This is a genomic window from Rhodococcus sp. Q (genome assembly GCF_005503035.1).
In the GTDB taxonomy this organism is placed as follows: Bacteria; Actinomycetota; Actinomycetes; order Mycobacteriales; family Mycobacteriaceae; genus Rhodococcus_G.
On sequence record NZ_SCOY01000014.1, the window covers coordinates 56500 to 113427 of the forward strand.

The 56928-nt window shown below is 69.5% G+C and carries 52 protein-coding genes and 1 tRNA gene (1 of these 53 only partly in view); 27 read left to right on the forward strand and 26 right to left on the reverse strand.

Annotated elements, in window-relative coordinates:
* The first annotated feature begins 218 nt into the window (after positions 1-218).
* Positions 219-893: a GOLPH3/VPS74 family protein gene (locus FFS72_RS15130; RefSeq protein WP_137874708.1), complete on the forward strand. Its 675-nt coding sequence runs from the start codon at positions 219-221 to the stop codon at positions 891-893.
* A 41-nt stretch (positions 894-934) separates the two neighbouring features.
* On the opposite strand, the gene FFS72_RS15135 is transcribed toward FFS72_RS15130, so the two are convergent.
* Genes FFS72_RS15135 through FFS72_RS15160 form a run of 6 tightly spaced genes read right to left on the reverse strand, consistent with a single transcriptional unit; the run spans position 935 to position 6446 of the window.
* Positions 935-1975 carry a hypothetical protein gene (locus FFS72_RS15135; RefSeq protein ID WP_137874709.1) on the reverse strand — a complete coding sequence of 347 codons (1041 nt, stop codon included), beginning with the start codon at positions 1973-1975 and terminating at the stop codon, positions 935-937.
* On the reverse strand, positions 1972-3465 hold the full coding sequence (locus tag FFS72_RS15140) for an acetyl-coenzyme A carboxylase carboxyl transferase subunits beta/alpha (protein ID WP_137874710.1): 1494 nt from the start codon (positions 3463-3465) through the stop codon (positions 1972-1974). The genes FFS72_RS15135 and FFS72_RS15140 overlap by 4 nt, the downstream gene beginning before the upstream one ends.
* 9 nt (positions 3466-3474) lie before the next feature.
* Positions 3475-4701, reverse strand: a complete 1227-nt coding sequence (locus FFS72_RS15145; protein WP_137874711.1) for an ABC transporter permease — start codon at positions 4699-4701, stop codon at positions 3475-3477.
* On the reverse strand, positions 4698-5597 hold the full coding sequence (locus FFS72_RS15150) for an ABC transporter ATP-binding protein (protein ID WP_137874712.1): 900 nt from the start codon (positions 5595-5597) through the stop codon (positions 4698-4700). Before FFS72_RS15150 ends, FFS72_RS15145 begins: the two co-directional genes overlap by 4 nt.
* Positions 5594-6163 carry a hypothetical protein gene (locus tag FFS72_RS15155; protein WP_137874713.1) on the reverse strand — a complete coding sequence of 190 codons (570 nt, stop codon included), beginning with the start codon at positions 6161-6163 and terminating at the stop codon, positions 5594-5596. The genes FFS72_RS15150 and FFS72_RS15155 overlap by 4 nt, the downstream gene beginning before the upstream one ends.
* Complete coding sequence (locus tag FFS72_RS15160) at positions 6156-6446, reverse strand: helix-turn-helix transcriptional regulator (RefSeq protein WP_050066606.1); 291 nt, start codon at positions 6444-6446, stop codon at positions 6156-6158. Before FFS72_RS15160 ends, FFS72_RS15155 begins: the two co-directional genes overlap by 8 nt.
* A gap of 97 nt (positions 6447-6543) precedes the next feature.
* Here FFS72_RS15160 and FFS72_RS15165 point away from each other — a divergent pair, with 97 nt between their 5' ends.
* The 3 genes from FFS72_RS15165 to FFS72_RS15175 all read left to right on the forward strand — a co-directional run bounded on the left by FFS72_RS15165 (position 6544) and on the right by FFS72_RS15175 (position 8922).
* Complete coding sequence (locus FFS72_RS15165) at positions 6544-7059, forward strand: hypothetical protein (protein WP_137874714.1); 516 nt, start codon at positions 6544-6546, stop codon at positions 7057-7059.
* Between the two features lie 89 nt (positions 7060-7148).
* Complete coding sequence (locus tag FFS72_RS15170; protein ID WP_137874715.1) at positions 7149-7751, forward strand: copper chaperone PCu(A)C; 603 nt, start codon at positions 7149-7151, stop codon at positions 7749-7751.
* Positions 7744-8922 carry a Dyp-type peroxidase gene (locus FFS72_RS15175; RefSeq protein WP_137874716.1) on the forward strand — a complete coding sequence of 393 codons (1179 nt, stop codon included), beginning with the start codon at positions 7744-7746 and terminating at the stop codon, positions 8920-8922. Before FFS72_RS15170 ends, FFS72_RS15175 begins: the two co-directional genes overlap by 8 nt.
* 5 nt (positions 8923-8927) lie before the next feature.
* Here the strand turns inward: FFS72_RS15175 and FFS72_RS15180 are convergent, their stop codons facing one another.
* On the reverse strand, positions 8928-10568 hold the full coding sequence (locus FFS72_RS15180) for an ABC-F family ATP-binding cassette domain-containing protein (RefSeq protein ID WP_137874717.1): 1641 nt from the start codon (positions 10566-10568) through the stop codon (positions 8928-8930).
* Between the two features lie 76 nt (positions 10569-10644).
* Between FFS72_RS15180 and FFS72_RS15185 the strand changes: the two genes are divergently transcribed.
* The gene (locus FFS72_RS15185) at positions 10645-11493 is read left to right on the forward strand and encodes an aldo/keto reductase (RefSeq protein ID WP_171018694.1); all 849 of its coding nucleotides are present in this window, start codon (positions 10645-10647) and stop codon (positions 11491-11493) included.
* A 53-nt stretch (positions 11494-11546) separates the two neighbouring features.
* On the opposite strand, the gene FFS72_RS15190 is transcribed toward FFS72_RS15185, so the two are convergent.
* Together FFS72_RS15190 and FFS72_RS15195 are read right to left on the reverse strand one after the other, a co-directional pair.
* Positions 11547-13670, reverse strand: coding sequence for an MMPL family transporter (locus FFS72_RS15190; protein WP_137874718.1), 2124 nt, complete (start codon positions 13668-13670; stop codon positions 11547-11549).
* 22 nt (positions 13671-13692) lie between these two features.
* Positions 13693-17037, reverse strand: coding sequence for an ATP-binding protein (locus tag FFS72_RS15195; RefSeq protein ID WP_249353330.1), 3345 nt, complete (start codon positions 17035-17037; stop codon positions 13693-13695).
* Positions 17038-17169: 132 nt separating this feature from the next.
* Between FFS72_RS15195 and FFS72_RS15200 the strand changes: the two genes are divergently transcribed.
* Entirely contained in the window at positions 17170-17841 is a 672-nt protein-coding gene (locus FFS72_RS15200) for a hemerythrin domain-containing protein (protein WP_137874719.1), read from the forward strand.
* A gap of 23 nt (positions 17842-17864) precedes the next feature.
* On the opposite strand, the gene FFS72_RS15205 is transcribed toward FFS72_RS15200, so the two are convergent.
* Entirely contained in the window at positions 17865-18947 is a 1083-nt protein-coding gene (locus tag FFS72_RS15205) for an FAD-dependent oxidoreductase (protein ID WP_137874720.1), read from the reverse strand.
* Positions 18948-18986: 39 nt separating this feature from the next.
* Between FFS72_RS15205 and FFS72_RS15210 the strand changes: the two genes are divergently transcribed.
* From FFS72_RS15210 to FFS72_RS15240, 7 genes are all read left to right on the forward strand, one after another.
* The gene (locus FFS72_RS15210) at positions 18987-19718 is read left to right on the forward strand and encodes an enoyl-CoA hydratase (protein ID WP_137874721.1); all 732 of its coding nucleotides are present in this window, start codon (positions 18987-18989) and stop codon (positions 19716-19718) included.
* Between the two features lies 1 nt (position 19719).
* Positions 19720-20835, forward strand: a complete 1116-nt coding sequence (locus FFS72_RS15215) for an MBL fold metallo-hydrolase (protein WP_137874722.1) — start codon at positions 19720-19722, stop codon at positions 20833-20835.
* Positions 20836-20844: 9 nt separating this feature from the next.
* Positions 20845-23331: an HAD-IC family P-type ATPase gene (locus tag FFS72_RS15220; protein WP_249353331.1), complete on the forward strand. Its 2487-nt coding sequence runs from the start codon at positions 20845-20847 to the stop codon at positions 23329-23331.
* Between the two features lie 91 nt (positions 23332-23422).
* The gene (locus tag FFS72_RS15225; protein ID WP_137874723.1) at positions 23423-23635 is read left to right on the forward strand and encodes an antitoxin; all 213 of its coding nucleotides are present in this window, start codon (positions 23423-23425) and stop codon (positions 23633-23635) included.
* A gap of 29 nt (positions 23636-23664) precedes the next feature.
* Complete coding sequence (locus tag FFS72_RS15230) at positions 23665-24054, forward strand: thiol-disulfide oxidoreductase DCC family protein (protein WP_137874724.1); 390 nt, start codon at positions 23665-23667, stop codon at positions 24052-24054.
* A 3-nt stretch (positions 24055-24057) separates the two neighbouring features.
* Complete coding sequence (locus tag FFS72_RS15235) at positions 24058-25701, forward strand: Na+/H+ antiporter (RefSeq protein ID WP_137874725.1); 1644 nt, start codon at positions 24058-24060, stop codon at positions 25699-25701.
* A gap of 62 nt (positions 25702-25763) precedes the next feature.
* Positions 25764-26768, forward strand: coding sequence for a dimethylarginine dimethylaminohydrolase family protein (locus tag FFS72_RS15240; RefSeq protein WP_137874726.1), 1005 nt, complete (start codon positions 25764-25766; stop codon positions 26766-26768).
* 54 nt (positions 26769-26822) lie between these two features.
* On the opposite strand, the gene FFS72_RS15245 is transcribed toward FFS72_RS15240, so the two are convergent.
* The gene (locus tag FFS72_RS15245; RefSeq protein WP_137874727.1) at positions 26823-29258 is read right to left on the reverse strand and encodes an ATP-dependent Clp protease ATP-binding subunit; all 2436 of its coding nucleotides are present in this window, start codon (positions 29256-29258) and stop codon (positions 26823-26825) included.
* A gap of 192 nt (positions 29259-29450) precedes the next feature.
* Here FFS72_RS15245 and FFS72_RS15250 point away from each other — a divergent pair, with 192 nt between their 5' ends.
* The 8 genes from FFS72_RS15250 to FFS72_RS15285 all read left to right on the forward strand — a co-directional run bounded on the left by FFS72_RS15250 (position 29451) and on the right by FFS72_RS15285 (position 36761).
* The gene (locus FFS72_RS15250; RefSeq protein ID WP_137874728.1) at positions 29451-29852 is read left to right on the forward strand and encodes an MmcQ/YjbR family DNA-binding protein; all 402 of its coding nucleotides are present in this window, start codon (positions 29451-29453) and stop codon (positions 29850-29852) included.
* A complete protein-coding gene (locus FFS72_RS15255) occupies positions 29849-31042 on the forward strand; it encodes a sensor histidine kinase (RefSeq protein ID WP_137874729.1) in 1194 nt (397 codons plus the stop codon). Before FFS72_RS15250 ends, FFS72_RS15255 begins: the two co-directional genes overlap by 4 nt.
* A 43-nt stretch (positions 31043-31085) precedes the next feature.
* Positions 31086-31919, forward strand: a complete 834-nt coding sequence (locus FFS72_RS15260; RefSeq protein WP_137874730.1) for a LytR/AlgR family response regulator transcription factor — start codon at positions 31086-31088, stop codon at positions 31917-31919.
* Entirely contained in the window at positions 31916-32293 is a 378-nt protein-coding gene (locus tag FFS72_RS15265) for a hypothetical protein (RefSeq protein ID WP_249353333.1), read from the forward strand. Before FFS72_RS15260 ends, FFS72_RS15265 begins: the two co-directional genes overlap by 4 nt.
* A 24-nt stretch (positions 32294-32317) precedes the next feature.
* Positions 32318-34060 (forward strand): sodium/solute symporter, encoded by a 1743-nt coding sequence (locus FFS72_RS15270; protein WP_137874732.1) that lies wholly within the window; start codon positions 32318-32320, stop codon positions 34058-34060.
* Positions 34061-34228: 168 nt separating this feature from the next.
* Positions 34229-34582, forward strand: coding sequence for a DUF485 domain-containing protein (locus tag FFS72_RS15275; RefSeq protein ID WP_137874733.1), 354 nt, complete (start codon positions 34229-34231; stop codon positions 34580-34582).
* A 4-nt stretch (positions 34583-34586) separates the two neighbouring features.
* Positions 34587-36221, forward strand: coding sequence for a monocarboxylic acid transporter (locus tag FFS72_RS15280; protein ID WP_137874734.1), 1635 nt, complete (start codon positions 34587-34589; stop codon positions 36219-36221).
* A gap of 108 nt (positions 36222-36329) precedes the next feature.
* On the forward strand, positions 36330-36761 hold the full coding sequence (locus FFS72_RS15285; protein ID WP_050066628.1) for a type II toxin-antitoxin system Rv0910 family toxin: 432 nt from the start codon (positions 36330-36332) through the stop codon (positions 36759-36761).
* A 44-nt stretch (positions 36762-36805) separates the two neighbouring features.
* On the opposite strand, the gene FFS72_RS15290 is transcribed toward FFS72_RS15285, so the two are convergent.
* Positions 36806-37681: a universal stress protein gene (locus FFS72_RS15290; RefSeq protein ID WP_249353335.1), complete on the reverse strand. Its 876-nt coding sequence runs from the start codon at positions 37679-37681 to the stop codon at positions 36806-36808.
* Positions 37682-37847: 166 nt separating this feature from the next.
* The gene (locus FFS72_RS15295; RefSeq protein ID WP_137874736.1) at positions 37848-38747 is read right to left on the reverse strand and encodes an ABC transporter substrate-binding protein; all 900 of its coding nucleotides are present in this window, start codon (positions 38745-38747) and stop codon (positions 37848-37850) included.
* Between the two features lie 149 nt (positions 38748-38896).
* On the opposite strand from FFS72_RS15295, the gene FFS72_RS15300 reads away from it, so the two are divergent.
* The gene (locus FFS72_RS15300) at positions 38897-39790 is read left to right on the forward strand and encodes a hypothetical protein (protein ID WP_137874737.1); all 894 of its coding nucleotides are present in this window, start codon (positions 38897-38899) and stop codon (positions 39788-39790) included.
* A gap of 31 nt (positions 39791-39821) precedes the next feature.
* On the opposite strand, the gene FFS72_RS15305 is transcribed toward FFS72_RS15300, so the two are convergent.
* Positions 39822-39894, reverse strand: a tRNA-Arg gene (locus FFS72_RS15305).
* Between the two features lie 228 nt (positions 39895-40122).
* Between FFS72_RS15305 and FFS72_RS15310 the strand changes: the two genes are divergently transcribed.
* Positions 40123-41040 carry an oxygenase MpaB family protein gene (locus FFS72_RS15310; RefSeq protein WP_137874738.1) on the forward strand — a complete coding sequence of 306 codons (918 nt, stop codon included), beginning with the start codon at positions 40123-40125 and terminating at the stop codon, positions 41038-41040.
* Positions 41040-41822, forward strand: coding sequence for an oxygenase MpaB family protein (locus FFS72_RS15315; protein ID WP_137874739.1), 783 nt, complete (start codon positions 41040-41042; stop codon positions 41820-41822). Before FFS72_RS15310 ends, FFS72_RS15315 begins: the two co-directional genes overlap by 1 nt.
* On the opposite strand, the gene FFS72_RS15320 is transcribed toward FFS72_RS15315, so the two are convergent.
* The 4 genes from FFS72_RS15320 to FFS72_RS15335 form a co-directional block, all read right to left on the reverse strand.
* Positions 41795-43129, reverse strand: a complete 1335-nt coding sequence (locus tag FFS72_RS15320) for a YhgE/Pip domain-containing protein (protein WP_137874740.1) — start codon at positions 43127-43129, stop codon at positions 41795-41797. The two genes, FFS72_RS15315 and FFS72_RS15320, sit on opposite strands and share 28 nt — an antisense overlap.
* Positions 43130-43172: 43 nt before the next feature.
* Positions 43173-45482: a glycoside hydrolase family 3 C-terminal domain-containing protein gene (locus FFS72_RS15325; RefSeq protein ID WP_137874741.1), complete on the reverse strand. Its 2310-nt coding sequence runs from the start codon at positions 45480-45482 to the stop codon at positions 43173-43175.
* Positions 45483-45622: 140 nt separating this feature from the next.
* On the reverse strand, positions 45623-47971 hold the full coding sequence (locus FFS72_RS15330) for an MMPL family transporter (protein WP_137874742.1): 2349 nt from the start codon (positions 47969-47971) through the stop codon (positions 45623-45625).
* A gap of 66 nt (positions 47972-48037) precedes the next feature.
* Entirely contained in the window at positions 48038-48688 is a 651-nt protein-coding gene (locus FFS72_RS15335; RefSeq protein ID WP_137874743.1) for a TetR/AcrR family transcriptional regulator, read from the reverse strand.
* A gap of 212 nt (positions 48689-48900) precedes the next feature.
* Here FFS72_RS15335 and FFS72_RS15340 point away from each other — a divergent pair, with 212 nt between their 5' ends.
* Entirely contained in the window at positions 48901-49950 is a 1050-nt protein-coding gene (locus tag FFS72_RS15340) for an LLM class F420-dependent oxidoreductase (protein WP_283235418.1), read from the forward strand.
* On the opposite strand, the gene FFS72_RS15345 is transcribed toward FFS72_RS15340, so the two are convergent.
* The 5 genes from FFS72_RS15345 to FFS72_RS15365 all read right to left on the reverse strand — a co-directional run bounded on the left by FFS72_RS15345 (position 49937) and on the right by FFS72_RS15365 (position 53263).
* Positions 49937-50737: an LLM class flavin-dependent oxidoreductase gene (locus FFS72_RS15345; protein ID WP_137874745.1), complete on the reverse strand. Its 801-nt coding sequence runs from the start codon at positions 50735-50737 to the stop codon at positions 49937-49939. The two genes, FFS72_RS15340 and FFS72_RS15345, sit on opposite strands and share 14 nt — an antisense overlap.
* Entirely contained in the window at positions 50734-50997 is a 264-nt protein-coding gene (locus FFS72_RS15350; RefSeq protein WP_137874746.1) for an SHOCT domain-containing protein, read from the reverse strand. The genes FFS72_RS15345 and FFS72_RS15350 overlap by 4 nt, the downstream gene beginning before the upstream one ends.
* 132 nt (positions 50998-51129) lie before the next feature.
* Positions 51130-51795 (reverse strand): response regulator, encoded by a 666-nt coding sequence (locus FFS72_RS15355; protein ID WP_137874747.1) that lies wholly within the window; start codon positions 51793-51795, stop codon positions 51130-51132.
* Complete coding sequence (locus FFS72_RS15360; protein ID WP_137874748.1) at positions 51792-52943, reverse strand: sensor histidine kinase; 1152 nt, start codon at positions 52941-52943, stop codon at positions 51792-51794. Before FFS72_RS15360 ends, FFS72_RS15355 begins: the two co-directional genes overlap by 4 nt.
* Positions 52944-53026: 83 nt before the next feature.
* Positions 53027-53263 carry a LapA family protein gene (locus FFS72_RS15365; protein WP_137874749.1) on the reverse strand — a complete coding sequence of 79 codons (237 nt, stop codon included), beginning with the start codon at positions 53261-53263 and terminating at the stop codon, positions 53027-53029.
* 207 nt (positions 53264-53470) lie between these two features.
* On the opposite strand from FFS72_RS15365, the gene FFS72_RS15370 reads away from it, so the two are divergent.
* Positions 53471-54370 carry a universal stress protein gene (locus tag FFS72_RS15370; protein WP_137874750.1) on the forward strand — a complete coding sequence of 300 codons (900 nt, stop codon included), beginning with the start codon at positions 53471-53473 and terminating at the stop codon, positions 54368-54370.
* Between the two features lie 77 nt (positions 54371-54447).
* Here the strand turns inward: FFS72_RS15370 and FFS72_RS15375 are convergent, their stop codons facing one another.
* Together FFS72_RS15375 and FFS72_RS15380 are read right to left on the reverse strand one after the other, a co-directional pair.
* Entirely contained in the window at positions 54448-54723 is a 276-nt protein-coding gene (locus FFS72_RS15375) for a hypothetical protein (protein ID WP_137874751.1), read from the reverse strand.
* Positions 54720-55670, reverse strand: a complete 951-nt coding sequence (locus FFS72_RS15380; RefSeq protein WP_137874752.1) for an acyl-ACP desaturase — start codon at positions 55668-55670, stop codon at positions 54720-54722. The genes FFS72_RS15375 and FFS72_RS15380 overlap by 4 nt, the downstream gene beginning before the upstream one ends.
* A gap of 98 nt (positions 55671-55768) precedes the next feature.
* On the opposite strand from FFS72_RS15380, the gene FFS72_RS15385 reads away from it, so the two are divergent.
* A complete protein-coding gene (locus FFS72_RS15385) occupies positions 55769-56419 on the forward strand; it encodes a response regulator transcription factor (RefSeq protein WP_137874753.1) in 651 nt (216 codons plus the stop codon).
* Between the two features lie 7 nt (positions 56420-56426).
* Here the strand turns inward: FFS72_RS15385 and FFS72_RS15390 are convergent, their stop codons facing one another.
* Positions 56427-56928 carry the 3' portion of a TetR/AcrR family transcriptional regulator gene (locus FFS72_RS15390; protein ID WP_137874754.1) on the reverse strand. It continues 86 nt past the right edge of the window, so the window shows 502 of its 588 coding nt (coding positions 87-588); its start codon lies off the right edge, out of view — the gene reads right to left on this strand; the stop codon is at positions 56427-56429.

The following is a 56928-nucleotide window of genomic DNA, read 5'->3' on the forward strand; positions in this document are numbered from 1 at the left end:
GAGTCCTCTCGTTCCGGCGCGCAGCATTCCTGCACGTTGTGACGTGCACGACAAACACCCTAGGTGATGGGCGTCACCACATGCCCCGTCCAGGCGTGGGCTGCGCCGGACGGCATCCGTTCGTCGGTGAACGGGTGACGGGCGGCCCTGACGAGACGTCGTCGGCATGGGGTCGCTGGTGCGTGAGGGGTGAGGGGCCTGCCCTCTAGGGTGGTGGCATGACGCTTCTCGCCGAGGATCTGCTGCTGCTCCTGCTGGACGACGAGACCGGGAAGCCCCTGGTCGAGGGATACACGTTGCCTCGGGTGCTGGCCGGTGCGGTGCTGCTGGACCTGACACTCGACGGTGTCGTCGAGCCGTCCGACGGGACCGGCGAGGTGAAGAAGGGCCGCCTGGTGTTGCGGAACCGGACGGCGCCGCTGGATCCGATCCTGGCGCACGCGGTGGCGCAGCTGCGGGGGTCGAAGCCGATGAAGCCGGAGGCGGCGATCGAGAAGCTCGGGAAGAACCTGCGGGAGGCGGTGCTCGGCAGGATCGTCGAGCGGGGTTGGGTGCACGAGGCGAAGGGCAAGGTGCTCGGCATCTTCCCGACGAAGACGTGGCCGTCCGTCGACGACGCCCACGAGCGGGTGGTTCGGGCGAAGCTGCGGGCCGCGCTCGTCGACGGCGGCGACCCTGATCCGCGGACCGCGGCACTGATCTCGCTGCTGTCGGCGGTCGATGCCGCACCGAAGGTGTTCCCGGACGAGAAGAAGAAGGCTGTTCGCCGGCGCGCCAAGGAGATCGCGGGCGGCGACTGGGCCGGGGTCGCGGTGCGTCATGCGGTGGAGTCGGTGAATGCGGCGATCATCGCGGTCGTCGTCGTGCCTGCCGTCGCCGCGGGCGGAAGCTAGGCCCTTCTCCCGATCGGCGTGACAGCCGCGGCGGGTGATCCTCAGAGGCCCTGCTGCTCACGGTCCTGCGACGCTGCGTCCTCCTCGATCCGGATGGCGACGCGCACACACTCGAACATCACGACCGCCACGACGAAACCGGTCAGGGCGCCCCACTGTTCCTGCGCGAACAGGAACACTTGCGTCACGAGGAGGGTGACGACGACCGATGCGCGCAGCAGACGCAGCGCGCGCAGGTAGGGGCCGCGGACCAGGAACCACAGCCCGGCCGCGGCGAGGGCCCCGGACACCATGCTCGACACCGTCACGACCAGGTCCGACATGTCGTCGATCTCGCTGTCGTTGACTCCGAGCAGAGCCACGATCACCGAGACGACCGTCAGGACGGCCTGGATCACGAACAGCGCCAGCACGATCCGGCGCACGACGCGGTGGCCGAGAACGGTCTCGGCGCGTCGGGTCACGGTGTTGCGTGCCCGGACGATTCGCGAGCCGACGCCGAGCTGTGGGAGGTCCTCGGCGTCGAGTGCCGCACGGAGGGCAGCGGCCGTGCCGGTGAGCCCCGGGTCGCGGACACCGCCCAGTACACCGAGTGCGGCCCGGCGCCGGACGTCGTCGAGATGGCCGAGCGCCAGGTCCGTGACCGCGGTGGCCGCGATCGCGATGCGACGGTGGTCGGGTAGTCCGACACGGGCGATCGCCTCGCGAGCAACGAGATAGAACAGGACGAACACCGTGTAGATCAGTGCGATCGCGGGTTGGAAGAAGTAGTTGACGTCGGAGGTGACGAACTTGCCGATCTCGTCGACGAACAGGCCGAATCCGATGCCGCCTGCCACGGCGGCGAGCACGCGTACCCGGCTGTCGGTGGCGATCTCGACGGCCACGAGCGCCGACGCCATCAACAGTCCGCCCCACAGGACGTGCGCGATGTGCAGTGGGCCGCTGCCGATCTGCGGGTAGCCGGTCGCGGCGAGGTAGGCGCGGGTGATCAGGACGGTCGCGGCAGCGGCCACCAGGAACAGGTCGACTCGGGCGAGTGCGCTCGAATCGTGTTCGCGGACGGCCGCTGTCGTGGTCATCGTGGCAGTCCCAGCTTCCGGTACCGGGTGGTGCGGGCCTCGTATCGGCGGTCGGGTACCAGGGCCCTGAGATCAGCGAGTTCGCGGGCGATGGCCGCACCGACCCGTTTGGAGAACTCGATCGGTTCGTCGGCGGCGTCCGGTCGTTCGGGGATGATCGCGTCGATCACGCCGTCCCGGAGGAGGTCGAGGGACCGGATGCCCTGCGCTTCGGCCATCCTCGGTGCCTGGGAGGTGTCACGGTGCACGATCGCACTGGCGCCTTCCGGGGGGAGTGGTGCGAGCCAACCGTTCTGGGCTGCGAGCACCCGATCGGCGGGTAGCAGCGCGAGCGCGCCGCCACCGGTGCCCTGACCGAGCAGCACCGAGACGGTGGGGGTGTTCAGGGTGACGAGATCGGCGAGGCAGCGGGCGATCTCGGGTGCGAGGCCGCGTTCCTCGGCTTCCTTCGACAGTGAGGCGCCCAGGGTGTCGATCACCGACACCAGTGGAATGCCCAGTTCCTCCGCGAGTTTCATCGCACGCCGCGCCTCGCGCAGCGCGCCCGGGCCCATCGTGGTCTCGGGGGACTGACCGCTGCGGTCCTGGCCGAACAGCACACACGGCTGCCCACGGAACCGTGCGAGAGACACGAGCACTGTCTTGTCGGCCTCGCCCTGCCCGGTGCCCGACAGCGGAACCTGTTCGGTCGCGGCGTGGCGGAGCAGTTGCCGGATTCCGGGTCGGTCGGTGCGCCGGGACAGCATCACCGACTGCCACGCCGGGATGTCCGGTATGTCGACCGGTTCCGGGTGGGCGTCGACGTACTCGTCCGCTTCTCCCGTCATCACGCGCAGCGTGCGGGGAACCAGATGCCGCAACGACTCCGGTGCCGCCACGCCGTCGATGACGCCGTTGGCGTAGAGGTTCTCGGCGGTCTGCACGCCGTCGGGGAACTTCTCGCCGTACAGCGCCTGGTACACGCGGGGACCGAGGAAACCGACGAGCGCGCCCGGTTCCGCGACCGTGACGTGTCCGAGCGACCCCCAGGACGCGAACACCCCGCCGGTGGTGGGATGCCGCAGGTACACGAGATAGGGCAGCCCGTTCGCCTTGTGCACGGACACGGCCGCGGCGATCTTGACCATCTGCACGAATGCGAGGGTGCCCTCCTGCATGCGGGTGCCGCCCGAGGTCGGGGACGCCAACAGCGGCAACCCTTCCGCGGTGGCGCGTTCGACGGCTGTGACGATCCGCTCGGCGGCGGCGACCCCGATCGATCCGGCGAGGAAGCCGAATTCGCAGGCGATCACCGCGACGCGTCGGCCTCGAACGGTTCCCTCGCCGGTCACGACGGACTCGTCGAGGCCCGTCTTGGCACGGGCGGCGTCGAGGTCGGCGCGATACTCCGGGTCTGCGGGTACCTCGACGGGCGCGGTGTCCCAGGACCGGTAGCTGTCGGCGTCGAGGACCAGGTCGAGGACGTCGCTGGCGGACAGTCGCGCGGGCATGTGCCGACCCTATCTGCCGAGCGCCTCCTTCCATGAGACCGTCTTGCCGACGCGCAGGATCGACCGCTGGTAGATCTTCGCCGCCGCGAGCGAGGCGGCAGCGGTCGCGGCGAGCATCAGCACGACCGTGCCGACGATCTGGCCCGGGCTCGCCACCCCCGCGGCGATCCGCAGCGGCATCAGGATGGCGGAGAACGGCGGGATCCAGCTCATCACGGTGCTGATGGTGCCGTCGGGGTTACCGACAGCGGAGAACGCGGTGAAGAACATCGCCATGATGAGCAGCATGAGTGGCATGGCGGTGGAGTTGACGTCTTCCTGCCGCGACACCATCGACCCGGCGGCGGCGTAGAGGGCGGCGAAGAAGACGAACCCGAGAACGAACCAGCCGAGGGTGCCCGCGAGTACCGCCAGCGCCGTCCCGGTGACGGTGAGAACGCCGGTGGCGAGGGCCGTTCCCACGCCCGCGACACCGTAGGCGGCGAGCTGCAGCAGTCCGACGGCGCCGATGCCGAGGATCTTGCCCCACAGCAGTTGCAGCGGGCGGACGGTGGAGAGCAGCAGTTCGACGACCCGGCTGGACTTCTCCTCGACGACGCCCATCGCGACGTACATGCCGAAGCCGAGGATCTGCATGTACAGCAGGATCACCGCGGTCACGGACAGGGCGACGCGCTGCCCCTGCTCGGGATCGGGTGGGTCGATCGCGTCGACGGTGACGACGGCCGCGGACGTCGTGGCACCCAGCTGCGCGACGTCGACGCCTTCGGCTTCGAGCGCACGCTGCTGGGCCTGCGCGGCGACGGCGACGTCGAGGACGGTGCGCAGGCCCGCGTCGAGTTCGGATTCGGTGACGGCGACGGCGGACCCGTCGTCGGCGGGGATCAGGGCGACGTCGAGGTCGCCGGACTCGACCTGTGCCCGCGCGGTCGCCTCGTCGAGGTCGGTCACCTCGACCTCGGTGCCGACCTGCTTTCCGGTGGATTCGAGTGTGCTGGTCAGGGATTGGTCACCGACCAGGCCGATGGCCGATCGGGTGACGTCGTCACCGCCGGAGAAGACGGAGTAGCCGATGATGCCGCCGATGATGGCGATCAGGATGATGAGGTTGCTGACGAGAAAGCTCTTCTTCCGTACCTGGGTGCGGAATTCGCGGCGTGCCACCAGCGCGACTGCGCGGAGGGTTCCCACCGAGGGGCGGCCGGCGTCCGGCCTGCGGTCCAGTGTGGTGCTCATGCGGTGACGACCTCTCGGAACAGTTCGGTCAGGGACGGTCGGCGTAGCGAGAATTCGTGTACCGGGCCGGTTTTCAGAGCCGCCGTCAGCACGTCCTGGTCGGATGCCGGATCGTCGAGTTCGAGCACCGTGTGTCCGTCGGCGTGCTCGACGGTGCGCACGCCGTGCAGGTGGTCGGCCCAGCCGACGGGCGCGTCGGGAGCGTGCACCACCAGTCGCGGTGTCCCGACTCCGCGGAGTTCGTCGACGGTGCCGATCGCCTTCATACGTCCGCCTGCGATGATGCCGACGCGGTGGCACAGTCGCTGGACGAGGTCGAGCTGGTGACTCGAGAAGATCACCGGGACGCCGGTGTCCGCCTTCTCGGCGAGCACCGCGCTCATGACGTCGACGGCGACGGGGTCGAGGCCCGAGAACGGCTCGTCGAGCACCAACACAGCCGGGTCGTGCACCAGCGCGGCTGCGAGTTGGACGCGTTGCTGGTTGCCGAGGCTGAGCGAGTCGACGGTGTCGCCGACGCGTTCGGAGATGCCGAGGCGCTCGGTCCAATGGGTGACGGCGGCCCTCGCGTCCCGGCGGGACAGGCCGTGCAGCTCGGCGAGGTAGGAGAGCTGTTCTCCCACTTTCATCTTCGGATACAGCCCCCGCTCCTCGGGCATGTATCCAATGGTGCGGCGGACGTCCAGATCGACGGGTCGTCCTCCGAGCAGCACCTGCCCGGAGTCGGCGGCCAGGACGCCGAGTGCGATGCGCATCGTGGTGGTCTTGCCTGCGCCGTTCGATCCGACGAACCCGAAGATCTCACCGGGTCGGACGTCGAAGCTGAGGTCGTCGAGCGCGACCACGTCCCCGTAGCGTTTCGAGATGTGTTCGATGGCAAGGGTGTTCGAACTCACGGTGCCTCCAGGCGATCGTTGTCGGTCGTCGGGTGTGATTGGTCGGGATACGGGTCGGGGCGGCTCCACGCGAGGATCATGGTGGGGGAGCAGCCGCCGATCAGCAGGGTGGTGAGGGTGAGCAGTCCACCCGCGTACGCCATGGTGGTGTGGCTGCCGTCGGTGACACTGCTGCCGACGACCAGGTAGGTGACCGGGATCATCACCAGCCACTGGGTGATGCTCAGGCCGATGGACCGTGCGGCGTTGCGCTGCTGTATCTCCCACTCGTCAAGGGCGTCGGCGGGCGCATCGCCGAGTCGCCCCGACACGATCGACAGCGAGATCCAGATCGGGAAGAACACCAGACAGGCGGGCAACCACAGCAGCGGAGCGCGCTCGAAGAAGTGGCAGAGAACGCCGATGGTGAGCATCAGGACGAAGGTGACACCGAGCGCGACGACGAGGATTCGGCGCCGGGATCGGGTGCGCCACCGCGGCAGCATCGTCTCGGTCTTCTCGGATCTGACGAGAAAGCGCCGCGCGCGGTGCCGCTGGTAGCGCTCGAAGAGGGTCTGCTCAGGCATGTCGATCGTCTCCCTCCGGTCGGCCCTGTCGGTAGTACTCGGTCGAGAGGGGTGTGAACTCGGTGCGCGAGAACACCGCCTCGACGGGGAGTCCGAAGACCTCGCAGATGCGCAGTGCGAGGTCCAGGCTGGGGTAGTGGTCGCCGCGTTCGAGTGCGCCGACCGTCTGTGGGTTCACCTCGATCAGTTCCGCGAGTCGTGCTCGGCTCAGGGAACGCTCCGCCCGCAGGACCGCGATGCGGTTGTGGATGGGGCGGGATTCCCCGCGTCGAACCGGACTCATGCCACCCGAGTGTTGTGAAAACCCAACAATCCGTCAAGTTGTTCGAATTGCCGAGACGGCGTCGAAGCGGTACGACGTCGTGTAGTAGCGTCGGTGTGTGCACGTCACGGACTCGGCTCGGGTGCGCGGTGGTGCGGTCGGCGCGACCACCGCGGCGCTTGCGGTCGCCGCGCACGGCGCTGCTGGTGGTGGAGTCCCCACCGAATCCAGCATCCTTCTGCTGGTCGGTGTTGCCGTCGTCCTCGCGTCCGTCGTGACCGCCGTACCCGTGTTCCAGCGCCGAGTCGCCGCGGTGCCGGTGCTTCTCGCTGTGGGGCAGGTCACCGCGCACCTCGCCCTCACGGTCGGAGCGGGCCACCACCTCACCGTGGCGCCGGCCATGCTCGCCGCCCACGGCATCGCGATCACACTCTGCGGACTGCTCATCGTCGCGGCCGAACGCGTCGGACCGGCCGCCGCGGCTGCCGTGCGGTCGGTTGTCGCGGTCCTGCTCACCCCGGTCCGAGCCGTGGGCGGTGTCGCGGTCGCGCCCGCTCCCGTCGCCGTCCGATCCCTCGCGACCGTTCTCTGCCGCACCTGCGCGCCCCGGCGCGGTCCACCCGTCCTCGGCTGAACTCCGACCGACTCCGGCGCCCCGACACTGCGGTGCGTCGATCCCGCGCACCCTCGTGCGCCAACCCAGCCTTGAAGGACAACCGAATCATGATGACGACACACCGCTTTCGCAACGCACTGCTCGCCGGCGGTACCGCGCTCTGCCTGGGGGCCGCACTCGTCGGCTGCTCCGCGGACGACTCGGGCGCCGCGCCCGCCGCCGACTCCGTGACCCTCACCGACGCCTGGGGCAAGGCCGCCGAGGCCGGCAGCATGACCGCCGTGTTCGGCACCCTCTCCAACAGTGCGGGATCGCCGGTGACTCTCACCGCGGTCACCACCGACGTCTCGCCGCGGGCCGAACTGCACGAGATGGCGTCCGACGGATCGGGTTCGATGTCGATGCGCGAGAAGGAGGGCGGCGTCGAGATCCCCGCAGGCGGAGACAGCGTCCTGCAGCCGGGCGGCGAGCACGTGATGCTGTTCGACCTCAGCTCGCCGCTGAAGGCGGGCGATCAGCTGTCGATGACGCTGACGTTCTCCGACGGCAGTACCACCGACGTCCACGCGCAGGTGCGGGACTTCTCCGGCGCCCAGGAGAACTACTCCGAGAGCAGCGGTGAAGCGACCGAGCACGGTGGCAACATGGCCGAGCACGGTGGCGACATGGCCGAGCACAGCGGCGACATGAACGGCCACACCGGTGGCTGATCTGAGTCGCCGCCGACTGCTCGGTGGCGGTGCACTGGCCGTCGGGGGTGCCGCGCTCGGGTGGGGCGCGGCGTCCGCCGTCGACCGGACCGCGTCCGCGGCGACGCCGGAAACGGTGCCGTTCCACGGAGAGCATCAGGCAGGTGTCGCGACGACTCCGCCCGCGCACACCACGTTCGTCGCGCTCGATCTGCGGCCCGACACGGACCGTGACGCGATCATCCGGCTGCTGCGGGTGTGGACCGACGACGCCGCACGGTTGACCGAGGGGCGACCCGCGCTCGCCGACACCGAACCCGAGCTCGCACCGACCCCGGCCCGGCTCACGGTCACCGTCGGGTTCGGGCCGCGCGTGTTCACGGTGGCCGGTGTCGAGGACCGGCGGCCGTCCTGGCTCGCTCCGCTGCCGCCGTTCGCGGTCGACCGACTCGAATCCCGCTGGAACGATGGCGATCTGCTGCTGCAGGTCGGATCCGACGACCCGGTGACCGTGGCGCACGCCCTGCGTGTCCTGCTCAAGGGGTCGCGGACGACGGCGACGGTGCGGTGGACGCAACGCGGGTTCCGACGGGCTCGCGGCAGTGAGCCCGAGGGCACCACGATGCGCAACCTCATGGGGCAGGTAGACGGGACCGTCAATCCGCAAGGCGGAACCGCGGACTTCGACGGCCTCGTCTGGAACACCGACGGGCCGCTCGCGGGCGGGACGTCGGTGGTCGTTCGCCGGATCCGGCTCGACCTCGACGCCTGGGACGAGTTGGACCGCCCGGGACGCGAGATCGTCATGGGCCGACGACTGTCCGACGGGGCGCCGCTGACGGGGAACGCCGAACACGACGAACCGGACTTCGGTGCGATCGGCTCGGGCGGGTTCACGGTGATCGCGCCGAACTCGCACATCGCGCTGTCCCGGTCTCTCGACCCGAGTCAGCGCTTCCATCGACGGTCGTACAACTACGACGACGCCCCCGCCGGGGACGAGGTGTCGGACTCGGGGCTGATCTTCGTGTCGTACCAGGCGGATCCGGTCGCGCAGTTCGTCCCCGTGCAGCAACGCCTGTCGGATGCGGACCTGTTCAACACGTGGTCGACGCCTGTCGGGTCGGCGGTGTTCGCCGTCCCGCCGGGCTGCCGCGAGGGCGAGTACCTGGGTCAGTCGCTCCTCGGGTAGGCGCCTCACTCCTCGGTGAGGTGCCCGCCGTCCATCCGCCACCGGCGGGTGCTGCGCATCGTGTCCAGCATCCGCCGGTCGTGGGTGACGAGGAGCAGCGTCCCGTTGTACGACTCCATCGCCTGCTCGAGCTGTTCGATCGCGGGCAGGTCGAGGTGGTTGGTGGGCTCGTCGAGCACCAGCAGGTTCACGCCGCGGGCCTGGAGCAGGGCGAGTGCGGCGCGGGTGCGCTCACCGGGCGAGAGCGAATTCGCCGGGCGTAGAACGTGGTGCCCCTTGAGACCGAACTTGGCGAGCAGGGTGCGGACGTCGGCGTCGGGCCACTCGGGGACCTGCGCGCCGAACGCTTCGGCGAGCGGCTGATCGCCCTCGAACAGTCCGCGGGCCTGATCGACCTCGCCGACCGCGACGCCGGAGCCCAGTGTCGCGGTGCCCTCATCGGGGCTGAGGCGCCCGAGCAGCACACTCAGCAGCGTCGACTTGCCGGAGCCGTTCGGTCCGGTGACGAGAATGCGGTCACCCCAGTCGATCTGGGTGTGGATCGGGCCGAGCCGGAACGTTTCACGCTGAACAACGGCACCGGACAGTGTCGCGACGACGGCGCCGCTGCGGGGTGCGTCGGCGATCTCCATCCGCAGTTCCCACTCCTTGCGGGGCTCATCGACGACGTCGAGGCGTTCGATGCGGCGTTGCGTCTGACGGGCTTTCGCGGCCTGCTTCTCCGTGGACTCGGCGCGTGCCTTGCGTCCCATCTTGTCGGAGTCGGCACCCTTGGCCTTGCGGCGGTTGTTGCGGACGCCGTGCTCGAGCCAGTTGCGTTGCATCTGCGCCCGCGCCTCGAGGCCCGAGAGGGTGTCGGCGTACTCCTCGTACCGTTCCCTGGCGTGCCTGCGGGCGACGGCTCGTTCCGCCAGATACGACTCGTAACTGCCGTCGTACACGGCGATCTGCTGTTGTGCGAGGTCGAGTTCGACGATCCCGGTGACGGTGCGCGCCAGGAACTCCCGGTCGTGGCTGACCACCACGACGCCCGTGCGCGTCTCGGCGACGAACCGTTCCAGGCGTTCGAGGCCGTCGAGGTCGAGGTCGTTGGTCGGCTCGTCGAGCAGCAGGACGTCGTATCGGGACAGCAGCAGCGCCGCCAGCCCGACCCGCGCGGCCTGCCCACCGGACAGTGCCGTCATCTCGGCGTCCAGTCCCGCGGTGAGGCCCAGGTCGTCGAGGACCTGTCCGGCCCGCTCGTGCAGGTCGGCGCCGCCGAGCGCGAGCCAGCGTTCCAGCGCGTGCGCGTACCGGTCGTCGCCGCCCGGCTCGGTCAGCGTTTCGGCGGACGCGTTCATCTCGGTCTCGGCGGCGGTGACGCCGGTGCGGCGACCGAGGTACGCCTCGACGGTTTCGCCGGGGATCCGTTCGGGTTCCTGGACGAGGTGCCCGACGGTCGCGTCCGGCGGGCTGAGGGAGACGGTGCCCTCGACGTCGGCGGTGGTGTCGCCGGAGAGGATGGACAGCAGGGTGGACTTGCCTGCGCCGTTGGCTCCGACCAGGCCGATCACGTCCCCGGGCGCGACCACGAGATCGAGACCGGTGAACAGGGTGCGTTCGCCGCGAGCGGCGGAGACGTCGTCGGCGTGGAGGGTGGCGCTCATGAGGTGATTGTCTCAGTCGCCGCGGTGACCGCCCGCAGCGGGAACAATCGCCGGTTCGATGTGGTTGGAGCGTTGCATGACATCTGTGAGCCCAGTCCCGAACGTGCCGCTCAATGACGGCAACACCATCCCCCAGGTGGGGTTCGGCGTGTGGCAGGTTCCCGATGACGAGACCTTCACCGCGGTGACCAGTGCCCTGAGCATCGGATACCGCAGCATCGACACCGCCGCGATCTACGGCAACGAGGTGGGCACCGGGCGGGCGATCGCCGCGTCCGGCGTGCCGCGTGACGAACTGTTCGTCACCACCAAGCTGTGGAACGGCAAGACCCAGCCGTGGACCCGTGACTCCGTCTTCTTCGAGTTCGACGCCTCGCTCGACCGGCTCGGCCTCGACCACCTCGACCTGTACCTGATCCACTGGCCGCGCGCCGTGCGGGACGACTACCGCGAGATCTGGCGGGCACTGACGGAGTTGAAGGCCGACGGCCGCGTCACGTCGATCGGCGTCTCCAACTTCCAGCCCGCCCAGTTGCGCACCATCATCGACGACACGGGCGTCACCCCGGTGATCAACCAGATCGAGGTGCACCCCGATTTCGCGCAGCCCGAATTGCGGGCCCTGCATCAGGAACTCGGCATCGTCACCGAGGCGTGGTCGCCGCTCGGTCAGGGCCGGGGCCTGCTCGACGATCCGGTCCTCGCCCGGATCGCAGAGAAGCACCAGCGGTCGACGGCACAGGTCGTGCTGCGCTGGCACCTGCAGCTCGGCAACGTCGTGATCCCGAAGTCCGTGACGCCGCACCGGATTCGGCAGAATTTCGAGGTGTTCGACTTCGCACTGGACACCGACGATCTCGCCGCCATCGCGAGCCTCGACGTCGGCAACCGGCTCGGCCCCGATCCGGACACCTTCGACGTCTGAGCACCACCGGAGGCGCCGTCGACCGAGGGGTCGGCGGCGCTTCGGCGTTCGGGTCACACCCTTGCGAGGCGTTTCTCGGTGGCGCCGCCCTCGACGTCGAGGTTCGGCAACGTCCGCTCCAACCAGCCGGGCGCCCACCAGTTGAACCGGCCGAGGAGCGCCATCGTCGCGGGCACGAGGACCATCCGCACGATCGTGACGTCGATGAGGACGGCGACGGCGAGGCCGACGCCCAGCATCTTCACGGTGACGTTCGCGTCGAGCGCGAAGCCGGTGAACACGGCGATCATGACGGCGGCGGCGCTGGTGATGACGCGTCCCGTCGCGGCGAGACCCTGCACCACCGAGCCGTGCGGATCGCCGCTGCGGAGCCACATTTCACGGACCCGGGACAGCAGGAACACCTCGTAGTCCATGGACAGGCCGAACAGGATCGTGAACATGAGGATCGGCACCCAACTCGACACGGGGGTCTGGCCGGGCAGTCCGAGAGCGGTTGCACCCCAACCCCACTGGAACACGGCCACCATCACCCCGTAGGTCGCAGCGACGGACAGCAGGTTCATCGCCGCCGCCTTGACCGCGACCACGGGCGCCCGGAACACGACGGTCAGCAGTGCCACCGACATGGCGACGACGACTCCGACGACCAGCCACAGTCGCTCCGCGAGTCGGGCGGAGATGTCGACGAAGGCAGCGGTCACGCCGGTGACGTGGACGCCGTCCGGCAGTGCGCCGCGCAGGCGGTGCACGGTGTCGGTCGTCGCCTCGTCCTGCGGAGCCGTCGTCGGCTCGGCGGTGACGACGGCGGCAGTGCCGTCCGCGTTGACGATCGGCGGCGTCACCCGGGCGATGCCGGGATCCTGGCTCAGCGTCGCGGCGACGGCCGCCGGGTCGGCCCCGCCGCCCGTGTCGACCGCGACGAGGAGGGGACCGTTCGCCCCGGGTCCGAATTCGTCGGCCATCAGGTCGTGGGCGACGCGGATGGTGTTCGAGGTGGGTGCGCTGCCTGCGTCCTGCGGCCACGTCCGCATCTGCAGCACCGGCGCCGCGAGCAGCAGGAGCAGGAGCAGCGCGCCGACGGCCCACGGCCACGGGCGGCGGCCCACCCGACGCGCCCAACGGGCGGTCAGCGGCTCCCGTGCTGCTCGCGGCCGGGGCGCACGACCCCGGCGTCCCAGCACGCCGCGCCTCTGGCGTCCGAGTACGCGATGTCCGGCCAGTCCGCACAGTGCGGGCACGAGGGTGATCGCCGCCAGCATCACCGCCCCGACCGTCAGGAACGTCGCGTACCCGAACGACGAGTACACGGGCAGGCCGGCCAGTCGCAGCCCGAACAGCGACACCAGGACCGTCGACCCCGCGAACACCACGGACACGCCTGCGGTCCCGTTGGCGTAGCCGGCGGCCTCCCGCGGCGTCATCCCGTCACGCAGACCGTCGGCGTAGCGCGTCACCAGCAGCAACGCGTAGTCGATGCCGACACCGATCCCGACCATGGTCGCGATGGTCGGCGCGATCGTGCTGACGTCGGTGACGGCCGCAGTCACGGTGATCAGCGCGCCGCCGACCCCGACGCCGGTCAACGCGACCAGCAGCGGCAGGCCCGCCGCGACCACGGAGCCGAACGCGAACACGAGGATCAGCAGCGCGACTCCGATGCCGATCAGCTCCGCGGAACCGGACGGAGCGGAGTTGTTCTCGTGGACCTCGCCGCCGAACTCCACCTGGAGGCCTGCGGCGCGGGTGTCCGCCGCGGCGGCCTCGAGCGGGTCGGTGCCCTCGGATCCGGTGAAGTCGGTGACGGGGATCGAGTACCGGACGTCGAGGATCGCGGTGTCGCCGCCGTCGGACAGGCGCGGCGGCGCCACGAACCCCACACCGGGAAGCTCGGCGAGGCGTTCGCCGAGCGACGACAGTTCCGCTGCGGGCACGGCGCCGTCGGGGGAGTGCACGACCACCCGCGCGTCCGTTCCGGACATCTCCGGGAACCGGTCGACGAGCAGGTGCGTGCCCGGCGTCGACGCGAGCCCGGGGATGTCGTAGTCGTCGCGGGTCTCGCCGCCCGCGACGACGGCCAGCGTCGCGGCGGTCGCGAGGATCGCCGCCCAGAGGGACAGGATGCGCCAGGGATGCGCGGCGCCGGCCGAACCGACGCGATACAGGAAGGTGCTCATGGCACCACGGTCAGGCCTGCCGCTAGTGGACGACTTGGAGTCGACTTCGTGCCGCGTCGATCCACTGCGGGCACCCGCACCGACGTGCCAGTTCCTCCGCCGCCGTCAGATGGACGACAGCCTCCTCCGGGCGCCCCAGCAGCAGCTCCAGGTCCGCGAGCACCGTGTCGACGGGTCCCATCGTGAACGAGCCGGTGTCGGCGCCGCCGAGCTGACCGGAGTACTGCGCCAGTTGCGGGTGCAGGTGCGCGGCCTCCTCCCTCGACCCCAGGGCCGCGACCGCGATGCCCCGCTGCGTCAGGAGGAACCCGTGGAAGAAGTCGGATCGGACGGGCCGCAAACCCACCCGCAGGGGCGGCGCCTCGGCTGCCTTGCCGTTGGCGGCGAGCGCGATGGTGAGTGGGTCGACGATCACGTCCGTTGCAGCCGTGTCGAGCGCCAGGATCATCTCCTCGAACTCGCCGGTCCGCCCCTGCGTCACCCGCAGCGAGAACAGCGCGAGGAGCAGGATGCCGTCGGCGTCGATCTCGCCGTGTCCCCGGAACTCCCGATGGGCCTGCAGGTACATCTCCTCGGCGGCCTCGAGATCACCGGACGCGTGCGCGAGCATTCCGTGCACCATCGAATTCGACGCCTGCGCCTGCTTCCAGCGGTACCGCTTCGCGAGGGCTTCGTTGTGCTCGAGGTGCCGTCGTCCGGTGTCGAAGTCGCCTCGTGCGCAAGCGATCTGGAGTGCGGAATAGTTGCCGATCAGTGCGAACGCCGCCCGGTCCTCGTCCGCGCCGAGGGTGATCATCTCGGCCCCGATCGCGGCCCGGACCTCGACGGGAAGTGCGCCGTGCCGCAGCTCGATCCGCGAGTTCAGCGCCAGACCGAGCAGGTTCGGATCGCCGTGCTGCCGTGCCAGTTCCTCCGCCTCCGCACTTGCCGACTCGGTGCGTGCGTCGTCCTCCCCGTACACCTCGTCGACGAGGATCACCAGCAGCCGACACCGCTGCTCGTCGGTCAGGTTCGGCAGCGTCAACGCCCGCTCGATCGCCGCGACGACCCTCGTGTCGATCAGCCCGTACGGCCGGTTGATCCAGGGCGTCGGCGTGTCCCACGCCGTCAGGGACCGGACGATCAGATCGTCGCGTCCCGCCGCCTCGGCCACGGACAGGGCCCGGTCGCGGGTCTCGCGGGCGGGCGCGGCCGCACCGTTCACGAGGTGGCTGCGTCCGAGTCGGGCCAGCGTGTCGACCCGCTCGTCGACGTCGCCGCCGGGCAGTCGGTCCTTCGGGGGCAGTCGGTCCATCGCGGCCAGCGCCTGCTCGTAGTGCAGGGCGGCCGCGTCGTGCGCGAAACGGGCCTCCGCCTGCCGGGCCGCGTCGAGCGCGTGGTCCGCGGCGCGGCGGGCCGTGCCCGACGACAGCGCCGCCCCGAAGTGGTGCGCCAACGCCGATGCGTCCTGGGGATGGACCTCCTCCACGGCTTCGGCGACCCGCAGGTGCCAGCGCGCACGGCGCACCTGCGACAGATCCCCGAGGAGGACGTCGCGGACCAGCGCGTGGGTGAACCGGACGGTCGACGGGTCCGGCTCGTCGAGCAGTCCGGCGACGACACCCGCCTCGACGGCATCGAGGGTCTCGTTCTCGTCGAGTTCCACGGCCCGTAACAGGACCTCGATGTCGGCCTGTCTGCCGACCACCGCGATCAGCCGCAGCACCGACACCGCGACTTCGGGGAGCCGTGCGAACCGCCTGCGCAGGACGTCACGGACACCGTCTGGGACGTCGGAGGTCGCGACGAGCTCACCCTCACTGCCGAGCAGACGCGCACTCTCGCGCAGGTAGAAGGGGTTGCCGCCGGTCCGCTCGGTCAGGGCGCGCACCGTCGCGTCGTCGGCGTCCGCACCCGTCACCTCCCGCACCAGGGCCGCCGCGTCCGCCGTGGACAGCCCGACGAGCCGGATCCGTTCGGGTGTCAGCGGCGCCAGTGCCGCCAACGTCGATTCCAGGTTCGCGTCGGTCTCGTCCGGCCGGTAGGCGGCCACCAGCAGCACCGGCACCGACTCCGCGACCCGCGTCACCAGCGCCAGGGTCTCCGCGTCCGCGCGGTGCAGGTCGTCGAGGAACAGCGCCAACGGCCGGTCCCGCTGGGCGAGTGCGAGGTAGTCGGTGACGGCGCGGTGCAGGAGGAAGCGGCCGTGTGCCGACGACGACCCGCCGGCCTCGGTGGTCAACGAGGCCGCCATCGCCGCGTCGTCGAGCAGCGGAGCCAGCGCCGCCGCGAGCGGACCGGGATCGACCTCGGCCGCCAGCGCACGCAGGATCTCCACCCACGCCCATGCGGGCGGCGCACCCTCGGCTTCGGGGCATCGGCCGACGAGTACGCGCGTGCCGTCGAGTTCGGCGCGAAAGCGCAGCAGCAGTTCGGTTTTCCCGCCGCCCGCCTCGGCGGACACCAGTGCGACCCGGGCTCGGTCCGACACCTCGGCTGCCACCGCGACCAGGGTGCCGAGCTCGGTGCGCCTGCCGACGAACACTCGATCCGCGGGGCGCGGGGCCGGTGCGGGCGCCGGCGGCGCAGCGGGAGTCCGGACCGGCTGCGCGTTCACCTGGGGCTGCGGCAGCCGCTGCGCCAGCAGATCCGATTCCAGCTGCTGCAGGGCGGCGCCGGGGTCGAGGCCGAGTTCGTCCGCCAGGATGCCGCGGGCCCGGCGCAGCGCGGCCAGCGCGTCCGCCTGCCTGCCGCTCGCATGCAGGCCCAGCGCGAGCAGCCGCCAGCTCTCCTCCCGCAACGGATGCACCCGCGTCAGCGCGCCCGCCTCCGCGACGGCGCCCGCCGGATCGCCGGTGTCGAGCATCGCCGACGCCAGTCGTTCGTGGGCGACGAGCCGCAGTTCGTCGAGGCGTGCCACCTCCGGTGCCGCCCAGTCGTGGGAGGCGAACTCGGCGTACGCCGTCCCGCGCCACAGACCGAGCGATTCCTCGAGCAGTCGGCGCCTCTCCGCAGGCGCATGCCCATCGGCGGCGCGTAGCAGCGCCTCGAACCGCCATGCGTCGACGTCCTCGGAGCCGAGGACGACGCAGTAGCCGGGGGCCTTGCTGACCAGCACCGATGCCGCCGATCGGGGTGCGCGTCCCGGCTCGAGCGCGCGACGCAGGTTCGATACGTACGCCTGCAGTGCGCCGAGGGCGCGCGGCGGCGGTTCGCCGTGCCACAGGTCGTCGATGAGCCTGTCGACGGACACCACCGAGCCGCGCGCGATCAGCAGCAGCGCCAGGACACCGCGTTGCCGGGGACCACCGAGGTCGAGTGACCCGCCCTCGGTTTCCCCGTAGCTCGAGGCGTCCGCATCCATCGAGCCCAACACCCGTATGTGCACTGCACAACTTTAGGTGCGGACGGGTCCGAGTGCGGTCCAAGTCGGGTGCAAGAGCGTCACAAGTGCGTCGGGTGATCGTGAATCCCGTCAGCAGAACCCAGACCCGCCAGTATCCGACCCTGGAGGCACACCATGAGCACCCTCACCGCGACAGACCGCCCGGACACCGGGGACATGATCCTCGCCCACAACATCTTCAGGCACGCGTTCGGCAGCCTGCCCGAGTTGATCCGCGCCGTCCCCGAGGGCGACACCGCGCGGGCCCGCCGGCTCGTCGAGTTCCAGACCGAGATCGCCACCGGCCTGCACCATCACCACACCGGTGAGGACGAGCTGATGTGGCCGCTGCTGCTCGACCGTGTCCCGACCGATCACGCACTGGTGCTGCGGATGGAGGAGCAGCACGAGCGGATCGGTGAGCTCCTCGACCGCGCGGGAACCCGGGCCGCCGCCTTCGAACTGTCGGCGTCGCGCAGCGACGGCGAGGCCTGGGCGTCGACGGTGTCCGCGCTGTTCACGGCGCTCGACGAGCACCTGCGTGAGGAAGAGGCGCACATCCTTCCGTTGGCGGAGGCGAACATGACGGTGGCCGAATGGGAGCAGCTCGGTGAGCGCGGGCGCGGGTCGGTGCCTGCCAACCGTCAGCTGATCCTCCTCGGATTCCTGCTGCTCGGCGCGACGCCGGACCAGCGCCGCCGGGTGCTGTCCGAAGCGCCGCTGGCGGCGCGGATCGCGTGGCGGCTTGTCGGGAAGCGCGCGTTCGCGAAGGAGTACCGGGAGATCTTCGGACGCAACCCGGCGTGATCGGAGTGGCCGCGTTCACCGGCTCAGGGAACGGGCAGGCCGGCGAGGTACGCGAGCAGTTCCCCCGCCGCGGCCCGGCCGCCGCGGTTGGCGCCGATCGTGCTCGCGGACGGCCCGTACCCCAGCAGGTGCACCCGCGGGTCGGCGGCGACCTGGGTCGCGAGCCGTCCCGTCATGGTGATGCCGCCGCCCGGTCCGCGCAGATGCAGCGGTGCGAGGTGGTCGAGGGAACTGCGAAAGCCGGTGCACCACAGGATGACGTCGACATGCTGCTCGGTCCCGTCCGCCCATCGGACACCGTCCGGGGTGATCTCGGTGAACATCGGCCGCCGGTCCAGGGCGCCGCGCTCGCGGGCGGCGCGCAACGCCGGGGTCAGCGGCAGGCCCGTCACCGACACCACCGATCCGGGTGGGAGGCCGCGCCGAACCCGGTCCTCGACGATCGCGACAGCGGCGCGACCCTCTTCTGGGGTGAACGGGGTGTCCCGGAACTCCGGCGGCCTCCTCGTCACCCAGGTGGTGGTCGTGACACGGGAGATCTCGTCGAGCAGCTGCACGGCCGAGATACCGCCGCCGACCACGAGGACGTGCCTACCCGTGAACTCGTCGGCGGTGCGGTAGTCACGGGTGTGCAGCGTTCGGCCCCGGAACGTCTCGGCGCCCGGATAGCGCGGCACGAAGGGCCGCTCCCACGTTCCGGTCGCGTTGACGATGCCGCGGGTCGTCACCGTCCCGTCGTCGGTCTCCACGGTCAGCGGGCCCGTCCCGGCGCCGTGGTCGCACACGACGCGGACGTGGACCGGGCGACGTACCGGCAGGTCGAAGCGCTTCTCGTATTCGCCGAAGTACAGCGGGACGACGTCGGACGCATGTACTTCCTCGGGCGGCGATCCGTCCAGGACGTCGGTCATCGCCATGCCGGGCAGGTCGTGGACGCGGTTGACGGTGGTCAACGTCAGCGACGGCCACCGGAACTGCCACGCGCCACCCGGTCCGGGCGCGTGGTCGAGAACGACGAAGTCGGCACCGGCCCGGCGCAGGTGGTAACCAGCGGACAACCCGGCCTGGCCCGCGCCGATCACGACGACATCGACAGTTTGCTGCACAGTGGCACCTTCTCAGGTCGAAACGGTACGGTCACAATCATGATCGGGACCAGCCGAGACGGCGATGTGGTGACCATCGAGTTGCAGCGCGAGGATCGACGCAACGCGCTCAACACCGAGCTGTGCGTCCTGCTGCGTGACGCCGTCGACGAGGTGGTCGCCGACGGGGCCCGGGTGATCGTGCTGACTGGGCAGGGCAGGGCCTTCTGCGCGGGCGCGGATCTGTCGGGTGACGTCTACGCCGACGGGTTCACGGACACCCTCCTCGAAATGCTGCACACCATCGACTCGGCGCCCATCCCGGTGATCGCCGCGATCAACGGGCCCGCGGTCGGCGCGGGTACGCAGTTGGCCATCGCGTCGGACCTGCGGGTCGTCACACCGGACGCCTTCTTCGCGATCCCCGCGGTGAAGCTGGGGATCTCCGTGGACTCCTGGACGGTCAAGCGACTCTCCTCGCTGGTCGGCGGCGGACCCGCCCGCACGGTCCTGCTCGGCGCCGAGCAGATCTCGGCGGCCGACGCCTACACGTTCGGACTGGCCAACAAGATCGGCGACCTCGCCGCCGCGCAGGAGTGGGCCAAGCGGATCGCCGCGTTGGCGCCGCTGTCGCTGCGTCACCTCAAGATGGTCTTCAACGACGACGGCACGCAGGACGAGGTGCCGCAGGACCAGCTCGACGCCCTGCACGCCGCGTGGTCGAGCGAGGACATGCTCGAGGCGTCGCGTGCTCGGCACGAGAAGCGCACCCCGACGTTCCGGGGGCGCTGACGTGCGAGCGCGATCGGTCATCGCCGCCGCCATAGCCGGTGCTGCCGCCGCGACACTCGCGCGTGCGGCGTGGGGGATCCCCGGGCAGATCGGTGCCTCCGCAGCTGCGATCGCGCCACGCGCGGAGGGGTCGGCACGCTTCCGCGACAACAGGTTTCACAACACCGAACCGAGTGCTCAGGTGGTGCGCGCCGACGAATCCAGTCTGCTGTCGTCGGTGTTGACGCGCCGCAAGCTCGGTCGGCCCAGTCAGCCCATTCCGCTGGCGACACCGCTGGCGCCGGCGGAAGCCGCGGAACTCGCCGTCACCTGGTACGGACATGCCAGCGCCATCGTCGAGGTCGACGGACATCGGGTACTCACCGATCCCGTGTGGAGCCACCGGGTTTCGCCGTCGCCGATGATCGGACCCGCTCGGCTGCATCCGACGCCCGTCGAGGTCACCGCGCTGCCGCCGGTCGACGCGATCCTCATCTCGCACGACCACTACGACCACCTCGATCGCGCCACGATCGTCGCCCTCCTGCGCACGCAGACGGCTCCGTTCGTGGTGCCGACGGGAATCGGTGCGCACCTGCGGCATTGGCGGGTCCCCGAGGACCGGATCGTCGAACTCGACTGGGACGAGCAGACCACGATCGGGTCGCTGGTGCTCACCTGTACCGAGGCCCGGCACTTCTCGGGCCGCGGACTGCGACGCAACACGACGTTGTGGTCGTCGTGGGCGGTGCGCGGGCCGCAGCATGCCGTCTTCTTCGGTGGCGACACCGGGTACACCCCGCGGTTCGCCGAGATCGGGGAGCGTCACGGGCCCTTCGACCTGACCCTGCTGCCGGTCGGCGCCTACGACGAGCACTGGCCGGACATCCACATGAACCCGGAGGAGGCGGTGCGCATGCACACCGACCTCCAGGGTGGGGACGCGACCGCGGGCGTGCTCGTTCCGGTGCACTGGGCGACGTTCAACCTGGCGTTCCATCCGTGGGCCGAGCCGATCGTCCGCCTGTGCCTCGCCGCCGACGCGGTCGGAACCTGTGTGCGCGTGCCGATGCCGGGCCAGCGGATCGACGTTCTTCGTCCGGGTGCCCAACGGCCCTGGTGGCTCCGGCTGGCCTAACCTGAGGGCATGGCCAACGACGAGATCCATCCGGTCGGAACGCTGAAGCCCGACGACGTGGACGTGCGGACAGGACTGACCGCCGACCAGGTGGCCCGACGTCGGGCGGAGGGCAAGACCAACGACGTTCCGGGGCGAGCCAGTCGTTCCGTCCGGGAGATCGTCCGGGCCAACGTGTTCACCCGGATCAACGCGATCCTCGGTGTCCTCCTGGTGATCGTGCTGTCGACGGGGTCGATCATCGACGGCATGTTCGGGCTGCTCATCATCGCGAACAGCGCGATCGGCATCATCCAGGAGACCCGGGCCAAGCGGACCCTCGACCAGCTCGCCATCGTCAGTCAGTCACAGCCCGTGGTCCGCCGCGACGGCGCGACGACGGCGCTGGCGCCGAGCGAGGTGGTGCTCGACGACGTCATCGAACTGGGCGCAGGCGATCAGATCGTCGTCGACGGCGAGGTCGTCGAGGGGGAGCTGCTCGAGATCGACGAGTCGCTGCTCACCGGTGAGGCCGATCCGGTGCACAAGCAGCCCGGCGACCAGGTGCTGTCCGGCAGTTTCGTGGCGTCGGGCAGCGGTGCGTACCGGGCGACGAAGGTCGGCCGTGACGCCTACGCCGCGCAATTGGCGGCGGAGGCGTCCAAGTTCACGCTGGTGCACTCGGAACTGCGCAGCGGCGTCGACCGGATCCTCAAGGTCATCACGTACATGATGATCCCGGCGGGCGCGCTGATCATCTACAACCAGCTGTTCGTCAGCGAGCAGGATCTCGGGGGTGCGCTGAACGGCATGGTCGCCGCGCTGGTGCCGATGGTCCCCGAGGGGCTGGTGCTGATGACGTCGCTCGCGTTCGCGGTCGGCGTCATCCGGTTGGGGCGCAGGCAGTGTCTGGTGCAGGAACTGCCGGCCATCGAGGGGCTCGCCCGCGTCGACGTGGTGTGCGCGGACAAGACCGGCACCCTCACCGAGAACGGCATGCGGCTCTCGGAGTTGCGGCTGCTCACACCGGACGATCCCGCCGGGGCAGCGTCCCGGCTGCAGGACGCGCTGGCCGCGATGGCTGCCGACGACCCGCGGCCGAACGCGAGCGTACTGGCGATCGCCGAGGCGTACGAGGACGATCCGGGGTGGACCTCCACCGGCGTCGCCCCGTTCTCGTCGGCGAAGAAGTGGAGCGGAATCTCGTACGGCGCCAACGGGAACTGGTTCCTCGGTGCGCCGGATGTGCTGCTCGACCCCGACTTGGACGCCGCCCGCACCGCCGAAGAGATCGGGGCGACGGGACTGCGGGTTCTGCTTCTCGGGGAGGGTGACGTCGCGGTCGACGACGACGCCGCGCCCGGGAACCTCACGGCGCGCGCACTGGTCGTGCTGGAGCAGCGGGTGCGTCCGGACGCCGCCGACACCCTGGCCTACTTCGCCGAACAGAAGGTCGAGGTCAAGGTCATCTCCGGCGACAACGCCGTGTCGGTCGGCGCCGTCGCGGGATCGCTCGGACTGCCGGGCGGCGACCACGCCGTCGACGCCCGCGGCCTGCCCGAGGACCGGGACGCCCTCGCCGACGTCCTCGCCTCCGAGACCACCTTCGGGCGGGTGCGTCCCGACCAGAAACGGGCGATGGTCGGGGCGTTGCAATCGCGTGGGCACACCGTCGCGATGACCGGCGACGGCGTCAACGACGTCCTCGCGCTCAAGGACGCCGACATCGGGGTGTCGATGGGGTCGGGCAGTCCCGCGACGCGGGCCGTCGCGCAGATCGTGCTGTTGGACAACAAGTTCGCGACCCTGCCGTACGTCGTGGGCGAGGGACGCCGGGTGATCGGCAACATCGAGCGGGTCTCCAACCTGTTCCTCACCAAGACGGTGTACTCGGTGCTGCTCGCCCTCCTCGTCGGACTGTCCGGCGTCGCGTCCGAGCTGTTCGACTTCGAGCCGATGCCGTACCCGTTCCTGCCGCGGCACGTCACGATCGCGGCGTGGTTCACCATCGGCATTCCCGCCTTCATCCTGTCGCTTGCGCCGAACAACGAGCGGGCGCGCACCGGGTTCGTGCCGCGTGTGATGCGGTTCGCGATCCCGTCCGGTCTGGTCATCGGCATCGCGACGTTCGTCTCGTACGCCCTGGTGTACGCCGGACCTGAGCAGACCGAGACTCAGCAGATCCAGGCGGGCACCACCGCGCTGATCACGCTGATCACGATCGCCCTGTGGGTGCTCGCGATCGTCGCCAGGCCGTACGTGTGGTGGAAGATCGTCCTGATCGCCGGATCGGTCGCCGGCTACGTGGTGCTCTTCTCCGTCCCGTTCTGCCGGGAGTTCTTCAAACTGGACCCGTCGAATGTCGCAGCGACCACCACGGCGTTCGTCTGTGGCGGTGTCGGCATCGTCCTCGTCGAGCTCGGGTGGTGGGTGTCAGGGCGCCTGCACGGCGAGAAGCGGCAACTCTTCTCGCTGCCCGAAGAGCCCGGGGAACGGACACGGGAGACCGTGTCCTGATCCACAGCGAACGCACGGAGGGCGCTCTGGCGGGTGTCGGCGATTGCTGTGAGACTGAAGGCAGGGGATATGCCCCGCTGAGAGGAGAACCATGAGCTTGGTCAACACGTTGAAGGATCTGTTCGGCAAGGGGCAGAAGTACGCCGCCGAGAACTCCAAGCAGGTCGAGGACGCCATCACCAAGGCAGGCGACTTCGTCGACGAGAAGACCGGCCGCAAGTACAGCCAGCACATCGACAAGGCGCAGGACGCCGCGAAGAAGGCGATCCCGAAGGACGCCCCGCCTGCCGACGGAACCAAGTAGTCCACAAGTCACTACACAGGAGCCGCACCATGCCCACTCGTTCGTCCACGGACCACCATGTCGAGCTGCTGTTCGACAAGGACTGCGGCTTCTGTGTGTGGTGCGCGGGATGGCTGGAGCGGCTCGACCGCCACGGCCGCGTCACGGCCACGCCGTTGCAGAAGCCCGGCGCCGTCGACCATTTCGGGGTGACGGTGGACGAGGCCCTGGAGCAGGCGTGGGCCATCGACGCGTCCGGGCAGCGGTTCGCCGGGGCAGGTGCGATCAACGCCGCACTGTCCGGTGTGCTGGGTAGTCGAATCCCCTTGCACATCTACCGAATCCCCGGAATCCGGCAGGCGCAGAATGCGCTGTACCGGCTCGTCGCCCGGAACCGGCACCGGCTGCCCGGCCGCGGCGGCAGCTGCGCGATCGGCTGACCCTTGAGCGTCGCCGGGCTGCTGCTCGTCTTCGTCGCGGCGATCGTCGTTGCCGGATTCGCGAAGCGGCTCGGCTTCCAGGTTCCGCTCGTGCTCGTCACCGTCGGCGCCGCGGCGTCGTTCGTGCCCGGTGTGCCGACGCCGGCGATCCCTCCCGACATTCTTCTCGGTGTCGTGCTGCCGCCGCTGCTGTACTCGGCGGCGCTCGACTACTCGTTCAACACCTTTCAACGGAACATCCGGTCGATCCTGCGGCTCGGCATCGGCATGGTCGTTGTCACCGCGGTCGCTGTCGGGGTGTTCGCGAACTGGCTGGTTCCGGAGCTCACCCTCGGTGCGGCGCTGGTGCTCGGAGCGGTGGTGGCCCCACCGGACGCGGTGGCCGCCGTGTCCGTCGGGCGCAGACTCGGACTGCCCGAGCGGATGATGGCGATCCTCAAGGGGGAGAGCCTCGTCAACGACGCGGCAGCGTTGACACTGTTCACACTCGCCGCGGCCGCGGTGACGGGAGCACGCATCTCGATCGACTCCCCGATCCTGTACTTCGGCTACGAGATCGTCGGGGGTGTCGGCGTCGGACTCGTGCTCGCGCGGATAGTCCGCACCGTCCGGGCCCGGATCACCGACTCCGCACTGGAGACCGTCCTCGGCCTCATCCTGCCGTTCGTCGCGTACTTCGCGGCCGAGGAGATCCACGCGTCTGGTGTCCTCGCCGTCGTCACCGCCGGTTTCGTGTTGGGCCGCAACGCGGGTGACGAATCGGTGAGCACCCGCATCCAGGAACGGTCCGTGTGGCCGACGATCGACCTGGTGCTCGAGACGTTCGTGTTCGCCTACATCGGGCTGCAGTTCAAGTCGGTCATCGACACCGTCCGCGACGACGGGCTCCCGGTGCATCATGTCTTCGGCTACGGCTTCGCCGTGCTCGCGCTGGTGATCGTCATCCGGCCGGCGTGGATCTTCCTCAATGTGGGCAGGCGCCGCGCGATGCCCCGACTGACCGCCAGGAAGGGAAAGTCGCGCGCGGGGGAGGAGTTGACGTGGCGGCAGAACCTGGTGATCTCCTGGGCGGGGATGCGGGGGGTCGTGACACTGGCGGCGGCCGCCGGTGTGCCGTTGGCGACGGTGTCGGGTGACCCGTTCCCGGGGCGCGGGGTGATCCAGGCGGTCGCCTTCACCGTCGCGGTCGGGACCCTGCTCATCCAGGGTTCGACACTCCCGATGCTGATCCGGGTCCTCGACGTCGCCGACCCGGACGAGGAACTGCGGAACTCGCAACAGATCGACCTCGCACGGCAGATTTCGAAACAGGCTGCGGAGCGAGTACTCGCCGACATGCTGCGGGATCCGCCTGCAGCACTGCGGGATCCGGAGGTGGGCGAACTGGTGGAGCGGGTCCGGCGCTCGACCCAGGCGCGTCTGGCCGCCGAGCACGCCGACGACCTCGGGGAACACGAGGCCAAGGTGCTGCGGCTCGGTGCCCAGTTCAACCGACTCCGCAACGACGTCCTCAAGGCGCAGCGGACGGCGCTGATCGAGGCCAGGGACGCCGGCGACCTCGACGACGAGGTGCTGCGGCGACTACTCGACGAACTCGACCTGGAGGAGGCCGCCGCCGAGGCCCGGGTGCGACGACAGCGGTGGTGAACGCTCGCCTGCATGGCGCGCAGGCCGGGCATACGCTGTAAGTCGACCGACTGGAGGCCGGGATGGATCTCATCGACACCCCCACAGGCGCGTCGCCGGGACGGGTGATGGTGCGCAGCGAGTTCGCCCCGTTGCGCATGGTCGTCGTCGCCCGGTCCCAGGTGCGGCTGCCCGAGGAACTGCCGCCCGCCGAGGTCGCCTTCCTCACCCCCGAGGCGCGGGCGATGCTCGGCGGCATGCTGGGACGCGACCACGCCGACGTCCACCCGGAGCGGCAGCGACGCTGGGAATCCGAACGCGAGCAGTTGTGCGCGGTGTTCGAGCGGCACGGTGTCGAGGTGGTGCGGACCCAGCCGCTGACCGACGCGGAACGGGCCGCGGGCGGGCCGGACGGCTATGCGAACTTCTTCGTCCGAGACCCCTGGTTCGTCGTCGGTGACGTGGTGGTGGAGGGGACGCTGCGGCTGCCGTACCGGCGGCGGGAGGTGCTGGCCAGCCGCGACATCCTCGCCGAGCGCGCGCTCGGCGGGCGCTGCACCTACGTCGCGCTTCCGCAGCCTGCGGTGCCGGACGGCGCAGGCGATGACGCGGGAGCGGGTCCGTTCCTCGAGGGCGGGGACGTGCTGGTGTACGGCGATCGGGTGTTCGTCGGCAATTCCGGGCTGGCCTCGAACGATCTGGGGATGCGCTGGCTGCGTCACCTGCTGTCGCCGCGCGGGTACACGGTGGAACCGGTACGGCTGGCCCCCAACTTCCTGCACCTCGACTGTGCGCTCGGGCTGATCCGCGAGGGCCTGTTGGTGACCTGTCCGGACGCTCTCCCGGACGGGCTTCCGGCGGTGTTCGACGACTGGGACCGGATCGAGGTCACCGAGCAGGAGGGCATCGACCTCGCCACCAACGGGCTCCCCATCGGACCGGACGTCTACATCATGGACCCCGTGTTCGCCGCGGTCGGTGATCGTGTTGCCGCACACGGGGTCACGGTCGAGTACGTCGACTTCGCGATCACCCGCAGCTTCGGCGGGTCGTTCCGGTGCACCACGCAGTCACTGTGGCGCGAGTGAGCACGGGCCGAGGGGACGGGCGCATCGCCCGTCCCCTCGGCCCGTCGTTCGCTCCTACGCGACCTGCAGGTCCAGCTCGTCCTCGGTGACGTCGACCGTCACCCGGGATCCCTCGACGATCAGGTCGTCGATGAGCATGTCCGCGATCCGGTCGTCGACCACGCGCTGGATGGACCGGCGCAGCGGCCGGGCCCCGAACTCGGGCTGGTGCCCGTGCTCGGCGATCCAGTCGACGGCGGCGTCGCTGAACGTGATCTCGATGCCCTTGTCCGCCAGCCGCTTCCGGCTGTCGTCGAGCATCAGATCGGTGATCCGGTGCAGCTGACCGGTGTCGAGCCTGCGGAAGACCACGATCTCGTCGATCCGGTTCAGGAACTCCGGACGCATCGACTCCCGCAGCCGGGCCATCACCCGGTCCCGCAACGGCTTCTCGGCCGAGGCCGCGTCACCGGTGACGAAGCCGAGCGCGCCGCCCTTGCTCGAGATCAGGTCGGAGCCCACGTTGCTGGTCATGATCACGACGGTGTTCGTGAAGTCCACCGTGCGGCCGTGACCGTCGGTGAGCCTGCCGTCGTCGAGCACCTGCAGCAGCGTGTTGAACAGGTCCGGGTGCGCCTTCTCGATCTCGTCGAGCAGGATCACCGAGTAGGGATTGCGCCGCACCCGCTCGGTCAGCTGGCCCGCCTCGTCGTACCCGACGTACCCGGGAGGGGCGCCGAGCAGACGCGACACCGTGTGCCGTTCGCCGAACTCGCTCATGTCGAACCGGATCATCTTGTCCTCGTCGCCGAACAGCGTCGCCGCCAGCGCCTTCGCGAGTTCCGTCTTGCCGACGCCGGTCGGGCCGAGGAACAGGAAGCTGCCCGCGGGCTTGTTCGGGTCGGCCATGCCGGTCCGGCTGCGCCGCACCGCCCGCGCGACCGCGCGCACGGCGTCGTCCTGGCCGACGACCCGCCGGTGCAGTTCGTCCTCCAGCAGCCGCAGGCGGTCCTTCTCCTCCTGCGTCATCTGGCTGGCCGGGATGCCGGTCGCCCGGGACACGACCTCGGCGATCAGTTCCGCGGTGACCTCGGGGGCGTCGACGGGGGCGGCGTCCGGGACGCCGTCGATGCGCTTCTGCGCGGCGATGATTCGATCGCGCAGCGCGGACGCCTTCTCGTAGTCCTCTGCCGCGACGGCCTCCTCCTTGTCCTTCTCCAGTTCGGCGAGCTGTGCCCGCAGGGCCTCGATGTCGACCTTCGGCGACCGCAGCGACAGCCGCGCGCCCGCCTGGTCGATCAGGTCGATCGCCTTGTCCGGCAGGAACCGGTCGCCGATGTAGCGGTGCGAGAGTTCGACGGCGGCGACGATCGCCTCGTCGGTGTACCGCACACCGTGGTGCTCCTCGTACCGCTCCCGCAGGCCCGTCAGAATGGTGACGGCGTCCTCGGTGCTGGGCTCGTCGACGATCACCGGCTGGAACCGGCGTTCGAGGGCCGGGTCCTTCTCGATGTGCTTGCGGTACTCGTCGAGTGTGGTCGCGCCGACGACGTGCAGGTCGCCGCGCGCCAGCTTCGGCTTGAGGATGTTGCCCGCGTCCATCGCGCCATCCGCACCCGCGCCTGCTCCGGCGATGGTGTGGATCTCGTCGATGAACACGACCAACTCGTCCTTGTGGGCGGTGATCTCGTCGACCAGGGTCGTCAGCCGCTCCTCGAAGTCGCCGCGGTAGCGGGTACCCGACACCATCGACGACATCTCCAGCTGGACGATGCGCTTGCCGAGCAGGCGGTCGGGGACGTCGCCGTCCACGATGCGCTGGGCGAGACCCTCGACGATCGCGGTCTTGCCGACGCCCGCCTCACCGATGAGGACCGGGTTGTTCTTGGTGCGCCGCGACAGGATCTCGACGGTCTGCTCGATCTCGAGCGCACGACCGATGACGGGGTCGATTCCGCCGTCACGGGCGCGGGCCGTCAGGTCGACGCCGTACTTGTCGAGTGTCGGGGTGGTGCTGTCGGTGGCCTCGGTCCCGGGAGCGGCCGGGCCTTCCAGCACGGTGCGCTGCAGCGACTCGGGGGTGACGCCCTGCTCCGCGAGCAGACGCCCGACGGCATGGTCGCCGTCGGCGGCCAGGGCCAGGAACAGGTGCTCGGGGTCGATGTAGGTGGAGCCGAGGGCGCGCGCGAGCTGGTGGGCTTCGAGCAGCGCGGTCTTGAGGGCAGGGCTCAGTGCGGGCACGGCGAACGCGTTCGCGGACCGGGTGCCCTGCGGGAGGCGCGTCTCCGCGGCCTCGGCGACGGCGTCGGGCCGTGCGCCGGCACGCTGCATCAGCGACCTGACCGGCTCCTGCTCGGCCATCACGCGTACGACGTGCAGGGCGTCGAGGTCGGAGTCGCCGCGACCCGCTGCGAAGCGGGCGGCCGCGCTCACGAGCTCCTGAGTGGATCGGCTCATGAGTCGGCTGATGTCGATGCGACCGGGGCCCTGCGGGCCGAAGTAAGCAGGCATTGACGAGCCTCCTGAAGTTGAGTGGTTCTGACTCAACTAACGTGTCTGTATCGCAATCAATTCCCGGGTCGTGAGATCGCGCTGTGATCCCCGACACCACGATTTCGGGGTGAGGACGATCCTCGTCCGGTCCGACCGCCTCCGGGTTCCGGGTTCCCCTCGCCTCGGCGGGAGGTGTCGTAGCGTTGCCGCATGACCCCGCCGCGCCCACTCGACCGGCTTCGCGACCTGTGCCTCGCCCTGCCCGAGGCGACCGAGCGGGTCAGCCACGGTGAGCCGTCCTGGTTCGTCCGCAAGGCCCCGCAGTTCGTCAGCTACGCCGACCACCACCACGACGACAGGCTCTCGTTCTGGGCCGCCGCACCCGCCGGTGCACAGCAGGACTGGGTGGCGCGGGACCCGGAACGCTTCTTCGTCCCGCCGTACGTCGGGGGGCGCGGCTGGATCGGCGTCCGGCTCGACGTCGGACCGAATGACGAACCGAGCGAAGAGGACTGGCGGGACATCGAAGACGTGGTGGAGGACGCGTACCGGGCCGTTGCCCCCGCGACGCTGATCGCCCGGCTCGACTCGGACCGGCCGACGTCGCGATGAGCGGCACTGCGCTCGTCATAGTCGGCCTGATCGTCGCCGTCGTCGTGCTCGGCGCGCTGGTGCTGCGGTCGCGGACGCGGCGCACCCTGACGACGCCGGAGGAACGGGCCGTCCACGCGACGTTGCACACCGCGTCGCTCGCCGCCCGGTCGTTGCGCCGCGGACTCGACGCCGCGTCCGCCGCGGAGGCCGCGCCGCATCTGGGGCTACTCACCTCGGCCGATGCGCTTGCCCTCGCCGACGACACCGGCGAGATCCTGGCGTGGCACGGTCCGCACGACAGCCTCGCCACCCGGTTCGCGAGCGCGGCCGAGGTCGCCGCCGACAAGGGGAGGCGGGAACTGATCGTCGACCCCGTACCGGGTGTCCGGGCCCTCGTCGTCCAGCCGCTCGTCGTCGAGGACGCCGGGGTGGTCGGGGTGATGGGGGTGGTGACCGCCGCCCAGCCCGGACCGGGAATCCTCGGCGCCATCACCGAGGTCGCGCGGTACGCGTCCAGCCAGATCGAACTGGCCGAACTCGACGCCTCCCGTGCCCGCCTCGACCGCGCGGAGGTCCGCGCTCTGCGCGCCCAGATCAGCCCGCACTTCATCTACAACGCGCTCAACACCGTGGCGTCGTTCGTGCGCACCGACCCGGCCCGCGCCCGGGAACTGATCCTCGAGTTCGCGGACTTCACCCGTTACTCGTTCCGGTCGGCGGGCGAGTACACCGTCCTGTCCGACGAACTGCGCAACATCGACCGCTACCTCACGCTCGAACGCGCCCGCTTCGGCAGTGCTCTCGAGGTGCGACTGCAGGTGGCACCCGAGGTGCTCGGCGTCGTGCTGCCGTTCCTGGCGCTGCAGCCCCTCGTGGAGAACGCGGTCCGGCACGGCCTGGCGGGACAGTCGAAGGGGACCGTCACCATCGTCGCCGCCGACGAGGGCGCGGACTGCGTCATCAGCGTCGAGGACGACGGCGTGGGCATGGACCCCGAGCTGCTGCGATCCGGTTCGCTCGATGCCGTCGCGGAAGGGTCGGGCGGTCCGAGCGCGAAGGAGTCCGCGCACGTCGGGCTCGCGAACGTCGACGACCGGTTGCGGGCTGCGTTCGGCGACGACTACGGCCTCGTCGTCGAGACGGCTCCCGGTGCCGGAACCCGGGTGAGCATGCGGGTCCCGAAGTTCCGTCCCGGTATCCGGGTCTGACCGCGGATCGTCGCGGGGACGCCCGTGGCACGATGACAATGTTGTGACGCAGATTCCCGAAGGCGCCCAGAGCGCCCCGCTGACCGTGCTGGCCGTCGACGACGAGCGTCCGGCGCTCGACGAACTGGCCTACCTTCTGCGTGCCCAGGGCGACGTCGGCGAGATCCTCACCGCCGGCGACGCCACCACGGCGCTGCGGGTGATCAAGGGCCGACTCGGCAGCGCCGGGGAGCCGCCGATCGACGCCGTGTTCCTCGACATCAACATGCCGGGTCTCGACGGACTCGAACTCGCGGGTGTCCTCGCGGCGTTCGCGGTCCCGCCCGCGGTGGTGTTCGTGACCGCGCACGACGACCGGGCCGTCGACGCGTTCGATCTCGGCGCCGTCGACTATCTGCTCAAACCCCTGCGTGAGGAGCGGCTCGCCGAATCGGTTCGGCGGATCCGGGCCGCGCTGCGGGCCGACCGCGTCACCGAGGCGGCGCAACCCGAACCGGACGCGGCGTCCTCCGACGAGGTGATCCCCGTGGAACTCGGCGGCGTCACCACGCTCGTCCACCGGTCCGACGTCGCGTGGGTCGAAGCCGACGGCGACTACGCCAGGCTGCACACCGCCACCGGATCGCATCTGGTGCGCATCCCGATCTCCGTGCTCGAATCCCGTTGGCAGTCGTCGGGGTTCCTTCGGGTACACCGCTCGTACCTGGTGGCGCTGCCCCTCGTGACCGGTATCCGCAGCGTCGGGACGGGCACCGTCGTGTGCCTGCGCATCGGTGACCAGGCGCCGGTCACCGAACTTCCCGTCAGCCGCAGGCACACCCGCGAACTGAAGGACCGGCTCGTGCGGGCGCCGAGGCAGACCTGGACGTCGCGGTGACCGGGCCCCGCTCCGGACCGTCCCGGCAGCGGGAACGCGTCGTGCTGGCACACCGTCGCGGTGCCCGAACCGTGCGGACCCGGGTCGAGGTCCAGGAGCAGACGCAGGTCGGGGAGGCGATGGTCCGCGCGCTCGTGCGAGCGCAACTCGGCCTCGCGTTGCGCGTCGCCGCCGTGGTCGTGCTGACGGCCTTCGCGGTTCCGTTGCTGTTCATAGCCTTCCCGGCGCTCGGCGACGCCAGGGTGTTGGGTGTGCGGCTGTCGTGGCTGGTGCTCGGTGTTGTTGCGTACCCGGCCCTGTACCTCGCGGGCCGGATCTACATCCGGCTCGCCGAACGCACCGAACAGGAATTCGTCGACCTCACCGACGACTGACACACGAAGGCGGGTGCGGCGCACGTGAACCAGCAGATTCCACCGGTGACGGTCGTGGCGCTCGTCGCCGCGGCACTCGCGACCGTCGTCATCGGGTTCTACGGTGTTCGGCTGGCACGCACCACATCCGACTTTCTCGTCGCGTCCCGCAGCGTCGGCCCGCGGTGGAACGCGGCCGCCATCTCCGGGGAGTACCTGTCCGCGGCGTCGTTCCTCGGCGTCGCGGGCCTGATCGCGAAGTACGGCGCGGACGCGCTCTGGTATCCCGTCGGGTTCACCGCCGGCTACCTGGGGTTGCTGCTGTTCGTCGCCGCACCGCTCCGGCGCTCGGGTGCCTACACGGTGCCCGACTTCGCCGAATTCCGGCTCGGCAGTACGCGATTGCGCCAGCTCGCGATGGTCGTCGTCGCCATGATCTGCGTGCTCTACATGGTGCCCCAGTTCCAGGGCGCGGGTCTGGCGCTCGGGATCCTGCTCGGCCTGCCCGCGTGGGTGGGGGCGGTGGTCGTCGCCGCTATCGTGATCGCCACCGTCGTCGGCGGAGGGATGCGATCGATCACCTTCGTGCAGGCGTTCCAGTACTGGCTGAAGCTGTCCGCTGTCGCGGTGCCCGCACTCGTCCTCGCCGTCCACTTCGCCGGTACCGCACGAGATCTCGGCACGCCCGCCCCGCCGACGGTGGGGGAGCGGACCACCGTCGACGTCACCACCGACGTCGTCGTCCAGGTGTCGGAGCCGCTGCCGGTGACGGTCACCGGCACGCTCGACGGACGGTCCGTCGACGGACCCGTCACGATGACGACGGGTGAACACGAACTGGGAGCCGGTACCGCCCTCGTGCTCGACGCCGGTGCGCCGGTTCCCGTCGTCGCGGGCGCACCGCCGACCGGCGCGCAATGGCTCGAACCCGGCTGGGGGCTCGGCGGCACCCACCCGCTCTATCAGGTGTACTCGCTGATCATCGGCATCTTCCTCGGCACTATGGGACTGCCGCACGTGCTGGTCCGCTTCTACACCAACCCCGACGGCCGCGCCGCGCGCCGGACCGCGCTCGTCGTCATCGGGCTCGTCGGCGGCTTCTACCTGTTCCCGACGCTGCTCGGAGTCTTCGCCCGCCTGTGGGTGCCGCAACTGCTCATCACCGGAACCTCCGACGCCGCGGTGCTGCTGCTGCCCGCGTCGGTGGTCTCGGGTGTCGGAGGACAACTGCTGGCCGCGCTCGTCGCGGCGGGTGCGATCGCCGCGTTCCTCGCCACGTCGTCCGGGCTGCTGGTCAGTGTCGCGGGTGTGCTGAGCACCGACGTCCTGTGGGGCCGGGTCCGCGACTTTCGGGTCGCGGCGGTCGTCGCGGGCCTCGTTCCGCTCGGTCTGGCGTTGACGGTGACGTCGATCGACCTGTCCCGCACGGTCGGTCTGGTGTTCGCCGTCGCCGCGTCGACCCTGTGCCCGCTGCTGGTGCTCGGCATCTGGTGGCGTGGGCTGACCGCGCCGGGAGCAGCCGCCGGGCTGATCGTCGGCGGCATCAGCTCGGGCGCGGCGGCGCTGGCGACGGGGCTCGGCGGTGCCCCGGCGCAGGTGTGGGGTGGCTGGGCGGAGGTCGTCGTCGGCTATCCGGCGGCGGTGACGGTGCCGCTGGCGTTCCTGGTGATGGTCGTCGTCAGCCGTGCGACCCGCGACCGGGTGCCCGCCGACGTCGGGCGCACCTTCACGCAGATGCACGCGCCCGAGCGCATCGGCGTCGGCCGCGACCGCGAGTCCGACCTGTAGGGCGCCGCAGGCGTCACACCGTTCGTCGCGGCGAAACGACCGTCCGGCGCGTTATCCGACAGCTCGGCGTGTGACTGCCGTCACCCCCTGTATCTGTGACGTGCATCTCACTAACGTCTGTGACCTGCCGGTTCTCCCCGCCGGCCCCACACGACCGAGGAGTCCGACGTGACCACAGCAGACCTGAGTCCGGAGGCGGCGTCCACGCGGCGCACACCGGACGCGCAGGCCTTCGTCGAGATGCAGGCGAGCCCTGAATTTCAGGACCTGCGACGCAGGCTGCGCCGCTTCGTCTTCCCGATGACGGCGTTCTTCCTCACCTGGTACGCCGTCTACGTCCTGCTCGCCACCTACGCGTCCGACTTCATGGCGACGAAGGTGTTCGGCAACGTCAACCTCGGCGTGATCCTCGGCCTGGGTCAGTTCGTGACGACCTTCGTCATCACCGCGCTGTACGTGAAGTTCGCGAACCGTGAACTCGACCCGCGTGCCGCCGCCATTCGCGACGAGCTGGAGGGCTAGGGCCATGACGATCCTCGCGCAGGGCAGTTCCGGTGTAGGCAACCCGGCCCTGAACATCGCCATCTTCGTGGCGTTCGTGGTCATCACCATGGGCATCGTGATCCGCGCCAGCCGCACCACCAAGAAGGCGTCCGACTTCTACACCGGCGGCGGCCAGTTCTCGGGCCCCCAGAACGGTTTCGCCATCGCAGGCGACTACCTGTCCGCGGCGTCGTTCCTGGGCATCGCCGGCGCCATCGCCGTCTACGGCTACGACGGCTTCCTGTATTCGATCGGCTTCCTCGTCGCGTGGCTGGTCGCGCTGCTGCTGGTCGCCGAGATGCTTCGCAACACCGGCCGATTCACGATGGCCGACGTGCTCAGCTTCCGGCTCAAGCAACGGCCCGTCCGCATGGCCGCCGCACTCTCCACGCTCGTCGTGTCGCTGTTCTACCTGCTGGCTCAGATGGCCGGTGCCGGTGGCCTCGTCGCGCTGCTCCTCGACATCCACGACAAGGCCGGGCAGGCCATCGTCGTCGCGGTCGTCGGCGTGCTGATGATCGTGTACGTCCTCATCGGCGGCATGAAGGGCACCACCTACGTGCAGATGGTCAAGGCCGTCCTGCTGATCGCAGGCGCGGGCGTCATGTTCGTGCTCGTGCTGTTCGCCGTCCGCGGCAACTTCTCGCAGCTGCTCGCCGACGCCCAGAACATGGTCACCAACTCGACCAACGAGGCCGTCGCCGGCCGTGACGTCCTCGCCCCCGGTGCGAAGTACGGCATCAGCTCGATGACGCGGCTCGACTTCCTCTCCCTCGGCATCGCCCTCGTTCTCGGCACTGCAGGGTTGCCGCACGTGCTGATGCGCTTCTACACCGTGCCCACCGCCAAGGAGGCACGCCGCTCGGTGACCTGGGCTATCGGCCTGATCGGCGCCTTCTACCTGTTCACGCTGGTGCTCGGCTACGGCGCAGCCCGCATGGTCGGTCCCGACAAGATCCTCGCCGCCCCCGGCAAGGAGAACGCAGCGGCCCCGCTGCTCGCGTTCGAACTCGGCGGCACGCTGTTCCTGTCGATCATCTCCGCGGTCGCGTTCGCCACCATCCTGGCCGTCGTCGCCGGCCTCGCGATCACCGCATCCGCGTCGTTCGCGCACGACATCTACGCGAGCGTCATCAAGCGCGGGAAGGCGTCCGAGGAGCAGCAGGTCAAGGTCTCCCGCATCACCGTCGTCGTCATCGGTGTCGCCGCGATCGTGCTCGGCATCCTCGCGATGGGTCAGAACATCGCGTTCCTCGTCGCCCTCGCGTTCGCCGTCGCGGCCTCCGCGAACCTCCCGACGCTGCTGTACTCGCTGTTCTGGAAGAACTTCAACACCACCGGCGCCCTGTGGAGCATCTACGGCGGTCTCATCAGCTGCCTGGTGCTGATCGTGTTCTCCCCGGCCGTTTCGGGCTCGAAGACCGCGATGTTCCCGAACAGCGACTTCTCCTGGTTCCCGCTGTCCAACCCGGGCATCGTGTCGATTCCGCTGGCCTTCGTGCTCGGCATCGCCGGCACCTACGTGGGTCGTCGCAAGCTGGAGGACCCGGTGAAGCAGGCCGAGATGGAGGTCCGTTCCCTCACCGGTGTCGGTGTGGAGAAGGCCGTCGCCCACTAGGAACACCGCTCGTACCCCCACCGGGTTCGCCCCGCAAGAAGGCGTCCCGCACCTGGATCCCTCACCAGGTGCGGGACGCTGTGGTGTGTCGGTCGCTACGATGCGCGCATGGCAAAGCTGAAGGTCTCGGTCGCGGTTCCCCTGACTCCGGAGATCGCGTGGGAAAAGGCAAGCGATCTGGCGGAATTCGACAAGTGGCTCTCGATTCACGAGGGGTGGCGCGGGGAGCTTCCCACCGAACTGGCGGCGGGCACCACGGCGGAATCGGTGGTGACGGTCAAGGGACTGCGCAACCGGGTTCGCTGGACCATCACCGACTACGCGCCGCCGCAGACGCTGGCGCTCAAGGGTGACGGCAAGGGCGGCGTGAAGATCGGTCTCGTGCTGTCCGTGACACCGAAGGGTGCGGGCGCCGAGGTCGCGTTGCACATCGACCTCGGCGGGGCACCGCTGTTCGGACCCATCGGATCCGGAGTCGCCCGCGCACTCAAGGGCGACATCGAGTCGTCACTGAAGACGTTCGTCGCCGTCTACGGTTGATCCGCACCGGCCGATCCCACTGGCTGATCGGCACCTGCCGATCTTCACCGCCGTTCCCGCACCACCATCAGCGGTCGCTCGCTTCGATGTAGCAGCGCCCGGCTCGTCGACCCGAGCAGCATGCCCCGGAATCCGCCGCGGCCGTGGCTGCCCACGACGACGAGCTGGGCGTCCCGGGAGCGTGCGATCAGCTGGTCGACGGCGTTGTCCTGCACGACGACTCGCGTGACCTCGACGTCGGGGAACCGTTCCTGCATTCCCGCGAGGCTCTCGGCGAGCGCGGCCTCTTCGCTCTCGGCGACCGCGGACCACGGCAACGCCTCGACGGCGACGGGCAGGGTGTCGAAGTCGATGTCGCTCCACGCGTGCACCGCAACCAGTGGCGCACCGCGCAGGGACGCCTCGGTGAAGGCGGCTTCAACAGCGGGGACGCTGTTCGCCGATCCGTCGACGCCGACGACGATCTGGCCGTCCTCGTCGGGGACGGTCGGGGTCGGGACCACCACGACCGGGCACCGGGCGTGGGTGACGACGCCGGTGGTCACCGAACCGAGCAGTGCGCTGCGGAGGGCGCCGCGTCCACGGGTACCGAGGACGATCATCCGGGCCTGCTCCGACAGATCGAGCAGTAGCGGGATGGGCGGACTGTTGTGCAACGAGGTCTTCACCTCGATGCCCGCTGCGGCGTCCTCGGCCAGCGCTTTCGCGGCGTCCAGGATGCGATGCGACTCGGCGTTCAGGTCGTCGAAGTAGCTCTGCGACGTGACGAGCATGCCGCCCGGGATCACCGGTGGCGGTTGCGCGGCGACGAGGCGGAGCGGTGCTCCGTGCGCGGCGGCGGTTCGTGCGGCCCAGAGGGTTGCCGCGTTCGAGGTGTCCGATCCGTCCACGCCCACCACGACGGGGGGATTGATGGTCACTGGTCCTCCTCGGCGGAACACCTCCGGGTGGGCGGTCCACCGAGGTTCCGCAACACCAGCATGAACCCTCGCGGGACGACGCGCACAGGGTCGAAGGTCCCGGCGACCGTGTGATCTCGGGAACTGCTTCTCTGCAACGTGATTCGCCGGACCCGGTTCGCGGACCCTACTCCAGGATCGGCGTGTCGATCGAGTCGACCAGCCACGTCTGCGCGAGTGCGTCGAGCGTGCCGTCCTGGTACAGCGCATCCACCGCCGCCGACGTGCACGGAGTGAGTGGACTGTTCTTCTCCAGTACCAGCCCGAAGAACTCGGTGACGGTGTTCGGCCGGGGGAACTGGCCGACCAGAATGCTGTCAGGGAGGTCCGATTCGGTGATCTGGAACCCTGTCGGAATGTCGACGACCAGTGCGTCGATCGTCCCTTCGGCGAGTGCGGTTTTCGCTTCGTCGGTCGTCTCGAACGCGACGGCCTCGTGCACGGGCCGGATGGTTCCCTCGATGGCGGCCAGGCTCGTCGATTCGACCTGGGCGCCGAGCCGGAACCCGGTGAGGTCGTTGAGGTTGCGCGCCATCGCCGCAGGGGACTTGGGCATCGCGACGATCGCCTGCGTGACCGCGTAGTAGGGGGAGGAGAAATCGACGGCTTCTCTGCGGTCCCCGACGATCGTCACCTGGTTGATGTCGAAGTCGAAGTCCTTGGGTCCCGGCGCGATCGCCTCCGCCCACGGCACCCGCTCGAACGAGATCTGCTCCGGTGAGTATCCGAGGCGTTCCGCGACCGAGCGCGCAACCGCACCTTCGAAACCCTTTCCGTTGGAAGGGTTGTCGTCGACGAACCAGGGGGAGTAGGCGGGCGTGTCGGTCGCGATCGTGAGCGTTCCCGGTCGGTGGGTCAGGCCGCTGTCCGGTCCGCAGTGGCCGACCGCGGACGTCGGGGGGAGTTTCGTGTGTGCACTCGGCATCGGCGTGGACGTAGCGGCTGTGCTGTCGGCCGACGTCGCGTCCGACGTCGAACAGGCAGCCAGCACCATCAGCGCGCTCAGGGTGAGCGGCAACAGGGTCATGGGGGCCGGTCCGGAACGGGGCACCCGGACATAGTGCCCCTGACCCGAGGTAGTGGCAACAGCGGGTGCGTATTACGGAACGCGGGACCCGCGCGTCTCGGACGACGCGTTCGCGGTCAGGCGAGGATACTGGCGGCAGGGTTCGGGAGGTGGCGATGCGCGAGGGCTGGGGCGGCGCCGAGGGCCGCGGTGATGCGGTCCTGACGACGTATCGATACCTCAGGCTGGCCACCGTCGTCCTCGTGGTGACACTCGGTGTCGCGCTGCTCCTCGCGACCGCGCGTTCCGGGTGCTGGCGGAACTCGATCAGTGCGTTCTATTACTCCTCGGCGCACAACGTCTTCGTCGCTGTGCTGTGCGCGCTCGGGGTGAGTCTCATCGTGTACAAGGGCAGTTCGGACACGGAGGATGTCCTGCTGAACCTGGCGGGGTTCCTCGCCTTCGTCGTCGCGGTGGTGCCGACGGTTCCACCGGACGCGGATGCGTGTGGCGCGGCGGAACGTGTGCTGACGGCAGGCTGGCCGGGCAGTGTCCGCGACAGTGTGTGGGCGATCCTGGTTGCGGGTGCCGTCGCGGAGGTCGCGGCGCTGGTGATCGCGCGCCGCACGGGCTCCGACCGGTCGCTGCAACCGGTGGCCCGCTGGGTGCGGACGGCGGGCTGGGTGATCGTGGCCGTCGGTGTGGGCTTCTTCGTGTTCGCGCCGGGGACCTTCGCCCGGCACGCCCACATGGTCGCGGCGGTGCTGGTGTTCGCGGGGATCATCGGGGTGGCCGTGGCCAGCGCGGTCTCGGCGTCGTACACCCCGGACGGTGCTCGGTATGCACAGATGTACCGGGCCGTCGCGACGGCCATGTTCGCGACTCTCGTCGCGGTGGTCGTCGTGCACCTCACCTTCCCGGATTGGGGCTACCTGGTCATCGTCACGGAGGCCCTGCTCGTCGTGGAGTTCGCCGCGTTCTGGATCGTCCAGACCGTCGAACTGTGGCACGTCGTCGACCGGACCGACCTCTATGAGGGAGGTGAAGCGCCGCAGATGCTGTAGCCCTGAAGGCCGTGAGCTGGGATTTCGTTTGTGCCCTCGGCAGGATTCGAACCTGCGACACCGGCTTTAGGAGAGCCGTGCTCTATCCCCTGAGCTACGAGGGCGTGGGGTCTGGACATGTGTCCGTCCCCGCTGCACTAGGCAGTGTAGCGGGGGGTGTCCGCCGCAACCCAAATGAAACAGTCTTGACGATGTTGTATCAGGTGGTATGTTAACGATAATTCACGCAGGGGCGAGGTGCGGGCGCGGGGGGTGTCCTCACCTGGGGGCCGCGAGAGTTGCTGGTGTGCTTACTTGTTCGCCACTGGGGGACCATCTGAGGAGGGGGCGGTATGCCTCGCAACTATGTCGATCTCGATGAAAACCGGCTCGACGACCGTCCGCGGCTGACGGCGGCGCAGACGCGCATCGCGATCACGAGCACGCGCAAACGCTGGATCCGCAAGAATCCCGACCTGACCGATGCGCTCGACTTCTGGTCGTTCGCCGGCGCCGCCGCGAACGTGGCCATGCAGATCGGCTGGCCCGAGGTCGCGTACGGCGTGATGGAGAGCAAGGTGACCTCCGGTGCGTTGATGCACCACCCGTGGAAGCGTGCCCGCACCACCACCCAGTACCTGGCTGTCGCGATCCTCGGGACGGACGCCGAACGTCTCGCGTACCGCGAAGCCGTCAACGGCGCACACCGGCAGGTGCGCTCCGACGAGAACAGTCCCGTGGGCTACAACGCCTTCAACCGCGAACTGCAGATGTGGGTCGCGGCCTGCCTGTACATCGGGTTCGAGGACTCGCACCAGCTGCTGCACGGCATCCTCCCGCCCGACGAACTCGAGCACTTCTACCAGCGGTCCTCGACGCTCGGAACCACGCTGCAGGTCACCGAGGAGATGTGGCCTGCGACCCGGGCCGACTTCGAGAACTACTGGAACGTCGCCTGCGAACGCGTGGTGTTCGACGACCGGACGAAGCAGTTCGTCGAGGACCTCGTCGACCTCCGCATGATCGCGTGGCCGATCCGGGCCCCCTTCCGAAACCTGCTGCGGTTCCTGACGATCGGGTTCCTTCCCCCGCTGTTCCGGGAGAAGCTCGAACTCGAGTGGACGGAGGACGACAAGCGTCGCTTCGAGCACCTCTTCATCTTCGTTTCATTCGTCAACAGGTTCCTGCCGAAATTCGTCCGTCACGGCGGCAGCTACGTGCTGATGCGGGACCTGCGTCGGCGAATCAGCAAGGGCTCCAACCTGATCTGATGGTCGCGCACGACGACGGGCTCGGGCCCGACACCCTGCTCTGGGAGTTTCTCGGTGACCGCCGGTTCCTGCTGGCGTTGCCACGGGCAGTGGGGTTGCAGATGCTGCATCCTGCGATCGCACGCGGTATCCGGGAGCACTCCCGAACGCCGCGTCACATCTGGATGCACGCCAGGCACACCGTTCCCCAACTTGTCGCGATCGCGTACGCCGACCGCGACCTGTCGTCGGTGATCCGCTTCGGGCACGAGGACGTCAAGGGGCGCGACGACCGGGGGACCCGGTACCACGCGCTCAACCCCGACATCTTCTTCTTTCAGCACGCGACCTACGTGGACACGCTGGTGACGATGGTCGAGACGTTCATCCGGCCGCTCGCCGCCGACGAGCGCGAGCGGCTGTACCGGGAGTGCTCGATCTGGTACCGCCGTTACGGGATCTCGACGCGGGCGATGCCGCAGACGTGGCCGGAGTTCGAGGAGTACTTCGGGGGCGCGTGCGCGGAGCTGCGCGTCGGCGACGACGCCGAGTACTACCGGAGTCAGGTGGTCCGCCCGGATCACTGGGTGGTGCGGTGGACACCGACGCCCGTCGTGGGCCGGCTGCTGCACCCACGGACCCGTGAACTGTTCGGTGTCGCGGACACCGGATCGGGCGCCCTCCATGCCTATGCGGCGTGGCGCAAGAGCATCGCGGCGCTCGGTCCCCGGCACCGCTGGGTCGACGTCGCCGAACGGGCCATGCGGCCGACGGGTCAGGCGGCAGGCGTCTCACTCGGCTGAGCCGCGACACCGCGGTGAAAACCCTTGAGATCGTAGAGACGCGTCACCACGAGGCCGAGGACCAGCCCGATCCCGAGCCCGATCGCCGTCATCGCGATGGCGTGGGTGAGGCCGGCCATGCCGCCGCCCCCGAAATACAGCAGGCTGCGAATCCCGATGAACACCTGGTGCATCGGTTCGAACTTCGCGAGCCAGCCGAAGAACGCCGGGGTCGCCTCGATCGGGAGCGTTCCACCTGCCGACGGCAGTCCGAGGACGATGAACACGATGAGGTTGATGATCAGACCTGCGCTGCCGAACACCGCGAGAACCGACATCGCGGTGATGCCGACCGCGGCGATCGCGAACGCCCCGTACATCCACAGTCCCAGCGCATTCGGCAGCGGCATCGACAGCAGGTGCGAGATCCACACGTACAGTCCCGACACGACCGGTGCGAGGATCGCCATCACACCCCACTTCACCGCGAGCGTCTGCAACCGCGAGATCTCCACCTTCGGGTTGTGCACGTAGCGAGGTCCGAATTCCGTTGGTGCGAAACCGAGCATCCCGTCGATCAGGGTGTTCACGATCATCGCGCCGGTGAAGCCGGCGAGAATGACCAGCAGTGCGTAGTAGAACGCCGACAGACCGTTTCCGGTGCCGTCGGGGAGCGGTTTGTACTGCACGGTCAGCGCATCGATCGGATTCATCAGCGTCAGCCGGGCCGCGCCGGCGACGGGAGTGTCGCCGACGGCGGCGGCCACCTGATCGGACAGCTGCGCGCCGACCTTCTCGTTGACTGCCGCCAGGGCGGGTTCGGTGATCGCTTCGGTGAGGCCCATCCCGAACGTCCCCGCCCGCGGGTTCGTGTAGACGGTGATGATCGGCTTCTCGACGTCACCGGGTACGACGCTCGACGAGGCGAGGATCATGAGCCGTTTCGTGAAGTCCGACGGGATCACGATCGCGCCGTACACCTCGGCGGAGTCGAGCATGGTCTGCGCCTGCCCGATACCGACCTGGCGTAGATCCACCTTGTCCGCGGGCACCCCCGACACGAGTCCGTCGACGATCTGATCGCCGATGTTCTCCCGGGTGTCCGACCCGGGTGCGACATCGCCCTCGTCCTGGTTGACGACGGCGATCGGGAAGTTCCGCAGGCTGCCCTTCGGGTCGAGGATGCTGCCCAGGTACAGCGCCGCGAGCAGCGACATGAGCAGCGTCACCACCACGATCGGCGCGGCCCAGAACAGCGGCTTGCGCAGTGTCGCGGTCCGCTCGCCCGGAGTCGTGGGTTCGGACGCTTCGTGCTTGGGCCAGGTCACGGTCGGCTGCCTCTCACTGCGGGGACGTGACGACGGGTGCGCATCAGCTGCTCTGCGCCCGCACCCGGTCGACGAGGTTCGTGACCAGGTCCGCGGACATACCGGGGGAGAAGGCGGTGAGTTTGGCGAGCGGGGCCGCCGCGATCATCTTCATCACGGCCGGGTCGAGGTTGCCGACGTCGCCGCCCGCTCCCGCCATCGCCTCCATGAGCAGCGGCCCGCCGACCGGATGCGCGAACCACTCGGCCAGGGACGACATCCCCGTCAGCGTCGGGGGAATCCCGTCGCCCGGCGAGGTGAACGTCGCGGTCAGGCGGTGGTCGCGCGACGACGCACCGACTCGGATCTCGAAGTCTCCGGCTTCGACCACCCAGCGGTGCTCACGCACCGACCAGAATGCGAACGCGCGGTCGTCCAGGGCAATCGTCACCCGCTCGGATGCACCCGGTGCGAGGTGGACCTTGGTGAACCCCTTGAGTTCGTGAACGGGCCGGTCCACCGACGACTCGATGTCCCGGACGTACACCTGCGGCACCTCCGCGCCGGCGCGGTCACCTGTGTTGGTGACCGTGAACGCGACGTCCAGTCCGGTCCCATTGGGTGTCAGCACGAGGTCGTCGTACTCGAAGGTGGTGTAGGACAACCCGAATCCGAACGGATAGGCCACGGGCGTGCCCATCGTGTCGTGGTAGCGGTACCCGACGTGGATGCGTTCGCCGTAGACGACGACGCCGTCCGACCCGGGGAAGTTCAGGTGGCTCGGGGTGTCCGCGAGCCGCAGCGGAACGGTCTCCGTCAGGCGTCCGGACGGGTTGGCGAACCCGAACAGCAGGTCCGCGATCGCGCTGCCCCCTGCCTGTCCCAGCAGCCAGCCCTCGAGGATCGCCTGCACGTCGTCCTGCCAGTCGGCGGTCGCGACGACGGCCCCGTTCGACAGCACCACCGCGACCCGGGGGTGCGCCGCCGTCACGGCGGCGAGCAGGGCGAGCTGGTTCGCGGGTATGTCGATGTCGGTGCGGTCGAAGCCTTCCGACTCGAATTCGCCTGGCAGCCCGAGAAACAGCACCACAGCGTCGGAGGACTCGGCCAGAGCCACGGCCTCGTCGACGAGCGCGCTGTCCGGGGCGCCGTCGAGCCGGAATCCGGGAGCGAATCTCGCCGGTGCACCTGTGAGGGCGGCGATCGCGTCGAGTGCGGAGTCGACCCGTGTGGGCACGACCTGAGAGCTTCCCCAGCCCTGGAACCGTGGAGTGCGGGCGAATTCGCCGATGACGGCGATCGAGTCGAGGTCGGCGACGTCGAGAGGGAGCATTCCCTCGTTCTTGAGAAGCACCGCCGACTCGGTCGCCGCGACTGCCGCGAGTTCGTGGTGCGCGTCGGCGTCGTAGGTGGCAGGTTCGGACGCGGCGACGGTGGTGCGGTCGATCAGCGTGAGCAACCGGTCGACGGCGTCGTCGAGGGCGGCTGCGTCGAGATCACCGGATTCGACTGCGGCGACGATCTTCTCGTTTCCGCCGGCAGCGGGCATCGTCAGGTCGACACCAGCGGCCAGTGCCCGGACCCGGTCGTCGACGGCACCCCAGTCCGACACGACGAGCCCGTCGAACCCCCACTCGCCGCGCAGGACATCGGTGAGCAGCCACCGGTTCTCGCTGACCTTGGTGCCGCGGAGGGTGTTGTACGAGCACATGACGGTCGTCGGCGCGGCGGTGGTGACGATCCGCTCGAACGCAGGGAAGTAGATCTCGCGCAGGGTCCGTTCGTCGACCTGGACGTCGATGCGCATTCGGTCGGTTTCCTGATTGTTGGCGGCGAAGTGCTTGAGCGAGGTGCCGACTCCACACGACTGGACGCCGCGCACCCACGCCGCGCCGAGCATCCCCGCCAGGTATGGGTCCTCGGAGTAGTACTCGAAGTTTCGCCCGCACAGCGGAGATCGGCGGATGTTCACGCCGGGGCCGAGGAGGACGGCGACCTTCTCGGCTCGGGCCTCGGCGCCGAGCGCGGTGCCGACCGTGTGGATCAGGTCGACGTTCCAGCTGGAGCCGAGACCGACGGCGGGCGGGAAGCAGGTCGCTGGGACGCTGTCGCCGAGTCCGAGGGCGTCGCCGCCCTCGGACTGTTTGCGGAGTCCGTGTGGGCCGTCGGTCAGCATGATCGACGCGATGTCGTGGTCGGGTAGCGCCACGGTGCGCCAGAAGTCGGCGCCGGTGGTGAGTGCCGCCTTGTCGCCGGTGCTGAGTGCCGCTTTGTCACCGGTGCTGAGCGCCGCTTTGTCACCGGTGCTGAGCGCCGCCGTGTCACCGGTGCTGAGCGCAGTGTTCTCGCCACTTCGTGGTTCGTGGTGTGCCATCGAGACGTCCACCTGTCCCTTCGCCGGGTCCCCGGATGGGCTGCTGGAGTCAGCCTAGGGCGGGAGTCCGGCCCGGACAGGACGACACCCCCGGTCGCGTCGGTGTGACCGACGCGACCGGGGGTGTCGTCGTGGTGGAACTATCGGGTGGTGACGGGGCCTTCGACCTCGGTGGCCTCGGGCAGCTCACGGCGGAGCTTCTCGCCCTCGATGTCGACGTTCGGCAGGATCTTGTCGAGCCACTTCGGCAGCCACCACGCCTTGTCGCCGAGCAGCGCCATCACCGCGGGGATGATGACCATGCGGACGATGAAGGCGTCGAAGAACACGGCGGCGGCGAGCGCGAAGCCGATCGACTTGATGAACGCGTTGTCCTCGAGCATGAACGCGCCGAACACCGAGATCATGATCAGTGCGGCAGCCGACACGACGCGGGCGCCGTGGCTGAAGCCGATCGTCATGGCCGACTTGGCGGATTCCCCGTGCACGTATTCCTCACGCATGCGGGTCACCAGGAACACCTGGTAGTCCATCGCGAGGCCGAACACCACACCGATCAGGAAGATCGGCATGAAGCTCACCAGCGGCTGCGGGTTCGCGATCAGGCCACCCCAGCCTTCCTGGAAGATCGCGACGGTGGCGCCGAACGTGGCGGCGACGCTGAGCAGGAAGCCGAGGGCCGCGGTCAGCGGAACCAGGATCGAGCGGAACACGAGCATCAGCAGGATGAACGCGAGTCCCACCACGATGATCAGGTACGGCACGAGTGCGGACAGCAGGCGGTCGGAGATGTCGGTCTCGAGGGCCGTCTGGCCGGTGACGCCGTAGTCGACGCCGATCTCCTCGGCCAGGACACTGCCGCCGTCGCGGATCGACTTCATCAGGTCGATGGTCTGCTGGTCTGCCGGGCCGCTGCCAGGGGTGACCAGGATCTGTGCGGTGTCGCCGTCCGGGTTCATCGCGACGATCTGCGCGTTGACGACGTCGTCCTGCGCGGAGATGGTCTCGACGACCCGGTTGAACGCCTGGTCGGCGGGAACCGTCGCCTCGCGGGCGTCGACGACGACGAGCAGGGGCGAGTTCCGACCGGGGCCGAAGCCCTCGGACACCAGGTCGTACGCCTGCCGCGAACTGGTCGCCGGGTCGCCGGTGGCCTCGCTCGGGAGAGCCAGCTTGAGGCCGGCGGCGGGTGCGGCGAGCAGGCCGAGCAGCACGACACCCGCGATCAGCGGGATGGCCGGCTTGCGGGCCACCCAGCGGGCGTAGCGGGTCGCGGGGCCGGGCACGGCGTCCTCGGCCTCCGGATCCGGAGCCTTGACGAACGGGATCCGGCCCGCGAATGCCTTCTTGCCCAGCAGTCCGAGGAACGCGGGGAGGAAGGTCAGCGCGACGAGGACGGCGACGAACACGGAGAACGCCGCGGCCATGCCCATGTCGCTGAGGAACTTGATGCCGACGACGCGCAGCGCGACGAGGGCGATGATGACGGTCAGGCCGGCGAAGACGACGGCGGATCCGGCGGTGCCGACCGCGCGTCCGGCGGCTTCCTCCCGGTTGCCGGTGACGGTCACCTCGTGTCGGAAGCGCGAGACGATGAACAGTGAGTAGTCGATCGCGACGGCGAGACCGATCATCACGGCCAGCGTCGGCGTCATGGATCCGAGTTCGGTGAAGCCGGTGGCGACGGTGATGCCGAGGCTGCCGATGCCGACGCCGATGATCGCGGAGATCAGCGGAAGGCCGGCTGCGACGAGCGAACCGAAGGTGAGCACGAGCACGATCGCGGCGACGGCCATACCGATCAGTTCCGCGCTGCCGCCGGGTGCCTCGGCCTGCTGGGCCGCGCTGCCGCTGACCTGGACGGTGAGGCCGGCATCCCGCGCGGTCTGTGCTGCGGCGTCGATCTGGTCGACGAGTTCGGGGGTGACATTGGAGAAGTCGCCGGTGAACGGCACCTCGACGTAGCCGACGGTCTTGTCCGGGCTCAGCGGGGAGAGCGCCTGCGCGTCGGCGGTCGCCTGGTCCAGTGGCTTGCCGGATTTCTCCGCCTGTGCCTTCGACATCTCGGCGAGCTGCGCGTCCGCGGTCACCGGGTTCACCAGCGCGCCCTGGGCGGCCTCACCCGTAGCGGTCGCCGGGTCGACCTTCGCGGCAGGCTCGACGAGTTCGATGCCGCGGACGTCGGCGAGCGCCGCGTCCATCGCGGCCTGGTTCTCCGGGCTGTCGAGTGTCTGCCCCTCGGGTGCGGCGAAGACGAACCGGGCCGAGATGGAGCTGAACGGATCCCTGCCGGAGGCCGGGAATCGTTCCGCCATCAGGTCCTGCGCCTTCTGCGCGGGTGTACCCGGAATGGAGAACGAGTCGTTGGTCGGGCCGGACAGGGTCGCGGCGCCGACGCCCATCAGGACGAGGATGGCGAGCCAGATCGACAGGACTGTGCCTTTGCGCCGGTAGGCGAACTTGCCGATCCGGTACAGGTAGGTGGCCATGGTGGACCCTTCGGTGCGGATGGTGCGAGGTATGGCGGTTGCGCTGGTCGGGACTGTCGGGAGCGGCTAGGGGACGGGCGGTTCGGGGGTGTTCGGCTGCGAGACCGGACGGGCCGGCGGCTGCGGGATGCCGGACCGCAGCATCTGGAACGCCTCGTGAACGATCGGCAGGGGCGTCTCGTGGCCGGTGTCGCCGTGCATCCACAGCTCGATCGCGGCCTTGCAGGCGGCTCCGGCCGTCATCTGCAGCAGGTTCGGGAAGAGGTCGGTGTCGACGTCGGTGCCGGTACGCGCGGCGATCGCCTCACCCAGAACCCGCGACACCCGGCCTTCCAACTGAAGCTTGCGGGCGATCAGCGCGGGGCTGGACTCGATGAGCGCCATCTCGGCGGCGATCACCTCGAGGTCGCGGACCGGGTCGTCGAGGATCGACTGCACGACCACTTCGAGGGAGTCCCAGATCGGCTCGTCGATCGGACGTTTGTCGAGTCGGGCGACCCACTCGGTGACGTCGGCTTCGATTCGGTAGAGGACGGCGTCCTCTTTCGAGGCGAAGTAGTTGTGAAAGGTGCGAGTCGAGACGCCGGCTTCGGAGGCGATCGCCTCCGCGGTCACCACGTCGAGACCGGACGCCACTGCGAGTCGCATCGCGGCATCGCTCAGTGCGACGCGGGTGGCGGCCTTCTTCTGGTCGCGGAGGCCGGGTTGGGTGCTCACCAAATCCACGGTACGGAAATTGCATGACCCTGCAAACTTGCAGAAGAGTGCAATTACTGTTCACTCCGCCACATGACTATGTCGATGGTGATCGACGTCACCATCGCTTCGGCCGCGTCGACCGGTCCCCGTTTGCGCTCGGCTCGGTCATACGGATTCCAAACAATCCTGCGTAGTGTCCTGAAGGGCAGTCCCACAGAGTCGATTGGAGTGTGCGGGTGCGCATCGGAACTCAGATCACCTACAGCGGCGGGTTCGCCGAGACCGTCGCCGAGGTCGCCGACCTCGAACGCGCAGGCCTCGACATCGCGTTCATGGCAGAGGCCTATTCCTTCGACGCGGTGAGCCAGCTCGGCTACCTCGCGGCGAAGACGACGACGCTCAAGCTCGCGTCGGGCATCTTCCAGATCTACACCCGCACCCCGTCGCTGATGGCGATGACGGCCGCCGGTCTCGACTTCGTGTCGGACGGGCGATTCGTGCTCGGCCTCGGCGCGTCCGGCCCGCAGGTCATCGAGGGCTTCCACGGCGTCAAGTACGACGCGCCGATCGGTCGTACTCGTGAACTCGTCGACATCTGCCGCCAGGTGTGGCGCCGCGAGAAGGTGCAGTACGACGGCAAGTACTACCAGATCCCGCTCCCCGCAGAGAAGGGTACGGGCCTCGGCAAGCCGCTCAAGCTCATCAACCACCCTGTGCGGGAAAGGATCCCGATCGTCATCGCGGCCCTCGGCCCGAAGAACGTCGAGCTGACCGCGGAGATCGCCGAAGGCTGGCAGCCGATCTTCTTCCACCCCGAGCGCGCGAAGGACGTGTGGGGAGAGGCCATCGCGAAGGGTGAGGCCAAGCGCGATGCATCCCTCGGCGACCTCGAGATCTACGCCGGTCCCGCACTCGCCATCGGTGACGACGTCGAGCACATGCTCGAGTGGATCAAGCCGCACCTCGCGCTGTACATCGGAGGCATGGGCGCCCGCGGCAAGAACTTCTACAACGATCTCGCCTGCCGCTACGGCTACGAGGCCGAGGCGAAGACAATCCAGGACCTGTACCTGGACGGGAAGAAGCAGGAGGCCGCCGCGGCGGTCCCGGACGAACTGGTCCGAGCGATCTCGCTGATCGGTCCGGAAGGGTACGTCCGCGAGCGCGTCGCCGCGTTCAAGGAGGCGGGCGCGACGACGCTCACCGTCAACGCGATCGCCCCCGACTCGACAGGCCGCATCGCGCAGATCGAGAAGCTGCGCGCAATCATCGACGCGTGAGCCGGGGTAGCCGGGCGAGCACCGGGGCGAACGCCTCGGCCAGCTCGCCCGGCACCGTCACCTCGTCGATCCCATGCCGGTCCTCGTAGGTCAGCAACGCCTCCGCTGCGCGGTCGGGGTCGGCGTCCAACACCCCGATTCCCCCGCCGTCCCGGATCCCGCGCGGAGTGAGGCCGTCGCGGCCCAACCAGGCGGGCATCAGGTCGCCGATCCCGACGACCGACAGGGTGAACGGCATTGTCGGCCCACACAACTCGCGGGCGAGGCCGACGGTCCGGGCCAATTCGTCCGCGGTGGTGGTGGGCCCCAACGCGAGTGCCACCCGATCGGCTGCGCGTCCCGCCGCAGCCAGCATCCGACGTCCGGCTGCCGACACCACGATCTCCGGTGCCGGATCGACGCCCTCCCGGACTGCTCCCACGGACTCCTCGACCTGCGCGATCCGCTCGCCGACAGTGCCCCACGGCATCGTGAGCCGATGCGCCTCGCCCTCGGCGTCCGGACGGCCCACGCCGATGCCCAGGTCGAATCGGCCACCCGAGAGTGATTGCAGTGCGCCGACTTCCCGCACCAGGGCGGCCGGGGTGCGCAGCGGCGCCGCGGCGACCCAGGTGCGCAGTCGCAGTCGTGTGGTCACCGACGCCGCGGCGGCGAGTACCGGGAACGGGGACGGTGTCCACAGCGTGTCCGGAGTGAGCACCGCGTGAAACCCCCAGTCCTCGAATCGTGTCACCCGGTCCGGCCACGCGGTGCCCATGCGGGGCGCCTCGACCACCGCCATCCTCATCGCCGGGTCTCCCTCAGCACGGCGAGGCGGGCCCGGTACTCGGCTTCGGTGACCTCGCCGCGGGCGTAGGCGTCGCGGAGGGTGGACTCGCCGTGCCTGCCGCGGCGCCTGCGCCCGAGCAGCACGACGGCGGCGATGACGATCAGCCAGAAGGTGATCGGGATCAGGACGAACCACGGGCCGACACCCCATCCCGGTCCCCAGTGGCCGTAGTTCTGGTCGGCCAACAACAGTGCGGTCTGTGCGTTCAATGTGTTCATGATGTCGAGCCTGCCGTCGCTCGGGCGTCGGGGCATCGGCCGCGCGGCGGCACCTCGGCTACGTCCGCCTGCGTACGGCGAGAGTGCAGATACCGCCGTGTTTCTCGGGTGCGGGCGACAGGAACTGCGCACTCAGCGCCGGCCGGGGCGCACCAGGCCGGACTCGTAGGCGAGGACGACGAGTTGGGTGCGGTCGCGGGCGCCGAGTTTGAGCAGGATCCGCCCGACATGGGTGCGGGCCGTGGCCGGGCTGAGCACCAGACGTTCGGCGATCTCCGCGTTGCTCAGTCCCTCCGCCACCAGTGTCATGACCTCGCGTTCGCGGTCGGTGAGCGCGGCGAGGACGGCAGTGTCGGGTGTGGGTTTCGTCCGGGCGGCGAATTCGGCGAGCAGTCGCCGGGTGACGGTGGGGGAGAGCAGCGCGTCACCCGCCGCCACCACCCGAACGGCCCGGACGAGGTCGGCCGGTTCGGTGTGTTTCACGAGGAACCCGGCCGCACCGGCACGGACGGCCTCGAAGACGTACTCGTCGATCTCGAAGGTGGTCAGCACCACCACCCGCACCGCGGACAGTTCGCTCCGAGTCGCGATCCGACGGGTGGCCTCGATACCGTCGAGTACCGGCATCCGGATGTCCATCAGCACCACGTCCGGTGCCTGCTCCACGGCCAGTCGCACGGCCTCGGCACCGTCGGCGGCCTCGCCCACCACCTCGATCCCCTCCTGTGCGTCCAGCAGTGCGGCGAACCCGGCCCGGACGAGGGCCTGGTCGTCGGCGACGACCACCCGAATCGTCACGACACACCGGATTCGTTGCGCAGCAGCGGAAGCCGGGCCAGGACCCGGAACCCTCCGCCGGGCCGAGGTGCGGCGGTCAGTGTCCCGCCGAGGGCGCGGCAGCGTTCGGTCATGCCGGTGATACCGGCTCCCGGGCGTGGCGGCTCCGTGATACGGCCGTCGTCGTCCACCTCCACTTCGAGTACCTCCGGCAGGAACCGCACCGTCACCCTGGCCGTCGTCCGGCCCGAGTGCCGGACGACGTTGGTCAGCGACTCCTGCACGATCCGGGCCGCCGCCAGGTCGGTGCCAGTCGGTATCGCTCGAGGATCGCCGGAAACGGTTGTCGTGACACCGATCCCGGCGTTGCGTGCGTGGGCGACGAGTCGGTCGAGGTCGGTGATCGACGGTGCGGGTGTCAGTGGTGCGGCCTCCGTGCCGTGCCGCAGCGACTGCAACATCGTGTGTACCTGGACCAGGGCGTCACGGCTGGCGTCCTTGATGGACGCGAGTGCGATACCGGCCTGTTCGGGTCGGCTGTCCAGGAGTTCCAACGCGACTCCGGACTGGACGTTGATCAGCGAAAGGCTGTGGGCCAGTACGTCGTGGAGTTCGCGGGCGATGTCGAGACGTTCGTCGCTGGCTCGACGGAGACGTTCCTCCTCGGCGACGCGCGCAGCGTCACGTTCCCGCGCTCGCCTGGCCCGGATCGCCTCCCGGCGCTGCCGGACGACCTCGGCCACCGCGATGAGTGTGAGCAGCCACGCGCCGATCCCGACCGCGGTCGCCGTCGACGGGACCGGTTCCCCCGTGGCCCACGGGACGCCCCACACGATGACGGCGTACCCGACCGCCGGCAGCGCGTACATCGGCCACCGACGGTATCGGGGAGCGGCGGTGAGGAACGCGACGACGAGAGGCAGGAAGATCGGGCCGAGACCGTAACCTCGGAGCACGAACACCAGGGCCGCCGCGCCGGTGACCGTGAGCACGGTCAGTGGTGCGGCCCGCCGCCACAGCAGCGCGCCCGCTGCGACCGCAACGAGCACGAAGGCGAGGGCGTCGAGCGGGTGGGCCGGATGCCCGTGTCGCGAGGCTCCCAGCGTGCCCGCCGTCGCCACGACACCAACCACGCCCGCGATGGCGCAGTCGACGGCACGGGAACCCATGACGCCAACCTAGACCCGGATCGACGGTGTGGCATCGTCCCGCAGGCGTACCGCCGGATACGTATCGCGATTGCGGTGCGTCGTCAGTTGCCCGGCCTGCGCCTGCCGAGCAGCCAGCCCGCGACCCAGCCGATCGCGAACACGACCAGCAGGACCAGCCACAGTGGGGCGTCGACGGTGAACCATGCCAGCGAGATGCTGGCCGTGGCGGTGTTCTGGAAGATGAAGATCACGGCCAGCACCACCAGTACCAGTGCCAGCCAGCGGCCCGGCGTCATCCGGGACAGCAGCGATCTCTTCTGGGTCGTCGAATCGGTCATCGTCACGCTCCTCACTGGAAACGCCCAACCGGATTCGGTTGTGTCCTCAACAGTAGGAGCCACCTGGAGGAATCGCCAGGTGAGAGCCGTCGGCCGGCTTCGACGTGACGGATGCGATGCCGACACGGGGACCTTCGACCCACGCGGACCCGGCGGGGAGCGGGGACAATGGGCACGACAGCGTTGTCGGTCGAATTGAGGAGCAGCATGAGTGCAAGCAAGCCCGTCGTGGTCGGTGTGGACGGATCGGACGCGGCATCGACCGCAGTGGTGTGGGCCGCCCGGACGGCAGCGGCCCGCAAGCTTCCGCTGCTGCTGGTTTCCGTCGTGCACGTGCCGGCCTACTACTACAGCGAGCCCTACCTGGTTCGGGGCTACGGCGACGACCTGAAGAACGCCGGACGCGCGCACCTCGACAGCGCCGAGGTTCTCGCGCGCGAGGCCGTCGACGAGACGATCGAGATCGACACGAAGCTGCACGAGGGCCGCATCGCGGAGGTGCTGCTGCAGTACGCCCCGGGCGCGTCGGTGATCGCGCTCGGCAGTCGGGGGCTCGGCGAGCTCAGCGGCGCCGTCCTCGGATCGGTCGCGCGGGCCGTGGCGGCGCACTCGACGACGCCGGTCGCGGTCGTACGTGGGCGCACCCTCGACGGCCACGCCCCGACCGAGGGTCCGGTCGTCGTGGGTATCGATGGATCCGAGACCAGTGCCGCGGCAACCGAAGTCGCCTTCAAGGAAGCGTCCGCCCGCAACGCGCAGCTCATCGCGGTCAATGTGTGGAGCGATGTGTCGGTGCAGCCGTCGCTCGGCGCGACCGAGGACGATCCGCACTGGAGTGCCATCCAAGCGGCCGAGGAAGCCGTGCTCTCCGAGCAGCTCGCAGGCCTGATCGAGCAGTACCCCGACGTCCCGGTGCAGCGGGTCGTCCGCCGTGACCGGCCGGTCCGGGTGCTGAGCGAATTCTCCGAGCAGGCGCAGCTTCTCGTCGTCGGCAGCCGCGGTCGCGGTGGATTCAGGGGAATGCTGCTCGGGTCCACGAGCGCGGCACTGATGAGCACGGCCGACTGCCCGGTGCTGATCGTGCGCCCCGGCGGACCGGCCGAGTAGTCGCTACCCGTGAACGAACGCGGGGCCGGTGCCGATGGGCACCGGCCCCGCGTTGTGGATGCGGTCGTGAGATGGCGTCACCCGAATTCGTCGAGTCCGCCCGCGCGCAACTGTGCCCACACGTCGGCGGGGTGAACGCCGCGGCGGACGGCGTCGTTCTCGATCAGCACGCCGAGCAGGACCGAGTTCAGGAAGGCAAGCGCATCCGGGTCGTGCCGCGCACACTTCGCCTCCGCCCACGCGGTCACATTGCCGCGCTTGGCTGCTGCCGCCATCGTCAGCGCGGTCTCGAACAGCGCGCGGGTGTCCGTGTCCGGTAGTGCCTGGCTCGGGTCGTCCATGAGGGCCGTCATCCGACCGGCACCTTGCCGCGCGCCGCTGCGCGTGCCAGCGCGCGGTCCCTGGCCTCCTCGAACCGCTGCGCATCGGCACGTAGTCCGGTGAGCAGCTCGTCGAGTTCCTCGCGCAGTGACTCCGCTTCGCCGGTGAAGTCGTTGCGCTCGAAGATTTTCCAGGTTCGAAGTACGGGCAGCACGACGTCGTCGAGGTGCTGGCGCAGGTCGTAGATCCCGCCCTTCGCGATCAGTACGGCATTGCGCCGGAATGCGGGCATCGTCGCGCCGGGCATCTGGAAGTTGTCGAGGATCTTGACGATCGCGCGCATCGCCTGTGTCGGTGCGAGGTCGAGCGCGGCGCCGGTGATGTTGCGGTAGAACATCATGTGCAGGTTCTCGTCGGCGGCGACCCGGCCGAGCATGCGGTCGGCGATCGGGTCACCGCACGCCCTGCCGGTGTTGCGGTGCGAGACCCGTGTCGCGAGTTCCTGGAAGGTCACATAGGTGACGGCATCGAGCAGACCCTCCTGCAGGTCGGGATTGAACCCGGACGTCATGTGCGCCATCCGGGCGTTCTCCAACGCCACCGGGTCGACACCGCGCGTGACGACCAGGTAGTCGCGCATCACCACGGAGTGCTTGTTCTCCTCCGCGGTCCACCGGCCGACCCAGGTGCCCCACGCGCCGTCACGGGAGAAGTTCTCCGCGATCACCCGGTGATAGGACGGCAGGTTGTCCTCGGTGAGCAGGTTGGTGATCATGGCAGCCTTCGCGACATCGCTGAGCTGTGACTGCTCGGGATCCCAGTCGACACCGCCGAGGGCGGCGAAGTTGCGGCCGTCGTCCCAGGGCACGTAGTCGTGCGGATGCCAGTCCTTCGCCATCGCCAGGTGCCGGTGCACGTTCTCCTCGGCGACGGGTTCGAGTTCGTGGAGTAGTTCGAGCTGGGTCAGTTCGCGCGTCACAGTCCGTCCCCGTTCGCGTCAGTGGTGTCACTGTCACCGTCGCCGAGGGGGGTACCCGGTCGATAGTGCCGAAAGTCCCGATGTGCTGGGATCGACATATGACGACACGCCTGTTCCTGGTCGACGACCACGAGATCGTCCGCCGCGGCCTGGTGGATCTCCTCGGCGCGGCGCCCGACTTCACCGTCGTCGGTGAGGCGTCGAGCGTCACCGAGGCGCTCGCGACCGTCCCCGACGGCGGGGTGGACGTCGCCGTGCTCGACGTGCGGTTGCCGGACGGGTCCGGGGTCGAACTGTGTCGCGAGCTCAGGTCGCGGACGCCGGGCCTGCGGTGCCTGATGCTGACGTCCTACTCGGACGACGAGGCGCTGTTCGACGCGGTGATGGCCGGCGCCTCCGGTTACCTGCTCAAGCAGATCCTGGGTACCGACCTGATCGCCGCCGTCCGGACCGTGGCTTCGGGCGGTTCGCTCCTCGACGACCGCGCGACCGCAGCGGTGCTCGCCCGGATCCGGTCGCAGCGAAGCCAGACCGGGGTGATCGAGGAGCTGACCGATCAGGAGCGTGCGGTGTTCGAACTGATCGGCGAGGGCCTGACGAACCGGGAGATCGGCGCCCGGATGCACCTGGCCGAGAAGACCGTCAAGAACTACGTGTCGCGCCTGCTGTCGAAGCTGGGTATGCAGCGCCGCACGCAGGCGGCGGTGCTGGCGACCGAACTGAAGGGCAAGCCCGGCACCAAGTGGTGAGGCCGTGTCACCCGGCCTGCGGCAGGTGGTGCCGCAGCAGGACACCGAGTTGGGTGCGGGCGTCGTCGAAGGGCTCGCTGGACTCGAGGGCCCGGGACTGCACGATGGCGCCTTCGATCGCGGAGAGCAGCAGCCCCGCCGTCGACCGCGCGGTCGCGTCCGCGACACCTGCGGCGGCGAGACCGGCCGCGAGTCGGGCCGTCCACTCGGTGAACGCCTGGCCGGCGGCGGCCTGGACGGCGGAGTCCGGTTCGTCGAGTGCGGCGGCCATCATGAACGACCCGAGGCGGTAGTCGCTGGACTCGAGGGGTTCGCGCCAGAACGCGAGGAGGTCGTCGAGCCACTGCTCGATCGAGGGGGCGGTGGGCAGGGCGTCGGCCATGACGGCGAGGTGCGACTGCACGAGCCGGGACACGATCTTCGTCGCGGTCTCCACGAGTTGGCCTTTTCCGGCCGGGAAGTGCTGGTAGAGCGAGTTTCGTGACGCGTTGCTCCGCTTGAGCAGTTCG

Bases quoted from the DNA above. Each gene is read 5' to 3' on its own strand.
- FFS72_RS15130 (WP_137874708.1), top strand. From the start codon at position 219: ATGACGCTTCTCGCCGAGGATCTGCTGCTGCTCCTGCTGGACGACGAG.
- FFS72_RS15135 (WP_137874709.1), bottom strand. From the start codon at position 1,975: ATGACCACGACAGCGGCCGTCCGCGAACACGATTCGAGCGCACTCGCC.
- FFS72_RS15140 (WP_137874710.1), bottom strand. From the start codon at position 3,465: ATGCCCGCGCGACTGTCCGCCAGCGACGTCCTCGACCTGGTCCTCGAC.
- FFS72_RS15145 (WP_137874711.1), bottom strand. From the start codon at position 4,701: ATGAGCACCACACTGGACCGCAGGCCGGACGCCGGCCGCCCCTCGGTG.
- FFS72_RS15155 (WP_137874713.1), bottom strand. From the start codon at position 6,163: ATGCCTGAGCAGACCCTCTTCGAGCGCTACCAGCGGCACCGCGCGCGG.
- FFS72_RS15160 (WP_050066606.1), bottom strand. From the start codon at position 6,446: ATGAGTCCGGTTCGACGCGGGGAATCCCGCCCCATCCACAACCGCATC.
- FFS72_RS15170 (WP_137874715.1), top strand. From the start codon at position 7,149: ATGATGACGACACACCGCTTTCGCAACGCACTGCTCGCCGGCGGTACC.
- FFS72_RS15180 (WP_137874717.1), bottom strand. From the start codon at position 10,568: ATGAGCGCCACCCTCCACGCCGACGACGTCTCCGCCGCTCGCGGCGAA.
- FFS72_RS15185 (WP_171018694.1), top strand. From the start codon at position 10,645: ATGACATCTGTGAGCCCAGTCCCGAACGTGCCGCTCAATGACGGCAAC.
- FFS72_RS15190 (WP_137874718.1), bottom strand. From the start codon at position 13,670: ATGAGCACCTTCCTGTATCGCGTCGGTTCGGCCGGCGCCGCGCATCCC.
- FFS72_RS15200 (WP_137874719.1), top strand. From the start codon at position 17,170: ATGAGCACCCTCACCGCGACAGACCGCCCGGACACCGGGGACATGATC.
- FFS72_RS15210 (WP_137874721.1), top strand. From the start codon at position 18,987: ATGATCGGGACCAGCCGAGACGGCGATGTGGTGACCATCGAGTTGCAG.
- FFS72_RS15220 (WP_249353331.1), top strand. From the start codon at position 20,845: ATGGCCAACGACGAGATCCATCCGGTCGGAACGCTGAAGCCCGACGAC.
- FFS72_RS15225 (WP_137874723.1), top strand. From the start codon at position 23,423: ATGAGCTTGGTCAACACGTTGAAGGATCTGTTCGGCAAGGGGCAGAAG.
- FFS72_RS15230 (WP_137874724.1), top strand. From the start codon at position 23,665: ATGCCCACTCGTTCGTCCACGGACCACCATGTCGAGCTGCTGTTCGAC.
- FFS72_RS15240 (WP_137874726.1), top strand. From the start codon at position 25,764: ATGGATCTCATCGACACCCCCACAGGCGCGTCGCCGGGACGGGTGATG.
- FFS72_RS15245 (WP_137874727.1), bottom strand. From the start codon at position 29,258: ATGCCTGCTTACTTCGGCCCGCAGGGCCCCGGTCGCATCGACATCAGC.
- FFS72_RS15250 (WP_137874728.1), top strand. From the start codon at position 29,451: ATGACCCCGCCGCGCCCACTCGACCGGCTTCGCGACCTGTGCCTCGCC.
- FFS72_RS15255 (WP_137874729.1), top strand. From the start codon at position 29,849: ATGAGCGGCACTGCGCTCGTCATAGTCGGCCTGATCGTCGCCGTCGTC.
- FFS72_RS15280 (WP_137874734.1), top strand. From the start codon at position 34,587: ATGACGATCCTCGCGCAGGGCAGTTCCGGTGTAGGCAACCCGGCCCTG.
- FFS72_RS15285 (WP_050066628.1), top strand. From the start codon at position 36,330: ATGGCAAAGCTGAAGGTCTCGGTCGCGGTTCCCCTGACTCCGGAGATC.
- FFS72_RS15295 (WP_137874736.1), bottom strand. From the start codon at position 38,747: ATGACCCTGTTGCCGCTCACCCTGAGCGCGCTGATGGTGCTGGCTGCC.
- FFS72_RS15310 (WP_137874738.1), top strand. From the start codon at position 40,123: ATGCCTCGCAACTATGTCGATCTCGATGAAAACCGGCTCGACGACCGT.
- FFS72_RS15315 (WP_137874739.1), top strand. From the start codon at position 41,040: ATGGTCGCGCACGACGACGGGCTCGGGCCCGACACCCTGCTCTGGGAG.
- FFS72_RS15325 (WP_137874741.1), bottom strand. From the start codon at position 45,482: ATGGCACACCACGAACCACGAAGTGGCGAGAACACTGCGCTCAGCACC.
- FFS72_RS15330 (WP_137874742.1), bottom strand. From the start codon at position 47,971: ATGGCCACCTACCTGTACCGGATCGGCAAGTTCGCCTACCGGCGCAAA.
- FFS72_RS15345 (WP_137874745.1), bottom strand. From the start codon at position 50,737: ATGAGGATGGCGGTGGTCGAGGCGCCCCGCATGGGCACCGCGTGGCCG.
- FFS72_RS15350 (WP_137874746.1), bottom strand. From the start codon at position 50,997: ATGAACACATTGAACGCACAGACCGCACTGTTGTTGGCCGACCAGAAC.
- FFS72_RS15360 (WP_137874748.1), bottom strand. From the start codon at position 52,943: ATGGGTTCCCGTGCCGTCGACTGCGCCATCGCGGGCGTGGTTGGTGTC.
- FFS72_RS15365 (WP_137874749.1), bottom strand. From the start codon at position 53,263: ATGACCGATTCGACGACCCAGAAGAGATCGCTGCTGTCCCGGATGACG.
- FFS72_RS15370 (WP_137874750.1), top strand. From the start codon at position 53,471: ATGAGTGCAAGCAAGCCCGTCGTGGTCGGTGTGGACGGATCGGACGCG.
- FFS72_RS15375 (WP_137874751.1), bottom strand. From the start codon at position 54,723: ATGACGGCCCTCATGGACGACCCGAGCCAGGCACTACCGGACACGGAC.
- FFS72_RS15385 (WP_137874753.1), top strand. From the start codon at position 55,769: ATGACGACACGCCTGTTCCTGGTCGACGACCACGAGATCGTCCGCCGC.